The organism is Pseudomonas sp. ENNP23 (assembly GCF_001728945.1).
GTDB classification, from domain to species: domain Bacteria; phylum Pseudomonadota; class Gammaproteobacteria; order Pseudomonadales; family Pseudomonadaceae; genus Metapseudomonas; species Metapseudomonas otitidis.
In genome coordinates this window covers 1-52,882 of the sequence record NZ_LYSP01000022.1, presented here as the reverse complement: position 1 = coordinate 52,882, position 52,882 = coordinate 1, and the positions used below count along the sequence as shown (strand labels likewise).

Here is a 52,882-nt window from a genome sequence, read left to right as displayed (position 1 = left end):
GCCGTAGCGGTCGCCCCAGGGGTCGTTGCCGTAGTAGACGCCGCTGCGGTCTTCGTATTGGCGCAGGCGTTTCTCGAAGCGCAGGCTGGCGCTCACCCGCAGGTCGGCGCCGGCCGGGTCGTGGGCCTGGCGCAGGCCGCGCTGGTCGAGCCCGGCATTGACGATCTCGGCCATCTGCTCGGGGGTGACCCAGGTGTTGCCGGCGGGCAGGCGGCCGTCCTGCCAACTCCAACTGCGGTAGCGGCCGAAGTCGCGCGGGGCGGCGGGGTAGGCGCTGCGGTCGAAGTGGGTGGCGGCGCCGGGCGGGGCCGGCGGCATGGGCAGGGACTGGGCCTGGTAGGGGTTGGGGCTCTGGCAGGCGCTGAGCACCAGCAGGCTGGCGATGAGGGTGGCGCGGTGCATGGTGGCCTCCGTCGAGGCGGGTTCTGGGTGCCCCGTTTCCGGGGCGCTGCTCATAGCGGGCGGCAGATCCAGTGTAGATAGCGCCCCAGGCCGGCGAAGGCCGGGTGACGCCGGTGGGCCAGTTCCATTTCCAGCAGGTCGGCCAGTTCGGCACGGGCCTGGAACTCGCTGGGCATGTAGTCGTGGAACACGCGGATGCCGCTCTGCGCTTGGACACGCCAGTGCGTGCCGAGTTGCGCGGCCAGCTCGCGCGGGTCCAGCGGGCGCTGGGGGGTGAGGCTCTGGCCTTCGCCGGCGAAGCGGTTGCGCCGCAGCTTGCGGAAGTGCCCCTTGAGCAGGTTGCGGTAGATGAGCGCATCGCGGTTGTAGAACGCCAGGGACAGCCAGCCCTCCGGGGCGGTGAGGGCGTGCAGGGCCGGGAGGATGGCGTGGGGCTCGGCGAGCCATTCGAGCACGGCGTGGCAGATGACCAGGTCGAAGCGGCCGTCGAGCTGCTGCGGCAGGGCCTGCCAGGGGGCCTGGATGAAGGTGGCCTGGCAGCCGGCTTCGGCGAAGCGCTCGCGGGCGCCGTCGAGCATCGGTTCGGCCGGTTCGGCGAGGGTCACCTGGTGGCCGCGCTGGGCCAGCCAGAGGCTCATGTGGCCAAGGCCGGCGCCGACGTCGAGCACCCGCAGGGGGCGTTCGGGCAGGGCTTCGCCGAGGTCGGCCTGGAGCACGGCGAGGCGGATGGCGCCCTTGGCGCCGCCGTAGATCTTCTCCGCGAAGCGCGCGGCGAGGGCGTCGAAATGGCGGTCGTCGGTCATGGCAGGAAGCGCCGTTCGCTGTCGGCCAGCTTGTCCAGTACGGCCTGGTTCATGTCGATGCCCAGCTCGCTGCACATCAGCAGCAGGTAGAGGATCACGTCGCCCACTTCCTGGCCGGCGTGGTGGAGGGTGTCGGCGTCGAGCTGGCGGGACTGGTCTTCCGTCAGCCACTGGAAGATTTCCACCAGCTCGGCCATCTCCACGCTGGCGGCCATGGCCAGGTTCTTGGGGCTGTGGAATTGGCGCCAGTCGTTGTGGTCACGAATGGCGTGCAGGCGGCGGGTAATGGCGTCGAGGTTCATGCGGCTCTCCTGGGAGGCCGCATAGCTTGGTGCCGGGGGCGGCGGGGTGCAAGCGCCGCGCAGGGGGGGCGGTGGCGCTAGTCGGCCAGCGGCGCCCAACTGCCGGCCATGTGCGGCAGGTCGTCCTTGCCACGCAGGGCGAACTGGCCGCTGGGGCCGGCGGCGCTGGCCAGCAGGCGCACTTCGGCAGGCAGCAGGACGGGCTTCTGGAAGCGCACTTCCACCTCGTAGCCGGCATCCGGCAGGTGGGCGCCGAGGGCGGCCAGGGTGCGCGCCTTGTTCCACAGGCCGTGGGCGATGGCGCGGGGGAAGCCGAACAGCTTGGCGCTGGGGGCGCTGAGGTGGATGGGGTTGTAGTCGCCGGCGACGCGGGCGTAGCGCCGGCCGATGTCCTTGGCGGCGCGCCAGTGGTCCAGCTCGGTCAGCGGCAGGGCGTCGACCTCCTCGCGCGGGGCGGGCGCGCCGTCCAGGCGCAGGCCCCGGTAGAGGATGCGGCTGTCGCCTTCCCAGAGCAGGCCGAGCTGGTCCTCCAGGCGGGTGATGAGGCTGAAGGTGGCGCCTTTGTCGTGGGGGCGCAGGTCCTGCACGGCGACGCTGACACGGAACGGCCCGAGGCCGCCGAGGGTGCGCAGCACGCGGATGCGGTTCTCCAGGTGCACCAGGCCGAGCAGCGGGAAGGGGAAGCGCTTGTCGGTCAGCAGTTGCATCTGCAGCGGGAAAGCGAGGATGTGCGGGTAGGTGGCCGGCAACCGGCCGTTGTCGCCAAAGCCGCAGACCTGGCGGTAGCGCGCCAGGTGGCGGGCATCCACCTCCACCTGGGTGCGCAGGCCGAGGTCGGGCAGGGTGCGCCCGCTGGCACCACGGCGCAGGGCGGCACGCAGGAACAGGCCGGGCAGGGCCGGGAGGGTGGGCAGGTCGAGCCAGTCGGTGGCCATGGGCGATCTCCTCGTTGCGAACGCGATGCAGCTTAGCCGCCCCGGCCGGCGGCACATTGGCCGCGCCGCATGGCGTCCTGGCAGGGCAGTCAATCCGTCCGGGCGGCTCAAGCGCGCCTTGAGCGCACGGTAAAAAGCTGCATAAGATGGCCCCCGCCTCGCATGACAAGAATTCGGAAAATGATGCGTGACCTGACCGACGACGTGGCGCTGATGCGCGCGGTGATCGACGCCCTGCGTGCCAGCGGCGCCGACCCTGACAAGGTGTTGGGGCGGCTCGGCCTGCCTGCGGGCGGCCTGCCCGCCGGACGCTTCCCCCATGCTGCCCAGGCCCAGTTCTGGCGGGCCGCGGCGGAAGAGTGCGGGGAGGAGCATGTCGGCCTTTATCTGGCTGGGCACCTGCCGGCCTTCCACGGGCTGCTGCTGGAATACCTCTTCCTCTCCAGCGAAACCTTCGGCGATGGCCTGCGCCACGCCCTGCGCTACGTGCGCCTGCTCTCCGACACCCTCAATGCCCGCCTGGAAGTGGACGGCGACCGCGCCGTGCTGTCCCTGGGCCAGAGCATCGGCAGCAACCGGCACTTCCCGGAGATGCTCGCCGGGGCGGTGATCCGCCTGTTCCATGCCCTGACCGAAGGTGACTTCATCCCCCGCGAGGTGCTGCTGATGCACGCCGAGGGCGCGCCGGCCGAGCGCTACCAGGCGGTCTACGGCTGCCCGGCACGCCTGGGCGCCGAGCGCTACGCGCTGGTGTTCGACGCCGCCGTGCTGGACAAAGCCTCGCGCCATGCCGCGCCGGAACTGCTGCGCATGCACGAGTCCCTGGCCCGTCGGCAACTGGCGGAAGTGGAACGGCTGGACCTGGTGCGCAAGGTGCGCGAGCTGATCGGCGAACTGCTGGTGGACGGCGGCGCCACGCTGGAACAGGTCGCCGCCCGCCTCAACATGCCCGCCCGCCGCCTGCGCGAACGCCTGGCCATGGCCGGCGTGCGCTTCAACGACCTGATCACCGACTACCGCTGCCGCCTGGCCAAGGAACTGCTGCTCAAGACCGACGAACGCATCGAGGTGATCGTCGAACGAACCGGCTTCTCCGAGCCGAGCACCTTCTACCGCGCCTTCAAACGCTGGGTCGGCGAAACCCCCGTTGAATTCCGCCGCCGAGGCCGCCCCCAGGCTGACGCCTGACCTGTCCCCTCCCAAGGCCGTGTGCCTGGAATCGGTGGATGAAAAGAGCGTCATCCACCCTACGCGAGCCTGCGCCATCGTTGCCCCGTAGGGTGGATCGCGCTTCATCGATCCACCGTCTCGGCGCCCGCACGGTGTGAGTCCGTAGGATGCGGTGAGCTATGCGAACCGCATCGATCCACACCCGCCCGCGATGATGGGCTTCGCACAGCTCAGCCCATCCTACGGGTGCCTCGGCGCCATCCGGTGAGCATCGATCTCCCATGCCTGGGTGCCGGGAGTTGGTGGATGAAAAGAGCGTCATCCTCCCTACGCGAGCCCGCGCCGCCGTTGCCCCGTAGGGTGGATCGCGCTTCATCGATCCACCGTCTCGGCGCCCGCACGGTGTGAGTCCGTAGGATGCGGTGAGCTATGCGAACCGCATCAATCCAAGCCCGCCCGGGATGATGGGCTTCGCACAGCTCAGCCCATCCTACGAATGCCTCGGCGCCATCCGGTGAGCATCGATCTGGGGGGTTATCCCCAGGCCTGGGTGCCGAGAGCTGGTGGATGAAAAGAGCGTCATCCACCCTACGCGAGCCCGCGCCGCCGTTGCCTCGTAGGGTGGATCGCGCTTCATCGATCCACCGTCTCGACGCCGGAACGGTGTGAGCCCGTAGGATGCGGTGAGCTATGCGAACCGCATCAATCTACGCCCCGCCCGCGATGCCATCCGGTGAGCACCGATCCACCGTCGTAGCCCGGGCTTCAGCCCGGGAACTGGGGTTATCCCGAAGGACGAGGCTCAGCGATACCAGCGCGGGGTGTAGACCCATTCGTGGCCGTCGGGGCGGGGGATGCGGCGGGTGAGGGAGGAGCCGATGATCACCAGGGTGCGCATGTCCACCTGGTCGGGGGTGAGGTCGCCGAGGTTCGTCACGGTGAGCTTCTCCGCCGGGCGGCCGATGTCGCGGCCGAGCACCACCAGGGTCTCGGGCGTGCGGTGCTGGCGGACGATCTCCAGGGCGCGGGCCAGTTGCCAGGGGCGGGCCTTGGAGATGGGGTTGTAGAAGGCCATGGCGAAGTCGGCGGCGCCGGCGTGGTCGAGACGCCGTTCGATCACGTCCCAGGGCTTGAGGTTGTCCGACAGCGAGATCAGGCAGAAGTCGTGGCCGAGCGGCGCGCCGGCCTTGGCGGCGGTGGCCAGGGCGGCGGAGACGCCCGGCTGGATCTGCAGGTCCACCTGCTGCCAGGCCGGGTCGCGGGATTCGTCGAGGGCTTCCAGCACGGCGGCGGCCATGGCGAACACGCCCGGATCACCGGACGACACCACCACCACCCGGCGCCCGCTGGCGGCCAGCTCGAAGGCGTGGCGGGCGCGTTGCAGCTCTTCGCGGTTGTCGGTGCAGTGGGCCACCTGGTCGGCGCGCAGAGGGCCGGCCATGCGGATGTAGGTTTCGTAGCCCAGCAGGTCCTGGGCTTCGTCGAGGGCCTGGCGGGTGGCGGGGGTCATGAAGGCCGGGTCGCCGGGGCCGAGGCCGATCACCGTCAGCCGGCCTCGGGCCTGGCCGATGCCGGTCGGGTCCAGGGGCGCGTCGGCGCGGTACAGCCGCAGTGCGCCGAGGTGGGCAGCCGGCGCGGGCAGGTCGGTGTCATCGCTGGCGAAGCGCAGTGGCACGCCCAGTTCGGCGGCCGTGGCGGTCAGCCCGGCGTCGCTCATGCGCGCCGGGTCGGCCACCAGGCAGGCCAGGGCCTGGGGGGCCAGGCCGGCCGTGGCGAGGGCCTGGCGGATGGTTTCGGCCGAGGCCTCGCCCTCCACGCGCAGCACCAGCACGCGGGGGTGGATCAGCAGTTCGTCGCGGGCGGCAGGGCGTTGTTCGGGGGTGATGTGCAGGGTCAGCTTGGCGGCGCTGTCGCGGGGCAGGGCGACGGCCTCCAGCCAGGGCGCTTCGCCGGCCACGTGCAGCGTCTGGCCGCCGAGCAGGTCGGCGACGAAGCGCTTGCCCTGTTCCAGGTCGGCCAGGGCGTAGCCCTCCGGCGGGTCCAGCAGGCAGGTGCCGAAGCGCAGTTCGCCACTGGTGGTGATGGCCGGGGCCACGTCCAGCCAGGCGGCGATCTCGCGGGCCAGGCTGTTGACCCCGCCCAGGCCGCCGAGCAGTGGCACCACGGCGCTGCCGTCTTCGGCCAGGGCCAGCACCGGCGGTTCGGCGCCTTTGTGGGCGAGCAGCGGCGCGAGGGTGCGGATGACGATGCCGGCGGCGCACAGGGCGATGATCGGGGTGTCGTTGCGGTACAGCTCGCGCAGGGTCTCGCCGAACTCGCTGTAGCGCTCGTCGGCACCGTCGACGCGGCCGGCGAGGCCAAGCACCCGGGCCTGTGGATAAAGCGCCTGGAGGCGGCGGGCGACGGCCAGGCCGCCGTTGCCGAGGAGGACGATGGCGGGGGCGTTCATCAGCCCCTCCATTTCTGGCCGGGGACCAGGATCATCGAGAAGTACGGCGAGGCCATCGGGTCCACCTCGTCCAGCGCCACGATGCGCTGGTTGGCCATGGTGGCGCGCTCGACGTAATGGGCGCGGTCGGCCAGGCCCAGCTCGCCCAGCACGCGGCGCACCTTGTCGAAGTTGCGCCCGAGCTTCATCACCACGGCGGCTTCGGCGGTGGCCAGGCGGGCCTTGAGTTCAGCCTCGGGGAGCACCCCGGAGAGCACCGAGAGGCTCTGGTTGCGGTACACCAGCGGCAGGCCGAGCACGGCGGCGCTGCCGAGCATGGAGCAGACGCCGGGCACCACTTCCACCTCGTAGCGGTCGGCCAGGCGGTCGTGCAGGTACATGTAGGAGCCGTAGAAGAACGGGTCGCCTTCGCAGATCACCGCCACGTCGCAGCCGGCGTCGAGGTGCTCGGCCACCTGCTGGGCGGCGGTGTCGTAGAAGTCGCTGATCACCGTTTCATAGGACAGCGGCGGCTCCAGCTTCTCGGTGGTCACCGGGTACACCAGCGGCATGCGCACCTGGGTGTCCGCCAGGTGCTGCTCGATGATGCCGAAGGCGTTGCCACCCTCGCCGCGATTGGCCTTGGCCTTGGCGACGAAGTAGCCCACCACCTGGGCCGATTGCAGCAGGCGCAGGGCCTTGAGCGTGATCAGTTCCGGATCGCCCGGACCCACGCCGAGGCCGATCAGCCGTCCCTTGCCGCTCATCACTCCACCTCCGTGGCCAGGGCGTTGACGGCGGCGGCGGCCATGGCGCTGCCGCCACGACGGCCGCGCACCACCACGTAGGGCACGCCGCGGCTGTCGGCGGCGAGCAGGTCCTTGGACTCGGCCGCGCCGACGAAGCCCACCGGGAAGCCGAGGATCAGCGCCGGTTTCGGGGCGCCGGCGTCGAGCATTTCCAGCAGGTAGAACAGCGCGGTGGGGGCGTTGCCGATCACCACCACGCTGCCTTCCAGGTGCGCGCGCCAGTGCTCCAGGGCCACCGCCGAGCGGGTATTGCCCAGCTCGCGGGCCAGCTCCGGCACGCCGGGGTCGTTGAGGGTGCAGATGACCGGGTTGTTGGCCGGCAGGCGGGCGCGGGTGATGCCTTCGGCCACCATGCGCGCGTCGCAGAGGATCGGCGCGCCAGCGGCCAGGGCGGCGCGGCCGGCGGCACCTGCTCCGGGGGAGAAGGCCAGGTCCTGCACCACGTCGACCATGCCGCAGGCGTGGATGACGCGCACGGCGAGCTTCTCCAGGTCCGGCGGGATGGCGCTGAGGTCCGCCTCGGCGCGGATGATGGAGAAGGAATGGCGATAGATCTCCTGACCATCGCGGATGTAATCGATCATTCGGTGGAGCTCCAACTGTCAGGAGTGGCGGCCAGTCGGGCGCTGGCCTGTTCGAGGTCGAGGTCGCTCGCCAGCAGCAGGCCGAAGCCGCTGCGGGCGCGCTGGTAGAGGTCGTAGCGGCCGGGTTCGCGGGCCAGCAGGGTGAAGGGCGCGACGTGGGCGGCGGCGCAGGAGCGCGGGCAGCCGGTCAGGTGCAACTGCACCCGGGGCGGCAGGTGCGGCGCCAGGGCCAGGGCGTCGGCCTTGGTGTCGGCCAGGCTGCGTGGGCAGCCGCTGGAGCCGGTGCAGGCGATGAGCCGGGCCAGGGGCGCGTCGGGGTCGGTGACCAGCCCCAGGGCGGCGAGGGCGGCGAGGGTGCCGTCGAGGTCGCGGGGGGCCGGCAGCAGCACCGATTGCCAGGGGGTGAGGCGCAGGTGGCCGTCGCTCTGCTGGTCCGCCAGGTCGGCCAGGGTCATCAGTTGCGCCGCGGCGAGCCGGCCGAGGGGGGCGGCGGCGCCGGCATGGCGGCCAGCCACGGCGCCCAGGTGACCGAGGGCGCCTGTGGTGTCGCGGCGCCAGTCCGGCACGGCATGCAGGGGCACGCCGAGGCGGGCTTCCAGCTCTGCCAGCAGGGCGGCGGGGCCGAGGTCGGCCAGCAGGTGGCGCATGCGCGTCTGCTCGGGGCGGGCGCGGTCGAGGAACAGGTGCAGCAGCGCCTCCACCAGGGCCGGCACCTGGGCGGCGGGCACGGCGCCCAGGGCGGGGGCGTCGTGCGCCTGTTGCGGCGGGCACCCGGCCAGGCCGAAGGCGAAGAGGGCGTCGGCCTGCGGCCCGAGGGCGCAGAGCCAGAGGTCGTGGGGGTGCTCCAGCATGGCCAGGGCTTCGCCGCCGTCCAGCAGCAGGGCGAACTTGGGCGACAGGGCGTGGAAGCGCGGGGTGTCCTGCAGCAGGGCCAGCAGGCGGTCGGCCAGGGCGGCGGTCGTCTCGTGGCCGGGCACCAGGCCCAGCAGCGGGCTGACCATCAGGTTGCGCACGTCGTCGGCACCCGGCGAGGGGGCGCCCAGGTCGGCGGCCAGCAGCGCGTCGATCAGCGCCGCTTCGGCACCGACCCTTACCCCGCGGATCTGCAGGTTGGCGCGGTTGGTGGCTTCGATCACGCCGCTGGCGTACTGCTGTGCGGCAGCGGCCACGGCGCGGGCCTGGCGGGCCTGGAGGCGGCCACAGGGCAGCTTGATGCGGCAGATGCCGCCATCGCCGGATTGCACGATGCGCAGCAACCCCGGGCAGGCCGAGGGGCGGACGGTGGCGGCGGATTCGGCCTGTTTCAACGGGTCACCCTGATTGGCGTCGCGGCGACCGGAATATCCCTAGCCCAGGGACACGTTTGCATCGATACACCCCGCTCGATGCGTTCACACGCGACTGGTTTCACCGGCAGGTCTCCTGGCTGGCAGGTCGTCATCCTTCGCGGCCTTCCCGAGCGTTGCTCAGTGGCCAGGGTGCGTGGACTCGCTGCTTACAGTTGCGGGGGCAGCCACGGTGCGACCGTGTTCCCTCAGTGCCCGGATGGACACTGGCCAGCGCCTTGCAGGGGGCCGGCAACCAATGAAGGGCGCTATTATGCCCGCTTTGCGCGACATGAGGAAAAGGCTGCCTGTCGGAACGGCAAGCGGCTGACACCTCGCTAGAGACGGGAGTTTCCATGCAGCCCTGGCTGACGGTGGTGGGTATCGGTGAGGACGGCTACGCGGGCCTCGGCAAGGCGGCGCGTCATGCGCTGCTGGGGGCCTCTGAAGTGGTGGGGGCGCCGCGTCAGTTGGCGCTGCTGCCGCGCTGCATCCGTGCCGTGCGCACGCCTTGGCCGAGCCCGTTCTCCCTGGAGCCGGTGCTGGCGCGGCGGGGCACGGCCCTGTGCGTGCTGGCCAGTGGCGATCCGATGCTGTTCGGCGTGGGCGCCAGCCTGGCGCGGCAGGTGCCGGTCGAGGAGATGCAGGTGCTGTCGGCGCCTTCGTCCGCAGCCCTGGCGGCGGCACGGCTGGGCTGGCCGCTGCAGGAGGTGACGCTGCTGTCCACCGTGGCGCGGCCCCTGGCGGTGCTCAACGGCCACCTGCACCCTGGCGCGCGCCTGCTGGTGCTGAGCAACGATGGCAGCACCCCGGCGGCTTTGGCGGCGCTGCTGGCCGAGGGCGGCTTCGGCGCCAGTCGCCTCACCGTGCTGGAGCACCTGGGCGGCCCCCTGGAGCGCCGGCTCGACGGCCTGGCCAACGCCTGGAGCGACGTGGCAGTGGCCGACCTCAATCTGGTGGCGGTGGAGGTGGCGGCCGACCCCGGCACCCGCGCGTTGCCGGTCACCTGCGGCCTGCCCGACGACGCCTACCGCCACGACGGCCAGCTCACCAAGCGTGATGTCCGCGCCGTCACCCTGGCCCGCCTGGCGCCGCGCCCCGGCGAGCTGCTGTGGGACGTGGGTGCCGGCTGCGGCTCCATCGGCATCGAGTGGATGCGCGCCCACCCGGCGTGCCGTGCCCTGGCCATCGAGGCCAACGCCGGGCGCCAGGCGCACATCCAGCACAACCGCGACGCCCTCGGCGTGCCCGGCCTGCAGTTGGTGGCCGGGGAAGCCCCGGCCGCGCTGGAGGGCCTGCCGGCGCCGGATGCCATCTTCATCGGCGGCGGCGTCACCGACCCCGGCGTGCTGGCGCAGTGCTGGGCGCGGCTCAAGCCGGGCGGTCGCCTGGTGGCCAACGCCGTGACCCTGCAGAGCGAGGCGACCCTGGTGGCCTTCCGCGCCGAGCACGGCGGCAGCCTGACCCGCATTGCCGTCGCCCAGGCCCAGCCGCTGGGGGGCTTCGACACCTGGCGCTCGGCCCTGCCCATCACCCTGCTGGAAGCATTCAAGCCATGAGCCGCCTCCTGCTGCTGGGCGGCGTGACCGAGGCCCTGGCCCTGGCCCGTCGCCTCGGCCCCGCCCATGTCTACAGCCTCGCCGGCCTCGGCAAGGTGCCCCAGGACCTGGCCTGCCAGGTGCGCGTGGGCGGTTTCGGCGGGGCGGACGGGCTGGCGCAGTACCTTCGCGAGGAAGGCATCGACCTGCTGCTGGACGCCACCCACCCCTATGCCGCGCAGATCAGCCACAACGCCGCCCGCGCCGCCGAACTGGCCGGGGTGCCCTGCTGGGCGCTGCGCCGCCCCGGCTGGCAGGCCGGCCCCGGTGACGATTGGCGCGAGGTGGACGACTGGGCCGGCCTGATGACCGCGCTGGCGCCGTTCCGCCGGCCCTTCTTCACCCTTGGCCGCGAGCCGCTGGAGCACCTGCACAGCGTGCCCGAGCACCAGCACTGGACGGTGCGCTGCCTGCAGGGGCAGGCGCCCGGCGAGCGCTTCGAGGTGATCGGCTCGCGCGGGCCGTTCCACCTGGACGAGGAGCGTGCGCTGTTCGAGCGCCTCGGCACCGACGTGCTGATCAGCAAGAACAGCGGCAGCCAGTCCACCGAGCCCAAGCTGCAGGTGGCCCGCGAGCGCGGCCTGCCGGTGCTCATTCTCAAGCGCCCGGCATTGCCGCCGGTGACCCGCGAATTCGACTCGGTCGAGGCCCTCTGGCAGGCCCTCGGCCCCTACCTGGACACACCATGACCGCCACCGTTTACGCCCGCGTGCTGTTCGCCGGGCCCGACCTCGCCGAGGGCGCCTTCGCCGAGCTGTTCCGCCGCCAACTGGTCGCCCTGCGGGGCGAGGCCGCGTTGGCCGATGTGATCGACACCGGCGCCGGCCTCGACGCCCTGCGCGAGGCCGTACAGACCAGCCCGCGCCCGCTGCTGGTGATCGACCTCGACCCGCAGAGCACGCCGCCGCACCTGGACTGGCTGCGCAGCGAACTCGGCCAGTACCCGGCCCCCGAGCAACTGTTCATCGCCAGCCTGCTGGGCCAGTACGACAGCGACCCGGCCGGCGCCGCCTGCGCCCTGGTGGCGCGTACCGAACTGCACCTGGCCTGCGCCGAGGTGCCGGCGTTGCCGGAGAGCCACGCCTGGTCCTGCATCCCGCCCCATGCCCGGCGCCTGCTGCTGTGCAACGGCCCGCGCTGCACCCGCCGGGGCGCGCTGCCGCTGTGGAAAAAGCTGCGGGAGACCCTCAAGGCCGCCGGCAAGCTGGAATGCGCAGGCGGCGTGCACATCACCCGTACCCAGTGCCAATACCCCTGCGACCTCGGCCCCACCGCCAGCCTCTACCCGGAAGGCGAGTGGTACCGCCTGGAGAGCGAAGAGCAGGTGCTGCGCTGGGTGCAGGCGCGCATCGTCGAAGAGCGGGCGGTGCCGGAATTGTTGATGAAGGGGTGAGTGCCTGCGCACGCGCTCATGGAGGTAAACCCATGCCTGTCCTGTATGACCCTCGGGCTCCGAAGAAACCTGTCCGCTTCGGCGTCAACGGCGACCTCCTGGGAAAAGCCCGAGCGCTCGGCATCGACCTGTCCGCGACCTTGGAGCAGGCCCTGGTCGAGGTTTTGCGGGCGCGCCAGCGTGAGGCTTGGCTGGCGGAAAACGGCGAGGCCATTGCGGCCTACAACCAGCACGTGGAAAACGATGGCGTCTTCAGTGACGGGTTGAGGCGCTTCTGATGCAGGCAGTTCCCGCTCAGCGCACGAACCCGCGCGCCGTCAGCGGGGCTGAGAGCATCAGCACCCCGAGGATCACAAAGGCCGTCACCAGCCCCAGCCCCTGGGCGACGAAGCCCACCAGTGCCGGCCCACCCCGCCCCGCCAGCACACCGGCCACCGGCATCGAGCCGACACCCAGGCACAGCAGCAACAGCCCCAGCATCGCTTCGCCGATGCCCGGGCGCGCCTTCGCATAGGGCACCAGCGGCGCCCAGCAGGCCATGCCGAAACCGGAGACGAAGAACGCCAGGCGCGTAGCCAGACGGGTGGCAGGGCTGTCGGCACAGGGCACGGCGTGGGGCATGGGCGCTTCCGAACGGGAAAAAGGGGTGGACCCTCTAACACGGGCACGCGCGCCTTGTGGCTCCACCAGGCGGTTGATGGACGAGGTGGTGTGGTTGTGAGTGGGGCTCGCGTGGGGGGGATGGCGCTCTTTCCATCCACCCGTTCTGGGCACTCCGGCTTTGGGGGTAAACCCGATCCCGGGATGAAGACCGTGCAACGAAAGGTGGATCGATGGAGCGCGATCCACCCTACGGGGTGTGAGGGTGCGTAGGGGGGGGGATGGCGCTCTTTCCATCCACCAATTCCGGGCACATGGCCTTGGGTATAACCCCGGTCCTGGGATGAGGTCCGTGCAACGAAAGGTGGATCGATGGAGCGCGATCCACCCTACGGGGTGTGAGGGTGCGTAGGGGGGATGGCGCTCTTTCCATCCACCAGTTCCGGGCACATGGCCTTGGGGATAACCCCGGTCCCGGGCTGAAGCCCGGGCTACGAGTTGGTGGGCTGAAGCCCACCCTACGGGCGGTGTTTCAACCTGCATATCCCTGACGGATCAATCCGCCAGCGCCTGGTACTCGGCTTCGAGGAGGGTGGCGAGCTGGCGGGCGCGGCCGAGGCGGATGGGGCCGGACTCGATGTCCACCAGCAGGGTGGTGCAGCCCAGGGGGTGCAGGGCTGGCAGGTCCTTGAGGCGGCCGTCGGTGAGGATCAGCACGCGCTGCTCTTCGCCGGGCCGTTGCCGCTGGCGTGTGGCGAGCCAGCGCGCGGCCTGGACCAGGGCGTCGGGCAGGGGCGTGCCGCCACCGGCTCCGAGCCCCTGCAGCCAGGGTTGCAGGCGGGCGTCGGCCTTGCGGCCCTGCCAATGCCACTGGGCCTGGCGACCGCTGGCGGCGAGCACGGCGAGGCGTGCGCGTGCGCGGTAGGCGTCATCGAAGAGCTGGGCCAGCAGCCCCTTGGCACGGGACAGGGCGCCATGGCGGCGGGTGGAGGCGGAGGCGTCGACGATCACCAGCCAGAGCTGTTCCGCCGCGCGGCTGCGGGCTGTACGGACGAGGTCCTCGGCCCGGCGCGGGCGGCCGCGCAGCAGGGTCGGCAGCCAGGCGATGGCGCCCCCTTGGCCGGGGCTGCGGGCGCCGCTGCGGCCTTGGCCGAGGCGCCCTGGCCGGGGCTTGGCACCCGTCCCCTTGGCGTGGCGCGGGCGGGTGCTCAGGGCTTTTTTGGCCAGGCGGGCAGGGCCCTGCGTTCTCCGGTGGGCATGGGTTGGGCGGGCAGTTCGCCCCATTGGCCTTCGCCGCTGGCGTCCTGCTGGGGGCGGGGGGCCTGGGCAGGCGCTTCGCGGGGCGGCTGTGGGGCCGGCGGTGGCGCGTGGTGGCGACGGTGGGCGAGGGCGAAGTGCTCCACGGCGTCGATGTCCTCGGGGGCGATGGCGGTCGCGCCGCGCCAGGCGGCGTGGGCGCGGGCGGCACGCAGCCAGACCAGGTCGGCGCGCAGGCCGTCGACACCGGCGTCGAAGCAGCGCTGGGCGATGGCGTCCAGGGCGTGGTCGTCCAGCGGGATGGCGGCGAGGCGTTCGCGGGCGTCCTGGCAGCGGTGGGCCAGGGTCTGCTGGTCAGCGCTCCAGCGGGCGATGAAGGCGGCGGGGTCGGCGTCGAAGGCCAGGCGACGGCGGATGATCTCGGCGCGTTCGGCCGGAGCCGGGGCGTGGTCGAGGCTGACCTTGAGGCCGAAGCGGTCCAGCAGTTGCGGGCGCAGTTCGCCTTCTTCGGGGTTCATGGTGCCGATCAGCACGAAGCGCGCCGGGTGGGCGTGGGACAGGCCGTCCCGCTCGACGCGGTTGATGCCGCTGGCGGCGACGTCCAGCAGCAGGTCCACCAGGTGGTCCGGCAGCAGGTTCACTTCGTCCACGTAGAGCACGCCCTCGTGGGCGCGGGCCAGCAGGCCGGGGGAGAAGCGCGCGCGGCCTTCGCCGAGGGCGGCGTCCAGGTCCAGGGTGCCGACGATGCGGTCCTCGCTGGCGCCCAGGGGCAGGGTGACGAAGATGCCGCGCGGCAGCAGGTCGGCGATGCCCCGGGCCAGGGTGGACTTGGCCATGCCGCGCGGGCCTTCGATCAGCACGCCGCCGATGGCGGGGTCGATGGCGGCGAGGTAGAGCGCGAGCTTCAACGTGTCGGCGCCGACCACGGCGCTGAGGGGATAGTGGCCAGGTTCGGACATGGGGGGTTCCTGCTCAGAGATGCCGCGCATGGTAGCGAAAGGCCGATGCAGCCGATAGAAATCCGTGATTGAACGGCGCCTCGGGATGCAGTAGGTTAGCCAGCATTCGCTTTGGAGATCGTCATGTCGCACCGTCCGTCCACTTCGCTCATCGCTGCTCCGGCCCTGGCCGTGGCAGGCGCGCGCGTGGCCGCTGCGACCGGCTATTTCTACGGGTATTGGTTTAGCCAAGGGCTGACCTGATACCCATCAGGCGGCCCACTCCAGCAGGGTCGCCGCCAAAGCTCCACGAAACCCCCGGTCGGCAACCCGACCGGGGGTTTTTGTTTTCCGAAGGTCCACAAGACCACCACGACGTTACCGAGGATCGCACCATGATCAGTTACCGCACCCATCGCTATTACCGCACCGACTGGCGATTTAGCCGCTCCACCCGCACCCCCACACCGACAAGTCGAACACCCAGTTAGTGCGCCGCGCGCGGACCTGCCGCGCCGGCCGAGGAACCCAGCCATGAATTCGTCCGTTTCCGCCCTGTCCACCGCCGCCCAGCCCTTGCACGTCGTTGCCCTGGATGCGCCGGCATCGCCCTCCCGCACCACCCGCCTCCTGCCCACCCCCGCCGAGCTGCGCCGCCGCTTGCCGCTGTCGGTCGAACTGGCCCGCCAGATCCAGACCCAGCGCGAAGCCGTGCGCGCCGTACTGGATGGCGAGGATTCGCGCCTGCTGGTGGTGGTCGGCCCCTGCTCGATCCACGACCCGGAGGCCGCTCTGGACTACGCCCGCCGCCTGGCGGCCCTGGCCCCGCTGGTGAGCGACCAGTTGCTGCTGGTGATGCGTGCCTACGTCGAGAAGCCGCGCACCACCGTCGGCTGGAAGGGCCTGGTGTACGACCCGCACCTGGACGGCAGCGGCGACATGGCCGAGGGCCTGGCCCTGAGCCGCCGGCTGATGCTGGAGATCGCCGGGCTCGGCCTGCCGGTGGCCACCGAGCTGCTGCAGCCGCTGGTGGCCGGCTACCTGGACGACGCCCTGAGCTGGGCGGCCATTGGCGCGCGCACCAGCGAGTCGCAGATCCACCGCGAGATGGTCAGCGGCCTGGACCTGCCGGTGGGCTTCAAGAACGGCACCGACGGCAGCCTCGGCATCGCCACCGATGCCATGCGCTCGGCGGCCCACGCCCACCAGCACTTCGGCCTCGATGCCCAGGGTCGCCCGGCGCTGGTGGAAACCGCCGGCAACCCGGACACCCACCTGGTGCTGCGCGGTGGCCACAAAGGCCCGAACCATGATGCCGCCAGCGTGCAGGCGGCTCGCGAAGGGCTGGAGAAACTGGGGATCGCGCCGCGCATCCTGGTGGACTGCAGCCACGCCAACAGTGGCAAGGACCCGCTGCGCCAGCCGGCGGTGCTGGCGGATGTGATCGACCAGCGCCTGGCCGGCCAGAGTGCCCTGCGCGGGGTGATGATCGAGAGTCATCTGTTCGACGGTGCCCAGTCGCTGTCGTGCGAGCTGCGCTACGGCGTGTCCATCACCGATGGCTGCCTGGGCTGGGAGGGGACGCAGCGGATGCTGCTGGAGGCGGCCGCGCGCCTGCGCGGTTGAAACGAGCCGGGCGCACCGCGAGGGTGCGCCCGTGACGCGGAGGTGCGGGGGTCAGACCTTGCGCACGAACTCCGACTTGAGCTTCATGGCGCCGATGCCGTCGATCTTGCAATCGATGTCGTGGTCGCCGTCCACCAGGCGGATGCCCTTCACCTTGGTGCCCACTTTCACCACCAGGGACGACCCCTTGACCTTCAGGTCCTTGATCACGGTGATGGTGTCGCCGTCCTGCAGCACATTGCCGACCGAATCCTTGATCACGCGGCCTTCTTCAGCGACGGCTTCGCTGGCCTCGGCGGACCATTCGTAGGCGCATTCGGGGCAGATCAGCAGCGCGCCGTCTTCGTAGGTGTATTCGGAATTGCACTTGGGGCAGGGTGGCAGGTTGCTCACGGGGTACTCACTGTGTGGCACGGAAAAGGCCGCATAGTGTATAGGGTTTTAGCCGTGGATTGGCGGTGGCTGTGGTGGCCGGGGTTTGTATCGGTTTGCTGACACGCTTTACCAAGTGGGCATAAGCCGTGGCATCGCGGTTGATAAGGTTTTCGCAGGGCGCGCGACCGCTCTTGCGTACAGGGATGTGGCGCGACCTCAACCGCGGGGCATGAGACCCCGTATCGCCACGGCCACCCGATGCTGCAGTCCTGCTGGGCCGCCTCGCGGTGGTGGAGGCCGCCAGGCCGTGAACAAGGTGATGTCGGCCAACCTCGCGTTTCCCGAACCGTTCCAGCAGCGCGCCTGCCTGTTCGTTCATGTGCCCAAGTGCGCCGGCAGCAGCGTTTGCGTCAGCCTGTTCGATGGCTGGTACCCCGGCCACCTGCCGCTGTACGGGTACGAGCGGCAGTTCCCGGAGCAGTGCGCCGCGGGCTTCAAGCTCACCTTCGTGCGTGACCCGCTGGAGCGGGTCTGCTCGTGCGGGGCAACCCGCCGCCGCCCGCTATGCCGGGGCTCAGCGCCTGGTGCAGAGCTTTCGCGACTTCGACGAGTTCGTCGCCCGCGGGCTGCTCCTGGACAATCTCCACCGCCAGCTACACTTTGCGCCGCAGACTGATTTCCTGGTCGAGTCGCTCGGGCAACTGGCCGTGGATTTGATTGGCCGCCAGGAAAACATGGCGCATGATTTCCACCGTCTCTGCCAGTGGCCCGGGGTTCAGGCCGACCTGCCCCGTGCCAACGTCTCATGCGAGCGCCAGGCGGCGCCGGTGAGGCAGTTCTGTACCGCTCGAACCCGCCGCCTGGTGCGACGGGCCTATCAACGCGACTACGAGATGCTCGGCTATGCCCAGTCCTGATTCCTCCGCCGTACCGGCGTGGATCCGCCCCTACAACCTGGCCCTGTCCAAGTCCGCGCGCGCTGCGATCAAGCATCAGCGCCCCTGCTGCATCTGGCTGACCGGCCTTTCCGGCGCCGGCAAGTCGACCCTGGCCAATGCCCTGGAGATGGAGCTGAACGCCCGTGGCCTGCACACCTTCGTGCTGGACGGCGACAACGTGCGCAGCGGGCTCTGCCGTGACCTGGGCATGGACGATGCCTCGCGCCGCGAGAACATCCGCCGCATCGCCGAGGTGGCCCGGCTGATGGTGGATGCCGGGCTGGTGGTGATCGTCTCCGCCATCTCGCCGTTCCGCGCCGACCGCGAGGCGGCGCGGGCGCTGTTCCAGTTGGGCGAGTTCCACTGCGTGTACGTCAGCACCTCCTTCGAGGCCTGTGCCCGGCGCGACCCGAAGGGCCTGTACAAGGCCGCGCAGGAAGGGCGCATCCGCAACTTCACCGGGCTCGACAGCCCCTACGAGCCGCCGCTGGACGCCGAATGCGTGATCGACACCGAGGAGGTGGAGGTGCCGCAGGCGCTGCAGCTACTGGTGGACCTGGCGCTGGGGCGTTAGGCGCTCGGTCGTTCCTGGCGGGGCCGTTTGGCCTCGCCGGCCATCTCGCTCCATGGGGCGCTGTTCGGCGCCACCCAGCCTGTGCTTCCAGCTACCCAGCCGCTCAATACACCTGCACCGGTTCGGCCAGGTTCAGCACGCCGCTGTCGTTGAAACGCACGGTGCCCCAGAACCCGCCGCCGAGCTTGCCGCGCACGCTGTAGGGGATGCCGGCGCGGGTGTTGCGGCTGGTGGTGGCGCCCCAGGCCTGGCACAGGGCGGAGAAGGCCGAGACGGTCACCGGCACGCTCACCACGGTTTCGCTGAAACGGGGGATTTCCCCGGCCTGATCGGAGACGCCGCTGGCCAGCGGCTGGTCGTTGATGTCCAGGTCCAGGGCGATGCCGTTGTAGCGGATGGGCGTGTCGTTGGGGTTCTGCACCCGCAGCTTCACCACGAAGCGCATCTCCAGCCCCTGGCCGGGGACCGGCTCCATGCCCACCAGGTCGATGCGCACCGGGTCCCGTGGGGCCAGGTTGGCGCAGCCCGAGAGCGCCAGCAGGAGCAGGGTGCAGAGCAACACGTGGAGGGGGTGGCGGATCGTGTGCATCGGGGCGGTCCATCGATAACGGGAGCTGTGTGTACAGACCGGTCGTGCTGCCGATCATTCCCCACCGGCTGCCAGGCGCAGCGCGGTGCAACGCCGCGACCCGCCGGGATGCCGTGCCCCAGGGCCGACGGCTGCGGGCTGACCGCCGGTCGGAAAATCCCCCTGAACTCCTGTCTCCGCTGCGCCGTCCATTGCCTTGCCAAGGAACTAGAGCGAGCCGAGCCATGATCCGCTACCTGGGCCTGAAGGGCGTCACAGCGCGCACCCTGCTGGTCAGCACCGTCAAAGCGTTCATCGACGATGAGCTGCCGACCTATGCCTCGGCGCTGGCCTTCCAGATGTTCTTTTCCCTGTTCCCGTTCCTGCTGTTGCTGATCGCGCTGATCGGCTTCCTGCACCTGCCGACCTTCTTCGATTGGTTGCAGACCCAGGCGGCGCTGGTGCTCCCGGTGGAGGCGATGGACCTGGTGCGCCCGGCCATCGAGCAGTTGCAGACGCAGAAGCCCGGGCTGTTCTCTCTGGGCGCGGTGGTGGCGCTGTGGTCCGCCTCGTCGGCGGTGCGTTCGAGCATGGATGCGATGAATCGGGTCTACGACGTGGTGGAGAGCCGCCCGGCCTGGAAGCGCATTCCGCTCTCGGTGCTCTACACCCTGGGGGTGGCGGCCTTCCTGCTGGCGGCGGCGGGCTTGATGATCACCGGGCCGCAGGCCATGGGCTGGCTGGCGCAGCGGGTGGGCATCGAGGAGGCGGTGGTGATGCTGTGGAACTGGCTGCGCATTCCGGCCGCGATCCTGTTGATGATGGCAGTGGTGGCGACCCTCTATTACCTGCTGCCGGACGTGAAGCAGGCGTTCCGCTTCATCACCCCCGGTTCGGTGCTGGCGGTGCTGGCCTGGCTGCTGGCCTCGTTCGGCTTCAGCTACTACGCCCAGCACTTCGCCACCTACAACGCCATGTACGGCAGCATCGGCGCCATCATCCTCCTCCTGCTGTACCTCTACCTGTCGGCGGCGGTGCTGCTGCTGGGGGCGGAGCTTAACGCGGTGATCGAGCACCACTCCCGCGAGGGCAAGAACCCCGGCGAACGCCGGCCGGGGGAAGGCGGCAGCGTGGCGCAGGGCTGAGCCGTCACTGTTCCTCGATGTCCAGCAGCAGGTCTTCGAGGGCCTCGCGGTAATCCCCCGGCTCTTCCCACAGGCCGCGTTGCTGGGCTTCCAGCAGGCGCTCGGTGATGTCGCGCAGGGACTCGGGGTTGTGCTGCTGGAGGAAGGCGCGGGTGTCGGCATCCAGCAGGTAGGCATCGGCCAGCAGGGCGTACTGGTGGTCGTCCACCAGTTGGGTGGTGGCGTCGAAGGCGAACAGGTAGTCCACCGTGGCGGCCAGTTCGAAGGCGCCCTTGTAGCCGTGGCGCTTCATGCCGGCGATCCACTTGGGATTGGCGGCGCGGGCACGCACCACCCGGCCCAGTTCCTCCCGCAGGGTGCGGATGCGCGGCAGGTCCGGCTGGCTGTGGTCGCCGTGGTAGCTGGCGACCGTCTGGCCGCGCAGGGTCTCGGCGGTGGCGAGCATGCCGCCCTGGAACTGGTAGTAGTCGTTGGAATCGAGGATGTCGTGTTCGCGGTTGTCCTGGTTCTGCAGCACCGCCTGCAGCCCTTCCAGGCGCTCGCCGAAGCGTTGCCGGGCCGGGGTGCCGGCATCGCTGGCGCCGTAGGCGTAGCCGCCCCAGTTGAGGTAGGCCTCGGCCAGGTCGGTGCGGGTTTCCCAGGTGCGGGCTTCGATCACCCCTTGCACGCCCGCGCCGTAGGCACCGGGCTGGGCGCCGAACACCCGCCAGCCGGCTTCGCGGCGTGCGGCCTCGGCAGGCAGGCCTTCGCCCTCCAGGCGGGCGCGGTCCTGGCGCACGCGGGCGGCGAGGGGGTTGAGGTCGTCGGGCTCGTCCAGCTCGGCCACGGCTTGCACGGCGGCGTCGAACAGGCGGATGAGGTTGGCGAAGGCGTCGCGGAAGAAGCCCGAGACCCGCAGCGTCACGTCCACGCGCGGGCGGTCCAGCAACGACAGCGGGAGGATCTCGAAGTCCTCCACGCGCTGGCTGCCGGCCTGCCACACCGGGCGCACGCCCAGCAGGGCCATGGCCTGGGCGATGTCGTCGCCGCCGGTGCGCATGGTGGCGGTGCCCCAGACGGACAGGCCGAGCTGGCGCAGGTGGTCGCCTTCGTCCTGCAGGTGGCGCTCCAGCAGCAGGCTGGCGGACTGGAAGCCCAGGCGCCAGGCGGTGGGCGTGGGCAGGTTGCGCACGTCCACGGTGAAGAAATTGCGCCCGGTGGGCAGTACGTCGAGGCGCCCGCGGCTGGGGGCGCCGCTGGGGCCGGGGGGCACGAAGCGCCCGTCGAGGGCGGCCAGCACGCCGCCGATTTCCGCCGCGCCACAGGCGTCCAGGGCGGGGGCGATGTACCGGCGCAGGGTATCGAGCACCGCGTCGCTGGCGGGGCCGATGGAGGCGCTCGTGGGGTCGGCGATCAGTTGGCGGGCCAGCAGTTCCAGGCGCTCGCGGGTGTCGCCGTTGCTGCGCCAGGGCGCGTCGCTGATGCCGTCGAGCACAGCAGGGCGCGGGCCTTCCCAGGGTTCGGCCCAGGCCAGGTCGAGCGGGTCGCGGCCGAGCGCCAGGTCGCGGGCGAGGGCGCGCAGCAGGCTGGCGTTGCCGCCCTTGCCGTCGGCGCGGGGGATGCGCACCAGGGACAGCAGGGTGTCGTCGCGCAGGCCCGCCACGGGGGACTCGCCGAACACGTGCAGGCCGTCGCGGATCTGCGATTCCTTGAGGTCGCAGAGGTAGGCGTCGAGCTGCGGCAGCCAGCTGTCGGCGTCGTCGTTGAGGCTGAGCCCCAGCTCGCGGTCGAGGGCGGTGGCCCTGACCAGTTCGAGGATCTCGCCGCGCAGTTGCACGGCCCGGCGCGGGTCGAGCAGGGAGGCGTCGTAGTACTCGTCGGCCAGGCGCTCGAGGTCACGCAGCGGGCCGTAGGTTTCGGCGCGGGTCAGCGGCGGCATCAGGTGGTCGATGATCACCGCCTGGGCACGGCGCTTGGCCTGGGCGCCTTCGCCGGGGTCGTTGACGATGAAGGGGTAGATGTTCGGCAGCGGCCCCATCACCGCATCCGGCCAGCATTCGGCGGACAGGCCGACGCCCTTGCCGGGCAGCCATTCGAGGTTGCCGTGCTTGCCGACGTGAATCAGCGCGTCGGCGCCGAACACTTCGCGCAGCCAGAAGTAGAACGCCAGGTAGCCGTGGGGCGGCACCAGCGACGGGTCGTGGTAGATGGCCGCCGGGTCGAGCTGGTAGCCCCGCGCCGGCTGGATGCCGACGAAGGCGAGGCCGAAGCGCAGGCCGGCGATCATCATCCGTCCGCTGCGGAACATCGGGTCCTGCTGCGGTTCGCCCCAGCGCTCGCGCACGGCCTGCTGGTTGGCCTGGGGCAGGCGGGCGAAGCAGGCGAGGTAGTCGTCCAGGGCCAGGCTCTGGGCGCAGGGGCGGGCGTCGAGGTTGTCGAGGTCGTTGCTGACGCCGCCCAGCAGGCTGTGGATAAGCGCCGTGCCGCTCTCCGGCAGGCCGGCCACGGGGTAACCCTGGGCTTCCAGGGCGCGGAGGATGTTCAGCGCGCCGGCCGGGGTGTCCAGGCCCACGCCGTTGCCGATGCGGCCGTCACGGGTGGGGTAGTTGGCGAGGATCAGCGCCACGCGCTTGTCGGCGTTGGCCTTGCGCGCCAGCAGCAGCCAGCGCCGCGCCAGTTCGGCGACGAAGTCCATGCGCTCGACGTGGGGCAGGTAGCAGACCACGTCGCTCTGGCTGCGCTCGCTGCGCCAGGCCAGGCCCTTGAAGCTGATGGCGCGGGTGATGAGGCGGCCGTCCAGTTCCGGCAGGGCGACGTGCATGGCCAGGTCACGGGGGCCCAGGCCCTGGGCGCTGGCCTCCCACTGGGGCTGGTTGTCCAGGCTGCAGATGGCCTGGAACACCGGCACGTCGCGGCGGAACGGGCGCAGGCTGGGGGCCTCCGGCGAGGACTGGGCGAAGCCGGTGGTGTTGATGATCAGCTCGACGCCGGCCTCGTCCAGCCAGTCTTCGAGGGTGGCCAGGCAGGCGGCTTCCTTGAGGCTGGCCACGGCGATGGGCAGCGGGTTGAGGCTCTGGGCGGCGAGGCGTTCGCAGAAGGTGTCGAGGAAGCCGGTGTTCGCCGCCTGCAGGTGGGTGCGGTAGAACACCAGCGCCACCACCGGCTGCTCGGGTTGCCAGTCGGCGCGCCAGTGGGCGAGCCCGGCGTTGGGCTGGCGCGGGTGGTAGACCGCGACGCGGGGCAGCGCCCTGGGCTCCTCCCAGGGCATCGCGTGGCCCAGGCAGCGGCTGGCGAGGCAGGCGAACAACTGCCGGGCATTGTCCAGCCCGCCCTGGCGCAGGTAGTGCCAGTAGCGCTCGGCGTCTTCTGCGGGAACGGTGCAGAGCCGCGCCAGCTCGGGGTCGGGGCGGTCGTCGCCGGGCACCAGGATCAGCGTGGCGCCGCGTTCGGCCAGCGCCACCAGTTGCTCGATGCCGTAGCGCCAGTAGCCGACGCCGCCGTGTACGGAGATGAGGATGACCTTGGCGTGCTGCAGCACCTCGTCGACGTAGAGGTCCACCGAGGCGTGGTTCTGCAGTTGCATGGGGTTGGCCAGGCGCAGGCTCGGGTAGTCCTCCGGCAACGCGCGGGCGGCTTCGGCCAGCAGCGCCAGGTGCGAGTCGCCGCTGCACAGGATCACCAGCTCGGCGGGCGTCTGGGCCAGGTGGGCGATGCCGTCGTCGGGGACGAAGCCGCCGGGCTGGGTGCGCAAGAGGTGCATGGCTCGGGCCTCGGCTCGGTGGAGCGACGCCTCTCCCGGGGGAGAGGCGCCGGTTCGGCGCTTACGCCAGGGCGGTGCGCAGTTCGTTGGCGATGGTGGCCTGGTCCAGCTCCTGGCCGATCACCACCAGGCGGGTGGCGCGGGGTTCGTCGTTGCGCCAGGCGCGGTCGAAGTGCTTGTCGAAGCGCTTGCCGACGCCCTGCACCAGCAGGCGCATGGGCTTGCCGGTGACGGCGACGAAGCCCTTGATGCGCAGGATGGCGTGGCGCTCCACCAGTTGGCCGAGGGCCGCGAGCAGGGCGCGCTCGTCCACTTCCGGGAGGTCGACGTGGAAGGAGTCGAACTCGTCGTGGTCGTGGTCCTCGTGTTCTTCGTGATCGTGGTGGGTGGGGCGGCTGTCGATGTGCAGCTCGGCTTCGGCGTTCAGGCCCAGCAGTACGTCCAGCGGCAGCTTGCCGGAGGCGGCCTCGACCACCTTCACCGCCGGCGGCAGTTCTTCGCTGACTTCGGCGCGCACGGCGGCCAGGGTGTCGGCATCCAGCAGGTCGGTCTTGTTGAGGATCACCAAGTCGGCGCTGGCCAACTGGTCTTCGAAGAGTTCGTGCAGGGGCGATTCGTGGTCGAGGTTCGGGTCCTGCTTGCGCTGCTCGTCCACCTGGTCGGGGAAGGCGGCGAAGGTGCCGGCGGCCACGGCGGGGCTGTCGACCACGGTGATCACCGCGTCCACGGTGCAGGCGTTGCGGATCTCGGGCCACTGGAAGGCCTGCACCAGGGGCTTGGGCAGGGCCAGGCCGGAGGTCTCGATGAGGATCTGGTCGAGGTCGCCACGGCGGGCCACCAGCTCGCGCATAACCGGGAAGAACTCTTCCTGCACGGTGCAGCACAGGCAGCCGTTGGCCAGTTCGAAGACGCGGCCCACGGCCTCTTCTTCGCTGCAGCCGATGCTGCATTGCTTGAGGATGTCGCCGTCGATGCCCAGTTCGCCGAATTCGTTGACGATCACCGCGATGCGGCGACCCTGGGCGTTGTCCAGCATGTGGCGGAGGAGGGTGGTCTTACCGGCACCGAGGAAGCCGGTGACGATGGTGACGGGGAGCTTGGCCAGGGTTTTCATGCGCGCCTCTCAGGTGCTCTGTGGCGGGCATGACGAATGCAGCGGGCCGGGCCCACTGGAGGTATTCGCCACCGGATCACCCCGCCCGGTTGTCTGGAAATTCGCCGAGGCAGGTCTCCTGGCTCGCAGCCTGGCGCGGGGCGCCGCCGGGTCCGCCTTCCCGCCCGTGGGCAGTGGCTGTGGACAGGGCATCAGCTGCTTACAGTTGCGGGGGCAGCCGTGGCTTGGACCACGTTCCCTCTTAGCTCCAGCGCTCGCTGGAGAACCTCGAAAGGACGGAAGGCTACGCAGGGCCCGGGCGGCGGTCAATCGCGTTGGTTGACGCCTCGTCGGGCCCGTGCTGTCCTTGCGCGGATTTTTCCCGCCCGGTCACCTGCCACGCCATGAACCCCGCTGCTCCTTCCCTGACGCCGCCTTCGCTGGTGGCCGGTTTCGGCTGCCGCCAGGGCTGCACGGCGGCGGAGCTGGGGGCCTTGCTGGATGCCTGCCTGGCCGAGGCCGGGGTGCCGCCGGCGCGCCTGGCGGCGTTGGCGACCCGCGAGGACCGCGCCCTGGAGCCGGGCCTGCAGGCGCTGGCGGCGGAGCGCAACCTGCCGTTGCAGGGCGTTTCCCCCGAGGCGCTGAACGCCCTGGAGGCGCGCCTGAGCCAGCCGTCCGAGCGGGTCCGCGCCCTGGCCGGCAGTGCGGGGGTGGCCGAGGCGGCGGCACTGGCGCTGGCCGATCGGCTGGGGCAGGGGCCTTCGCACCTGCTGCTCGATAAACGCCGCAGTGCCCGCGCGACCTGCGCGCTGGCCTGCATCCACCTGGAGGCTGAACGGCCATGACGGTCTATTTCATTGGCGCCGGTCCGGGCGATCCGGAACTCATCACGGTGAAGGGGCAGCGGCTGATCCGTCGTTGCCCGGTGATCCTCTATGCCGGTTCGCTGGTGCCGGAGGCAGTGCTGGAGGGGCACCAGGCGCAGCAGGTGGTGAACACCGCCGAGCTGCACCTGGAGCAGATCGTTGCGCTGCTGGCCGAGGCCCATGCCCGGGGCCAGGACGTGGCGCGGGTGCATTCGGGCGATCCGTCGCTGTATGGCGCCATCGGCGAGCAGATCCGCCACCTGCGCGAGCGCGGCATTCCCTACGAGATCGTGCCGGGCGTCACCGCCACGGCGGCCTGCGCGGCACTGCTGGGCTGCGAGCTGACGCTGCCGGAGGTGTCGCAGACGCTGATCCTCACACGCCACGCGAGCAAGACGCGGATGCCCGAGGGCGAGTCCCTGGGGGACCTGGCCCGTCACCGGGCGACCCTGGCGATCCACCTGGGGGTGAGCCGGATGGAGGAGATCGTCGCCGAACTGTTGCCGCACTACGGGCCGGCCTGCCCGGTGGCGGTGATCCACCGCGCCAGTTGGCCGGACCAGGCCCAGGTCACCGGCACCCTTGCCGACATCGCCGAGAAGGTGCGGGCTGCGGACTTCCGCCGGACGGCGCTGATCCTGGTGGGGGAGGTGCTGGCGGCCGAGGGCTTTGCCGACTCGTCGCTGTACCGCGCCGGGCATGCGCACCTGTACCGGCCGGGCGAGTGACGGCGGAGCCGAGCGAGCATCGCTTCATATCGCTGGGTGTTGACGGTGGCTTTCTCGGCTGTGCTCGCCCTGCGAGCCCGCTCCACCTGGGCTTTTCGGCGGGCCCGTAGTGACGTACCGCTGTGAAACCCGCAGAATGCAGCCTTTCCGGCCTTTGGCCGGCCCGTCCGTATGACTTCGGCCTTGAGCGACCTGACTCCCTATGCGAATGCGCTTGATGCTGCTGGGCGGTGGCAATGCCCTTGGACAGGCGCTGATTCGCCTGGGTGCCGAGGATGATGTGGGGTTTCTCGCCCCGCGCCCGCCCGAGCAGGGGTGGGACGCCGCCAGCCTGACGCAGTTGCTCGACGACACCCGCCCCGACGCGGTGGTGAACCTCGCCTACTACTTCGACTGGTTCCAGGCCGAAGAGGTGAGCGCTGAGCGCTTCGCGGCCCAGGAGCGGTCAGTGGAGCGCCTTGCCGAGCTGTGCCAGCACCACAACATCGTGCTGCTGCAGCCCTCCAGCTACCGGGTCTTCGATGGCGCCCGCGCTACGGCTTACAGCGAGAAGGACGAGACCATTCCCCTGAGCCTGCGTGGCCAGTCCCTCTGGCGTATCGAGCAGTGCGTCCGTGCCCTGTGCCCGCGTCATGTGTTGCTGCGCTTCGGCTGGCTGCTGGACGACAGCCGCGAAGGCATCCTGGGCCGCTTCCTGGTCCGCGCCGGGCGTGACGACGAGATCTGCCTGGCGGACGACCGCCGTGGCAACCCGACGCCGGCCGACGATGCCGCGCGGGTCATGCTGGCGGTGCTCAAGCAATTGGATTGTGATGCGCCGTTGTGGGGCACCTACCACTACGGCGCCCACGAGGCGACCACCACCCTGGCCCTGGGCCAGGCAGTGCTCACCGAAGCGCGCGCCCTGCACCCGCTGAAGGTGCAGGACATCACCCCGCAGGCCCATGCGGCCCGCCCCGATGCGGCGGATGAACCGCAGCACGCGGTGCTGGCCTGCAAGAAGATCTTCCACACCTTCGGCATCAAGCCGCGCGCCTGGCGCGCGGCCCTGCCGGCCCTTCTGGATCGTTACTACCGACATGGCTGAATCCATCCTCATCACCGGCGGCGCCGGCTTCATCGGTTCGCACCTGGCGGACCAGTTGCTGGCCCGTGGACACGCCGTGCGCGTGTTGGACAACCTTTCCACCGGCAAGCCCGGCAACCTGGCGCTGGACAACCCGCGGCTGGAACTGATCGAGGGCGACGTGGCCGACGCGGCAGTGGTTGCGCGTGCCATGGCGGGTTGCAAGGCGGTGGCGCACCTGGCCGCCGTGGCCTCGGTACAGGCCTCGGTGGATGACCCGGTGGCGACCCACCAGGCCAACTTCATCGGCACTCTGAATGTCTGCGAAGCCATGCGCACCCATGGGGTGAAGCGCGTGCTGTTCGCCTCCAGCGCCGCGGTCTACGGCCAGAACGGCGAAGGCCAGGCCATCGACGAAGACACCACCAAGGCGCCGCTTACGCCCTATGCGTCGGACAAGCTGGCCAGTGAGCACTACCTGGACTTCTACCGGCGCGAGCACGGCCTGGAGCCGGCGATCTTCCGCTTCTTCAACATCTACGGCCCGCGCCAGGACCCGTCGTCGCCCTATTCGGGGGTAATCAGCATCTTCACCGAGCGGGCGCTGGCCGGCACGCCCATCACCATTTTCGGCGATGGCGAGCAGACCCGTGACTTCCTCTACATCGGCGACCTGGTGCAGGTGCTGGCCGATGCATTGGAGATGCCGGCAGTGGAGGCGGGGGCGGTGAACGTCGGCCTGCGCCAGTCCACCAGCCTCAACCAGTTGCTGGCGGCCATCGGCGAGGTGGTGGGCGTGCTGCCGGAGATTCGCCATGCGCCCGCGCGTGCGGGGGACATCCGCCATTCCCTGGCCGACAACCGGCGCCTGCTGGCCCGCTTCGACTTCCCCGAGCCGACGCCCCTGGCCAAGGGGCTGGCCGAACTGCTCGGCCGCTGAGCACGCTCCACGAGAAAGGCGCCTCCGGGCGCCTTTCTTCTTTCCGCTCGCCGTAGCCCGGGCTTCAGCCCGGGAACGCAGCCCAAACGACAAAGGCGCCCGAAGGCGCCTTTGTTCCGTACAGCAGGGCTTAGAACTTGTAGCCCAGGCCGACCATGTAGACCCACGGGTCGACGTCGACGTTGACCTTGGCACGCACGCCCAGGGCGGTGTTGTCCACGTAGGCGCGGGTGTCGATGTCGATGTAGCGGACCTGGGCGTTCAGCATGACGTTGTCGGTCAGCATGTAGTCGGCACCCACCTGCCAGGCCAGACCCCAGGAGTTCTTCACGTTGAGGTTGTCGAAGCCGGCGGCGCTTGCCTGGCTGCCCACGTGCTCATCGAAGATCCAGGTGTAGTTGATGCCACCACCCAGGTAGGGCTGGAAGGCGGACTTCGGATCCAGCGGGTAGTACACCAGGCTCAGGGTCGGTGGCAGGTGCTTCAGGGTACCCAGCTTGCCGTTGGCCGCGTCGAGGGCGGTGCCCTTGATCTTCACGTCGTGCTCGAACGGGGTGGCTGCCAGCAGTTCGACGGCCAGGTTGTCGGTCAGCATGTAGGCGAAGTTCAGGCCGAGCTGGGTGTCGCTGCTCATGGTGGCCTTGCCACCCAGGTCGGTGCCGGCCAGGCCGCCGCGGTCCACCTTGACGCTGGAGGAATCGGCTTCCGGGTTGACGGTGATGGCGCCGGCACGGATCAGGATGTCACCGGCCTGGTGAGCCTGGGCCATGGGGGCAGCCACGGCCAGTGCGAGAAGAGAGGCAGCGAGGAACGACTTTTTCATTGGGGGCTCCAGGTCTTGAGCTGTGTTGGCTGTGGCGCAGTTTCAGGGAACCGGCCCCCCGTGCGTCTTGATCTAGCTCAATGCCGATGCGGATTCGTTAGCAGGCTTGCTATCAGGCCCTTGAAGGACTGGCTGCGCTGCTGCAGTGGTGCTGAAGCCACCCGCAAAAATGCTCGTTCTTTCCACGCAAATTGCGTTTTTTGGGCTGTTTTCACCTTGCACCGGCGGCCTCGCTTCGTTCTTCAACGGCCTGCCGGCGGCCCCTGGTTTTCATCGGGATTCGTAGGGATAGATCTTGCTCGCTTCCATCTGGTAGCCGGCCTCGGCCAGTTCGCTGGTGGAGGATTTCACCTGCAGCGGGCCTTCGATCCAGAACGGCTGGTAGAGGGCATCCATCAGCACGCCCAGCTCGGTGGTGACGTGGACGATCTGGTTGGACGGCGGCGGCGGGACGTGGATGCAGGCGCCGAAGTAGGGCACCAGCAGGAACTCGGTCACGCGGCCTTCCTCGGTGACGTCCAGCGGGACGATGTAGCCGGGCAGCTTCACCTCCTGGCCGTCCAACTCCTTGACCACCGGGGCGGCCGGGGACTGCTGGGTGGCCGCCGGGCCGGACTCGCTGGCCAGGGAGTCGGCCAGTTGCGACAGATCGTGGATCGGCGTCGGTGGTGGGGGCGGTGGGGCGTCGGCGGGGATCATCTCCGACCAGGTCAGTTCACGCACATCCCCCGCCCAGAGGGCGGTGGTGGCCAGCAGCAGGAGGGCCGGCAGGGTCAGCAGGGCACGTTTCATTCGCAGCTCACAGGCGGATGGAGAGGCCGTCGGCCAGGGACTGCCGATAGGCGCGCCAGGCCGGCACGCTGCCCATCAGCAGGGCGGCGGCCAGGATACCGCCCAGCAGCGTCCACTCATAGTTGGAGGGCAGCGCCAGGGGCAGGTAGAGGCCGTAGTTGGCCTGTACATAGCCCTGGCTGAGGGCGATGCCGAGGTACAGCAGGCCGAGCCCGAGTACCGCACCGGCCACGGCCAGGGCGAAGGCCTCCAGCACCAGCAGGCTGCCGATGTGCCAGGGGCGCGCGCCCACGGAGCGGAGGATGGCCATTTCCCGGCGGCGTTCGTTGAGGCTGGTGAGGATGGCGGTGAGCATGCCGATCAGCCCGGTGAGCACCACGAACAGCGAGACCACGAACAGTGCCTTCTCGGCCGTGCCCATCAGGCTCCACAGCTCCTGCAGGGCGACGCCGGGGAGCACTGCCAGCAGCGGCTCGCCCCGGTATTCGTTGATCTGCCGCTGCAGGGCGAAGGTGGCGATCTTGCTGTTGAGCCCCAGCAGGAAGGCGGTGATGGCCTTGGGCTGCAGGTCCATGGTGCGGGCCTGCTCGGCACTGACTTTGCCGGCACCGCGCGCGGGTACGCCGTTCTGCCAGTCCACGTGCAGCGCCTCCATGCCCGCCAGGGAGATGTGCAGGGTGCGGTCCACCGGGGTGCCGGTGCGTTCGAGGATGCCGACCACGGTGAACGGCTTGTCGTCGTGCTGCACCAGGCTGACGGTGCTGACACCGTGGGCCAGCACGATGTGGTCGCCCAGCTTGTACTTCAGGGCCTCGGCCACCTCGGCGCCGAGCACCACGTCGAACAGGTCGGCGAAGGGTTTGCCCTCGGCCAGCTTCAGCGGCTGGGCGCGGCCGTAGCGGTAGTGCTCGAAGTAGGCCTCGCTGGTGCCCATCACCCGGTAGCCCTTGTGGGAGTCGCCGAGGGAGATCGGGATGGCCCATTTCACCCGCTTGTCCTGGGCGATGGATTCGAAGCTCTCCCAGCGGATGTTGTTGGTGGCGTTGCCGATGCGGAACACCGAGTAGAGCAGCAGGTTCACCGAACCGGAGCGGGCGCCGACGATCAGGTCGGTGCCGCTGATGGTGCTGGCGAAGCTGGCGCGGGCTTCGGTGCGCACCCGCTCCACCGCCAGCAGCAGGCAGACCGAGAGGGCAATGGCGAAGACCGTGAGCAGGGCGGTGAAGCGGCGGTTGGCGAGGCTCGCCAGGGCCAGGCGTAGCAGGTGCATCTCAGGCCTCCAGCGGGCGGGCGGCGCGGTTCAGGTCCAGCAGCGAGAGGCTGCGGTCGAAGAGGGGGGCCAGGCTCTGGTCATGGCTGACGAAGAGCAGGCTGGTGCCGGCGTCGCGGCATTCGTCGAAGAGCAGGCGCAGGAAGCTTTCGCGGGCATCGGCGTCCAGGGCCGAGGTGGGCTCGTCGGCGATCAGCAGCTCCGGCTGGCCGATCAGCGCGCGGGCAGCGGCGACACGCTGCTGCTGGCCGATCGACAGGGCGTCGGCGCGGCGCTCCAGCAGGGCCTCGCCGAGGCCGAGGTGGCCGAGCAGGGTCACGGCGGCGGCCGACACGCTGCCGTGGCGTTGGCTGGCACGCTGGGCGCGCAGGCGGGAGAAGCGGCAGGGCAGCTCGACGTTCTCGCGCACCGAGAGGAACGGCAGCAGGTTGAACTGCTGGAAGATGTAGCCGGTGTGGTCCACGCGGTAGCGGTCGCGGGCCGCGGAGGAGAGGGCGCCGAGGTCCTGGCCGAGCAGGCGGACGTGCCCGCGCCCGGGCGCCTGGACACCGCCCAGCAGGCCCAGCAGGGTGGTCTTGCCGCTGCCGCTGGGGCCTTTGAGGAAGAGGGTTTCACCGCTGTTGAGGGTGAAGGCGGGGATGTCCAGCAACTCGGCCTGGCCGGGCCAGGCGAATCCCAGGTCGGTGATTTCGATCAGTGTCTGGCTCATGTACGGACGGCCGGGTTGCCCCGGCCGGCTCATCGGGGGATCAGAAGCTCAGGGAGGAGGCCGCGGGGGTCAGTTCGGCGCCCTGTTGGCCCATCGGGCCGATCAGTTGTACCTGAATTTTCTGGGTGGCGGGGAAGCGTGTGAACAGGCCCTTGAGGTCCAGCCCGGTCAGCTTGGCCGGCGTTGCGCATTCCAGGTGGTAATGCGCATGGATCTCGCTGTGCTCGTGGTCATGCTTGTCGCCGTCCTCGTGCTTGTGCTCATGTTCGTGTTCGTGGGCCTTTTCCGGGGCGTTGCCGAACAGCGGGCTTTCCAGCTTCTGCTCGGACACCTTGCAGCCGGCGGCCTCGGGGAGGGCGAACAGGGCCAGTGGCTTCTCCAGCTCGGCGCGGGCCTTGGCCACGGCAGCCTTGTCGGCGTCGCTGCGGGCCTCGTGTTCGAAGCCCACCAGGTTCATGGCCGGGCTTTCCAGTTCCAGCTCCAGGGTGCTGCCGTCCAGGGCAGCGTTGAGGCGAGCCACGCCGTGCTCATGGGCACCCAGGCTGCCGTGGCCTTCGTGGTCGTGGTCGTGTTCATGGGCCTGGACGGAGAAAGCCAGGGGGAGCAGTGCGAAGGGCAGGGCGAGCAGCAGGCGGCGCATGGGAGTCTCCAGATGCAAGTGAAAAGCGCTGTTACGTTATAACAAGTGTGGGCTGGCTTCCAGAGGCGTGAGAGCATGGCGCGTTGTTTATCGAGGAGCCTTGCATGCTGCGCATTCGCGGACGGATCGGTGATTGGCCGGTGGACCTGACGGTGGAAATGGACGAGGAGGACTGGCAGCGCCTGGGTGCTCAATTGCACGGTGCCCCGGCAGCGTCGCGCGAGCCGGTTGCGCCGCCTGTGCCCGTCCCCTCTCGCCAGGCGGACCCGCGCTGGGAGGCAGCCCTGGGGCTGCTGCGCGAGGCCGGACGCCTGGAAGGGCCGCGCCTGCTGGCGGATCTGGAGGCCCTGGCGGGCAGTGCGGCAGCCGGCAAGCGCCTGCTGGTGCGCCTGCGCCATTGCGAGCAGGTGCAACTGGAAACCGGGGCAGACGCGCCGGTGTATGTCTGGAAGGGCTGAGACCTGTGAGATGGCCAGGCAGCCCCGGCAACGGGCTGCCTGGCAGGGCGATCAGTAGATTGCCTGGTACAGCTTGCGGCGGTAGGTGGTGACCAGCGGGTGGTCGTTGCCCAGCAGGTCGAACACCTGCAGCAGGGTCTTGTGGGGCAGGCCTTCGCCATAGTTGCGGTTGCGCACGAACAGGCGCAGCAGGGCGTCCAGGGCCGGTTCGTACTGCTGGCGGGCCAACTGGTGGATGGCCAGTTGGTAGCTGGCTTCGTCGTCGCTCGCGTCCTGGGCCAGGCGGCTCTTCAGGGCGGCGGCCTCGGGCAGGTCGTTCACCTGGCGCAGGAAGGCCAGTTGGGCGCGGGCGCCGGCCAGGGCCTGCTTGTGCTCGTCGCCCTTGACCGCATCCAGTACCAGTTGGGCTTCACCCAACTCGCCGCGCTCGGCGAGGCAGCGGGCGTAGAGGATCAGCGCCGGGGCGTTGCCGTTGTCTTCGCCCAGCAGTTGCTTGAGCACGGCCTCGGCATCACCGATGCGGCCGTCGTCGAACAGGGCCTGGGCCGCTTCCATCGGGTCGGCGGCTTCCGGTGCCGGTTCGGCGACGTGGGGGGCGAGCATGGCGCGGATCTGGGATTCCGGCTGGGCACCGGCGAAGCCGTCCACCGGCTGGCCGTCCTTGAACAGCACCACGGTGGGCAGGCTGCGGATGCCGAAGCGCATGACGATGTCCTGCTCGACGTCGCAGTTGACCTTGGCCAGCAGCAGCTCGCCCCGGTAGGACTCGGCGATCTGTGCCAGCAGCGGCATGAGGGCTTTGCAGGGGGCGCACCACTCGGCCCAGAAATCCACCAGCACGGGTTTGTGGAAGGAGTTCTGGATCACCGACTGGTCGAAGTCGAGGGCGGTGGCGTCGAAGATGTAGGGCGTGTCGCTCATCGTGGATTCCGTAAGCGCAGGGAAGAGAGTGGGCGAATCATACGGCCGCTAACGCTGCGCGCCTACCGGGTGGGTGGCGAGCGGCGTGGTACAGGCTCACATGGCGGAACTGCTCGGGTTCGGCCAGGTCCGGCCAGGTGCAGGCCTCCAGCATGGTCAGGCGGCTGTAGTGCGGGTGGGCGAAGTCGCGCACGCGGGAGTCGGCCACCAGTGCTTCGCGGCCCCGGCTGAGGAAGTGGTCCAGCAGCGGCAGGTTGGCGCGGTCGTAGAGCACGTCGGCCACCACCACCAGGTCGAAGCGGTCGGCCTCGGCGAAGAAGTCGGCGCTGTAGCCGAGCGTCACGCCGTTCAGTTCGGCATTGGCGCGGCAGGCCTCCAGGGCCAGCGGGTCGAGGTCGCAGGCCACCACTTCCGCCGCGCCGGCCTTGGCGGCGGCGATGGCCGCTACGCCGGAGCCGGCGCCGAAGTCCAGCACGCGCTTGCCGGCGACCCAGTGGGGCTGCTCGGCGAACCAGCGTGCCAGAGCCAGGCCGCTGGCCCAGCAGAAGCACCAGTAGGGCGGCTCTTCGAGGATGCGCCGGGTCTCGTCGGCGTCGAAGGCGCGGTCCATGTTGTCGGGATCGATCAGCCAAAGGCGCAGGTCGGTGCCCGGCAGCGTTTCGGCGCGCAGGTGGGCATCGCCCAGCAGTTGGGCGAGCGGTGCCTGCAGCGTCGAGGGCGGCGTCATGGTGCGGCCTCCAGTTGCAAGGTGCCCAGGGACTGGCTTTCCGCTGCCGGGATGCGCCGTGGGGCGAGGCGCTGGATCAGTTGGCCGGACTGGCTGACCCGGGCGCGCAGCTCCACCCGCAGGTCCCGGGGGAAAGCCTCGGGATTGAAGATCAGGCGGAAGGGCAGGGCAGTGCCGGTGCCGTCGAGGCGGAGGCTGCCGAGCAGGCGCAGCGGGCGGTCGCGGCTGTCCACCGCCAGCAAGGCCAGCTCCACGTTGCTGCCGGCCGGGGCCCCCAGCAACTGGCCGTCCAGCGCGCGCATGTGGGCGGGCAACGGCTGCTCGGCGGCGGGCTTGGCGAGCGGTTTCGCGGGTGTGGGTTCGGCGGGCGGCTCGCCGGCGCAGGCGGCCAGCAGGGCGGCGAGGGAAAGGATGTAGAGCGGACGCATCATGACTCCTGGCCAAGGGGGTACAGGCGGTGTGCGCGGCCTTATAGCTCAAACCTCGGTTGCTTGTCTTGCCAGGGAGATGCGCTACCATGTGGCCTTCATTTCCGCCATAGCCCCTCCCCGCCATGCACTGTCCCTTCTGCGGCGCCCATGACACCAAGGTGATCGACTCGCGACTGGTCGCGGAAGGCGATCAGGTCCGCCGTCGCCGCGAGTGCCTGGCCTGTGAGGAGCGCTTCACCACCTTCGAGACCGCCGAACTGGTGATGCCACGCCTGATCAAGCAGGACGGCAGCCGCCAGCCCTTCGACGAGGACAAGCTCCGCGCCGGCATGCAACGGGCGCTGGAGAAGCGCCCGGTGAGCATCGAGCGTCTCGAGGAGGCCATCGCCCACATCAAGCACAAGCTGCGCGCCACCGGCGAGCGCGAGGTGAAGTCGCGGGTGCTGGGCGAGCTGGTGATGGTCGAGCTGCAGAAGCTCGACGAGGTGGCCTACATCCGCTTCGCTTCGGTCTATCGCCGCTTCCAGGACCTCAACGAGTTCCGCGAGGAAATCGAGCGGCTGGCCCGTGAGCCTTCCAAAGACTAAGGCATGACCGCATCCGACCAGGCCTTCATGGCCCGTGCGCTGGAACTGGCCCGCAAGGGCCTCTATTCGACCCACCCCAATCCCCGCGTCGGCTGCGTGATCGTCCGTGACGGCCAGGTGGTCGGCGAAGGCTGGCACGCCCGCGCCGGCGAGCCCCACGCCGAGGTGCATGCCCTGCGCCAGGCCGGCGAGCGCGCCAGGGGGGCCACGGCCTACGTGACCCTGGAACCGTGCAGCCACCACGGGCGGACCCCGCCCTGTGCCGATGCGCTGGTGAATGCCGGTATTGCCCGGGTAGTCGCCGCCATGCAGGACCCCAACCCCCAGGTGGCCGGCCGTGGCCTGCTGCGCCTGATGGACGCCGGCATCGCCGTGCAGTCCGGGGTGCTGGAGAGCGAGGCGCGGGCACTCAATGCCGGCTTCATCAAGCGCATGGAGATCGGGTTGCCCTTCGTCTGCGTCAAGCTCGCCATGAGCCTGGACGGCCGCACCGCCATGGCCAGTGGTGAAAGCCAGTGGATCACCGGCCCGGCCGCCCGTGCCGCCGTGCAGCGCCTGCGGGCGCGGGCCAGTGTGGTGCTGACCGGTGCCGACACCGTGCTCACCGACGGCGCCCGCCTGACCGTGCGCCCCGACGAACTGGGCCTGAACGCCGAACTGACCGCCCTGGCTTTGACCCGCCCGCCGCAGCGGGTGCTGGTGGACGGCCGTCTGCGGGTGCCGCTTTCCGCGCCCTTCTACCAGGTCGGCAAGGCCCTGGTGGCCACCTGCGCGGTGGCCTCGGCGCGGGATCGCTTCCAGGAAGAAGGCCACGAACTGCTGGCAGTGCCGAGCAGCAACGGCCATGTCGACCTGCGTCGCTTGCTGCTGGAGCTGGGCTCGCGCGGTGCCAACGAAGTGCTGGTGGAGGCTGGGCCGCGCCTGGCTGGTGCCTTCGCCCGGGCGGGCCTGGTGGATGAGTTCCAGATCTTCATGGCCGGTCGCCTGCTCGGCTCCAGCGCCCGTCCCCTGCTGGACTGGCCCCTGGCGCGGATGGCCGAGGCGCCGCAGTTGAAGATCACCGAAGTGCGCGCCGTCGGTGACGACTGGCGGATCATTGCCGTGCCGCTACCCTCGGCGGCTCGATAGCTGATCATTTCCATCGAGACGACCGGCTTGGAGCGGGCCGCGCCCTGTGTTAAAAACGCGCTCGGCCTTCTGGAACGGAAGGCCGGAACGTTCTCAGGGCGGGGTGGAAGTCCCCACCGGCGGTAATTGCGCCACGCGCATAGCCCGCGAGCGCTTCCCGGTCGCCATGGCGAGGGGAAGGTCAGCAGACCCGGTGTGATCCCGGGGCCGACGGTCACAGTCCGGATGAAGAGAGAACGGGATTGCCCGCCTGGGTGCGCGTTCGCGCGTCCGCGAAGTCCCATTCGATCCAGAGCCCTGTTTCTCACCGAACAGGAGATCGACATGCTCAACCCCCTTCGACCGAACCGCGCGGCCCAGGCCGTTCGCGTGCCGGTCCTCGCCCAGGCTGCCGATGGCGGCCGCTCCAAGACTCGGGAGGCACCATGTTCACCGGCATAATCGAAGCCATCGGCACCCTTCGCGCCATCACCCCCAAGGGCGGTGACGTCCGGGTCCTGGTGGAGACCGGCAAGCTGGACCTGGGCGACGTCAAGCTCGGCGACAGCATCGCCGTCAACGGTGTCTGCCTCACCGCCGTGGAACTGCCTGGCAACGGCTTCTGGGCCGACGTCAGCCGTGAAACCCTGGCGCGCACCGCCTTCGACGACCTCAAACCGGGTAGCCCGGTGAACCTGGAAAAGGCCCTCACCCCCACCAGCCGCCTCGGCGGCCACCTGGTCAGCGGCCACGTCGATGGCATCGGAGAAGTGATCGCTCGGGAAGACAATGCCCGTGCCGTCCAATTCAGGGTCCGCGCGCCGCGTGAACTGGCCAAGTACATCGCCCTGAAGGGATCGATCACCGTCGACGGCACCAGCCTGACGGTAAACGCGGTCAATGGCGCCGAGTTCGAGTTGACCATCGTTCCGCACACCCTGGCGGAAACCATCATGGTGGATTACCGGCCCGGACGCCGGGTGAACCTGGAAGTGGACCTGCTGGCCCGTTATCTGGAGCGCCTGCTGCTGGGCGACAAGGCCGCCGAGCCCCAGGCGTCCGGCATCACCGAAGGTTTCCTTGCCGAACACGGCTACCTCAACCGCTGAATTCATAAGCTCATAAGGAGGGCCCATGGCTCTCAATACCGTTGACGAACTGATCGAAGACATCCGCCAGGGCAAGATGGTCATCCTCATGGATGACGAGGACCGTGAGAACGAAGGCGACCTGATCATGGCCTCCGAGTGCGTGCAGGCCGAGCACATCAACTTCATGGCGCGCTTCGCCCGTGGCCTGATCTGCATGCCGATGACCCGCGAGCGCTGCGAGCTGCTCAAGCTGCCGCTGATGGCGCCGCGCAACGGCTCCGGCTTCGGCACCAAGTTCACCGTCTCCATCGAGGCGGCCGAAGGCGTCACCACCGGCATCTCCGCCGCCGACCGTGCGCGCACCGTGCAGGTGGCCGCCGCCAAGGGCGCCAAGGCCGAGGACATCGTCAGCCCCGGCCACATCTTCCCGCTGATGGCCCAGCCCGGCGGCGTGCTGGCCCGTGCCGGTCACACCGAGGCGGCCTGCGACCTGGCACGCATGGCCGGCTTCGAGGCGTCCGGGGTGATCTGCGAGATCATGAACGACGACGGCACTATGGCCCGTCGCCCCGAACTGGAGGCGTTCGCCGCCGAGCACGGGATCAGGATCGGCACCATCGCCGACCTCATCCACTACCGCCTGATCCACGAGCGCACCGTCGAGCGCATCGCCGAACAGCCGCTGGACAGCGAGCTGGGGCACTTCAATCTGGTGACCTACCGCGACGCCGTGGAAGGCGACGTGCACATGGCGCTGACCCTGGGCGAGATCAGCCCGGACGAACCGACCCTGGTGCGCGTGCACAACATGGACCCGCTGCGCGACCTGTTCATGGTCAACCAGCCCGGCCGCTGGAGCCTGCGTGCGGCGATGAAGGAAGTGGCCACCTCCGGCAGCGGCGTGGTGCTGCTGCTGGGCAACCCGCTGACCGGCCCGCAACTGCTGGCCCACCTGGAGCGCCAGTTGGGCGCCGAGGCCAAGATCACCACGCCCTCCACCTACAGCACCGTTGGTGCCGGTTCGCAGATTCTCCGGGACCTCGGGGTACGCAAGATGCGCCTGATGAGTTCGCCGATGAAGTTCAACGCGATATCCGGTTTCGACCTGGAAGTTGTAGAATACCTGCCCGCTGAATGACCCGAAGGGCCCTGGCCGTGAACGGCCGGGGCCTTCGCTCTTTAATTGACGAGAACCCGCCCATGCCCCTGAAGACCATCGAAGGTACCTTCATCGCCCCCAAAGGCCGCTATGCCCTGGTGGTCGGCCGTTTCAACAGCTTTGTCGTGGAAAGTCTGGTAAGTGGCGCCGTAGACGCCCTGGTCCGCCATGGCGTGGCCGAGGACGACATCACCATCATCCGTGCCCCCGGTGCCTTCGAGATCCCCCTGGTCACCCAGAAGGTCGCTCAGCGTGGCGATTTCGCTGCCATCATCGCCCTGGGCGCGGTCATTCGTGGCGGCACCCCGCACTTCGAATACGTCGCCGGTGAGTGCACCAAGGGCCTGGCCCAGGTGTCCATGGAGTTCGGCGTACCGGTCGCCTTCGGCGTCCTGACCGTCGACTCCATCGAGCAGGCCATCGAGCGTTCCGGCACCAAGGCCGGCAACAAAGGCGCCGAAGCCGCACTCTCCGCCCTCGAAATGGTCAGCCTGCTGGCGGCCTTGGAGGCCAAGTGAGTTTCAACCGTGACAACGACGCCCCCGAGGCGCCGAAGAAGCCCGCCAAGGGCAAGATCGCCACGCGTCGCCAGGCCCGCAGTCTGGCCATGCAGGCGCTCTACTCCTGGCACATCGCCGGGCAACCCCTGAACGAGATCGAGGCGCAGTTCCGCGTCGACAACGATTTCAGCCAGGTGGACGGTGCCTACTTCCACGAGATCCTCCATGGCGTACCGCGCCAGAAGACCGAGATCGACGAGGCCTTCCTGCCCTGCCTGGATCGCCCCCTGGAAGAGGTCGATCCGGTCGAGCTGGCCATCCTGCGCCTCTCCACCTACGAGCTGATGAACCGCGTCGACGTGCCGTACCGCGTGGTCATCAACGAAGGCATCGAGCTGGCCAAGGTCTTCGGTGCCACCGACGGGCACAAGTTCGTCAACGGCGTCCTCGACAAGCTGGCGCCCCGGCTGCGTGCTGCCGAGGTTCGTGGCGGCAAGCGCTGAGCCCCGCCACCGATGGGTGAGTTCGAGCTGATCCGTCGCTACTTCGCCTCCGCCGCCTGTGCGGCGGGTGGCGAAGGCATTGCCCTCGGTATCGGCGACGACTGCGCCTTGCTGCAGCCCTCACCGGGCGAGCAGTTGGCCGTGTCCACCGACACCCTGGTGGCCGGCGTCCACTTTCCCTTGGTGTGCGATCCCTTCCGGCTGGGCCAGCGAGCCCTCGCCGTGTCCGCCAGCGACCTGGCCGCCATGGGCGCCGCGCCCCTGGGCTTCACCCTGGCCCTGACCCTTCCCGTTGCCGACGCCGACTGGCTGCAAGGCCTGGCTGCCGGCCTCGACGCCATGGCCCGCCGTTGCGGCCTGGCTCTGGTGGGCGGCGACACTACCCGTGGCCCCTTGAGCCTGACCCTCACCGTATTCGGACGCCTGCCGGCTGGCGCCGCGCTGCGGCGCTCCGGTGCCCGTCCCGGGGACCTGCTCTGCGTGAGTGGCAGCCTGGGCGATGCCGGCGGCGCCCTGCCGCTGGTGCTCGGCCAGCGGTCGGACGACGGCCCCGAGGCGCGTGCCCTGGTGGATCATTTCTGGGCACCGCCGCCGCAGTTCGCTCTCGGGCTGGCCCTGCGTGGCCGGGCCAGCGCCGCGCTGGACGTGTCCGATGGCCTGTTGGCCGACTGCGGGCACATCGCCGCCGCTTCCGGCGTCGCCCTGTGGCTGGAGGCTGGGCGCGTCCCGCTGTCCCCGGCCCTGCAAGCGCTCTACCCCCACGACCAGGCCCTGGGCCTGGCCCTGTCCGGCGGTGACGACTACCGCCTGGCGTTCACCCTGCCGCCGCACCAGCTCGACGCCGTGCAGGCCGCCTGGCCGGCACTGGCCGTGATCGGCCGTGTCGAAGCCGGCCAAGGTGTCCACCTGTTGGATGCCGACGGCTGCGCGCGACCGCTGCCGGCCCAGGGTTATCTACATTTCGGGAGTCACGGTGACTGATCATCCGCAACAAGCGCCGGCTCAGCCGGTTCCGCACTCGGTCTGGCGCAACCCCTGGCACTTCCTCGCCTTCGGCTTCGGTTCCGGCACATTGCCCAAGGCGCCCGGTACCTGGGGCTCGCTGGTGGCCCTGCCGTTCATCCCGCTGTGGCAGATGCTGCCCGACTGGGGCTACTGGCTGATGCTCGGACTGACCATGCTGTTCGGCTTCTGGCTGTGCGGCAAGGTTGCCGACGACCTGCGTGTGCACGATCACGAAGGCATCGTCTGGGACGAGATGGTCGGCATGTGGATCACCCTCTGGCTGGTGCCCGAGGGTTGGCACTGGCTGCTGCTAGGCTTCGTGGTGTTCAGGGTCATGGATATCCTCAAGCCCTGGCCGATCCGCTGGATCGATCGCCACGTGCATGGCGGCGTTGGCATCATGCTCGATGATGTGCTGGCCGGCGTCTTCGCCTGGCTGGCCATGCACCTGATCGTATGGGGCGTTGGTCTGACAAGCGTCTGATTTGAAGGGAGACGGTACGATGCTCCGCAGGTTCCTCGGTGTGTTTTCTCTACTGCTGGCTTCCTCTGCCTGGGCAACCGAAGGTTCTGCCGCAGCGCCCGAGATCGTCATCGCCTCGGAGGTCTGGGCCGGCCACACCAATGCCGACGGCAGCGGCCTTGGCTGGGACATCCTGCGCGCGGTCTACGAACCGGTGGGTGTACGGCTGAAGATCCGTAACGAGCCCTACACCCGTTCGGTGGGGCTGGTGCAGCGTCACGAGGCCGATGCCTGGATGGGCGCCTACCGCGACGAAGTCGCCGGTGCCGTCTACCCCCGCTGGCACTACGACGCCGACCAGATCAGTGCCCTTGGCAAGGCCGGTGCACCGGTCCCCAGCCTAGAGACCCTCGGTCACTATCGCCTGGTGTGGATTCGCGGCTACGACTACCAGCAGTACCTGCCAAACCTGAAGCACTTCGAAGAAATCCAGCGCAGCAGCGGTATCCTCTCCATGCTCGATCTCGGGCATGTGGACTACTACATCGATGCCCGCACCGAGATCAACGGGCTGCTCGCCCAGACGGCTCATCCGGAGCGCTACCAGGCCACTTTCCTGACCTCGCTGCGGCTCTACGTCGGTTTCGCAGCCAACGAACGCGGCCGCGAGTTCGCTGCCTTGTTCGACGAGCGCATGGAGCGTCTGGTGGCGAGCGGCGAACTGCGCCCGTTCTACGCCCGCTGGAAGCAACCCTACCCCTTCGACCCACCGGAGAAACCCCATGCGTCGCGTTGAGCTGTCCTGCCTTGGCCTGTTGTTGATGGCCTGTACCAGCGCCTGGGCCGAGCCCGTGGTGCAGGTGGTGGGGCTGTTCCCCAATGCGGCGGTGATCAGCGTCGACGGCCAGCGCAAGCTGGTGCGGGTCGGCCAGACCGGCCCCGGCGGCGTGCAGGTGGTCAGTGCCGACAGCAAGGGCGCCGTCCTGCGCATCGACGGCGTCGAGCGGCCCTATGCCCTCAGTCGCGAATACAACAGTGCCGCCCCGCCCCCGAGCAGTGCCGGCGCCGCCGCGCCCGCGCCGCGCAAGGCGCAGATGAGCATCGCCCGGAGCAACAACGGGCACTACATGGTGGCTGGCGCCATCAACGGTCACCCCGTGCAGTTCATGGTGGACACCGGTGCCACCAGCGTGGCGATGAACGAGAACCAGGCGCGCATGCTCGGCCTCGACTACCGCGTCGAGGGTAAACCGATGACCGCCAGTACCGCCGGCGGCAACGTGCGTGCCTGGCGGGTGCGCTTTGACCGGGTCAAGATCGGCCCGCTGGAAGTGCTCGGCGTCGAAGGCGCGGTGGTGGAGGGCGATGCCCCGGTGGACGTGCTGCTGGGCATGAGCTTCCTCAACCAGGTGCGCTGGCGCGAGGACCAGGGCGTGCTGCGCCTGGAGTCCAAGTTCTAGGGCTTCCGAGCGGAGCCGACCGGCCAAGCCTTTCGATCCTTATCCCCAACTATTCAGTCTGACGGGCCGGCAGACGCTGCTGATACAATGCCGGCCTTTCGCAAACCCAGGAGAACCGTGGTGTCCGTCGTTTTCGTCGCCGCCTCCCAACTGCCCACGCCCTTTGGCCTGTTCACCATGCACGGCTTCCTAGACGAGGAAAGCGGCAAGGAACACGTCGCCCTGACCATGGGTGATATCGCCGACGGCCAGCCCGTGCTGGGGCGCCTGCACTCCGAGTGCCTGACCGGCGATGCCCTGTTCAGCCTGCGTTGCGACTGCGGCTTCCAGCTTGAGGCCGCCCTGCGCGCCATCGCCGAAGCCGGCCGTGGCGTGCTGCTGTACCTGCGCCAGGAAGGCCGTGGTATCGGCCTGTTGAACAAGATCCGCGCCTACGAGCTGCAGGACGGCGGCGCCGACACCGTCGAGGCCAACGAACGGCTGGGCTTCGGCGCCGACCAGCGTGAGTACGCCTTCTGCCTGCCGATGCTCGAACACCTGGGCATCAGCAGCATCAAGCTGATGACCAACAACCCGCGCAAGGTGAAGGCCCTGGAAGGCTTCGGCATCCGCGTCGCCGAACGCGTGCCGCTGCAGACCGGCCTCAACCCGCACAACAAGAAGTACCTGGCCACCAAGGCCGGCAAGCTCGGCCACATGCTGGGCAGCCTGCACCAGGGCGAAGTCGAGCTATGACCCGCAGCCAGGTTCGCCGTCTGCTGGCACTCGAATGGTGGGCGCATCTGGGCGCCGCCCTGGGCCCGCTGTTCCTGGTCAACCTGCTGTTCGGCTCCGGTGACCCGGTGTTCCCGGCCCTCGAGATGCCCCTGTTCGTCGCCGCGCTGTTCTCCATGTTCATCAGCCTGCCGCTGTTCCGGGGTTACAAGCGCGCACTCATCGCCACCGAAAAGGCACTGGACGGCGACCACGAGCGCGAAGCCTGGATCGAACTGCGCCGGGTGCGCCGCATCGCCCTGCTGGGCGCCGGCCTGCCCGCCTGGGTCGGTGCCGTCGCCGTGTTCGCCGGGCTCAACGCCGTGGCCCTGGTGCTGCTGGCCCTGAGCAGCGCCGTGGTGCTGTCGCTCTACCGCATTCCCCGCCAACTGGCCTGATGCGCTGCCTGCTCGGCCTCCTCCTGCTGGGCCTGGCGCTGCCCGCACTGGCCGATGACGGCGCCCGGCGGGTGGTCAGCCTGGCCCCGTCCCTCAGCGAAATCATGCTCGAACTGCACGCCGAGGATCGCCTGGTGGGCGTGCTCGACGGCGGCGAGCGCCCGGCGGCCCTGACCGCGCTGCCCAGCGTCGGCCACTACGGCCAGGTGCAGCTAGAGCGCGTGGTGGCCCTGGCGCCCGACCTCATCCTGCTCTGGCCTGACAGTGTTGGCGCGCCCATGCAGCGGCGCCTGGAACAGCTCGGCATCCCCTTGTTGGTGATCGAGCCGCGCCGGCTGGAGGAACTGGCGGACGTCTTCGAACAGATCGGCCCCCGGGTCGGTCGTGGCGCCGAAGGCCAGGCCCTGGCCCGGCGCTTCCGCGACGGCCTGGCCGAGCTGCGCCAGCGCTACCACCGCGAGCCGCCGCTGCCGGTGTTCTACCAGGTCTGGGACCACCCGCTGTACACCCTGGGTGGCCGACAGATCGTCAGCGACGCTCTGGCCCTGTGCGGCGCGCGCAACCTGTTCGCCGACCTCGACCTGCCGGCGCCCCAGGTCGGCATCGAGGCCGTACTGCAGCGCCAGCCCCGCGTCATCCTGGTCAGCGAGCCGGCCCATGCCGCCGCCTGGCAGGCTTGGCCGCAATTGCCGGCAGTGGCCGCCGGGCAGGTCTGGGCGGTGCCCGACCGGGGCCTGGAACGCCCCAGTTTCCAGATGCTCGGGGCCACCCGCGCGCTGTGCGAACGCCTGGCTCAGGCACGCTAGCGCTCTCTTGTTAAAACCGCGAAGCCCCACCCGGTTGCGCCCCATCGGCACCTGGCAGTCGCAGGTCGGAGGCACCCTGAACCGGCAGGAATGGCCGGAAGAATGCGGCCCAGAAATCCGTAGGCGGTTGAGGAAGGGCGGCGGCGACAGGAAAGGGGGCGAAGGGCTGTTCCGCCAGAGGTGAATCACCGGCCCGGCTGCGCCACAGCGGCGCAGCCGAGTCCCGGGTTACAGCCCGGCAGCCTTCGAAGGCGCCTGCGGCTCCAGCAAAGCCAGGCGCTGGCGCACGGCGGCTTCGATGCCCGCCTCGTCCAGGCCGCACTCGGCCAGCATCTGCGCCGGCTTGGCGTGTTCCACGTAATAGTCCGGCAGGCCCAGGTGCAGCACCGGCACCTGCAGGTTCTCGTGGGCGAGGAACTCGCTGACCGCAGCACCGGCGCCGCCCATCACGCTGTTCTCTTCAATGGTCACCAGCAGCCCGTGGCTGCCGGCCAGCTCCCGCAGCAGCGCTTCGTCCAGGGGTTTGACGAAGCGCATGTCCACCACCGTGGCGTCCAGGCGCTCGCCCACCTGCAGGGCTTCGGCCAGTTGCACGCCGAAGGCCAGCAGGGCGACGCCGCTGCCACGGCGGCGAACCACTGCCTGGCCGATCGGCACTGGCGCCAGTTCTGGCTCGATGACCGCGTTGGGGCCGCTGCCACGGGGGTAGCGCACCGCCGCCGGGCCCTGGAAGTGGTAACCGGTGGTCAGCAGCAGGCGCAGTTCGTTCTCATCGCTCGGGGTCATCACCAGCATGCCGGGGATGCAGCGCAGGTAGGACAGGTCGAAGCTGCCGGCGTGGGTCGGGCCGTCTTCGCCCACCAGGCCGGCGCGGTCGATGGCGAACAGCACGTCGAGGTTCTGCACCGCCACGTCATGGACCAGTTGGTCATAGGCGCGCTGGAGGAAGGTGGAGTAGATCGCCACCACCGGCTTCACGCCGTCGCAGGCCATGCCGGCCGCCAGGGTCACGGCGTGCTGCTCGGCGATGGCGACGTCGAAATAGCGCTCCGGGAAGCGCTCGGCGAAGGCCACCAGGTCCGAGCCTTCCTTCATCGCCGGGGTGATGCCCACCAGGCGCGGGTCCTGGGCGGCCATGTCGCACAGCCACTGGCCGAAGACGTTGGAGTATTTCGGCCCCGACGGCTTCTTCGGCGCCGCCGGGGCATCCAGCGGCTCCAGCTTGGTGATGGCGTGGTAGCCGATGGGGTCGACCTCGGCCGGGGCGAAGCCCTTGCCCTTCTTGGTCACCACATGGAGGAACTGCGGGCCCTTGAGGTCACGCATGTTGCGCAGGGTGGCCACCAGGGTGGGCAGGTCGTGGCCGTCGATGGGGCCGATGTAGTTCCAGCCCAGTTCCTCGAACAGCGTGCCGGGAACCAGCATGCCCTTGGCGTATTCCTCGGTGCGGCGGGCGATCTCCCAGGCGCCGGGCAGGCGCGAGAGCACCTTCTTGCTGCCCTCGCGCATGCTCGCGTAGGTGCGGCTGGAGAGGATCTTGGCCAGGTAGTTGGACAGCCCGCCGACGTTGTGGGAGATCGACATGTCGTTGTCGTTGAGGATCACCAGCATGTCGGCCTGCACGTCCGAGGCATGGTTAAGCGCCTCGAAGGCCATGCCGGCGGTGAGCGCGCCGTCGCCGATCACGGCGATGGATTTGCGCCCCGAGCCCTGCATGCGGGCGGCGATGGCCATGCCCAGGGCCGCGCTGATGGAGGTGCTGGAGTGGCCGACGCCGAAGGTGTCGTACTCGCTCTCCGAGCGACGCGGGAAGGCGGCGATGCCGTCCTTCTGGCGCAGCGTGCCCATGCGCTCGCGGCGACCGGTGAGGATCTTGTGGGGGTAGGCCTGGTGGCCCACGTCCCAGACCAGCCGGTCGTCGGGCGTGTCGTAGACGTAGTGCAGGGCGATGGTCAGTTCGACCACCCCCAGCCCCGCGCCGAAGTGCCCGCCGGTCCGGCCGACGGTGTAGAGCAGGTACTGGCGCAGTTCGTCGGCCAGGGTTTCCAGCTCGGCCTCGCCCAGCCGACGCAGCGCGTCCGGCGTCTCCGCGCGGTCGAGCAGGGGCGTGAGCGGGCGCTCGCGGGGAATCTCATGGAACGTCGTGGGCATCAGGCTAATCGTTATGGGTGCAAAAAGATGCGGCAGTTTACCTGATGCCGCTTTGCCTGCCCAAGACATGGTGTCGGATGCCCGGCCTCGCCGCGTCGGGCATCCGATGACAGGTCATTTCGGTTTCAGGTCATGGCCCCAGAGCCGGATGAGGTGGGGTGACTCGCTGGAGGCCTCGAAGTGGAAGACCTGGCGCACGCCGACGTTGGCGGGAACGGTCAGCTCGTCCGGGTTGTTGCCGGCGGCAAGTGGGCTGGAGTAGCCGTCCGCATCGATGGCAATCAGGCTGCCGCCGTCCAGCAGGTTGATGATCCGCAGCGGTTTCGCGGTGCGGTTGCGGAACCCCAGGGTGACCGCCAGGCCGCTGCCACGCGGCTCCATCCTGAGCAGCTCGACGCTGCCCACCTGGGTCAGTTGCTCGTAGTCGGCGACCACGGCCGCACCATCGATGCCTTCGGTATTGATCCGGCCTTCGGTGATGCCCTCGGACACGCCACCCAGCAGGTGCTTGCCCGCTGAAATGGCCGAGGAAACCGCCGCCTTGGTCGATTCCTTGAGGGAGTTGCCGGCCGCCGGCTCTTCCGCCAGGCATGGCAGGGCAGCGGTGAGGGGCAGGATCAGCAGGGCCGAGCAGAGGATCGGGTGGCGCACAGGGAGGCTCCTTCTAGTCGTGCAATGACCCGCCGACGCTAGGCGCCTGCCTCCCCGGCAACAAGACCGGCGAAGATGCTTGGGAAATTTCCGCGAGCCGGAACGGCCACCCCGTGCCACTGCCGGCCCAATTCAGCCGCGATCAGGCCCGGCACAGGCGTTTCGCTCCCACTTGGCTCCGTAGCCCGGGCTTCAGCCCGGGGCTTGCTCGATACCTGGGTTGCTTCGCGAGCAGCGCTCATTCCTGCGGCAGGGCCTGTAGGAGCGAGCTCTGCTCGCGAAGGCGGCCTACCAGGTGTCCACGAACGATCGCCTGCCGCCTTCCGGTGCGGAAGAGGGCGCGGTGGCGTTGAGGCCGCGCAGGAGCCAGGCGCGGGTCTGCTCCGGGTCGATGACGGCGTCGATCTCCAGGAAGCTGGCCATGTTGATCGCCGTGCCGTTCTGGTAGGCCTTGTCGACCATCCTGCGGAACAGCCGCTCGCGCTCCCCGGCATCCTCCACGGCCGCCAGCTCTTTGGCGTAGCCCAGGCGCACCGCGCCTTCCAGCCCCATGGCGCCGAACTCGCCGCTGGGCCAGGCGACGGTGAACAGCGGCGAATGGAAGCTGCCGGCGGCCATGGCCTGGGCGCCCAGGCCGTAGCCCTTGCGCAGCACCACGGTGAACACCGGCACCTCCAGTGCGGCGGCGGCGACGAACATGCGCGAGACGTGGCGCACCGTGGCCTGCTTCTCCGACTCCGGGCCGACCATGAAGCCGGGGGTGTCGCACAGCGACAGCAGCGGCAAGCCGAAGGCGTTGCACAACTGCATGAAGCGCGCGGCCTTGTCGCCGGCCTGGGCGTCGATGGCGCCGCCGAGGTGGGCGGGGTTGTTGGCGATCAGCCCGAAGGGGCGTCCCTCGATGCGGATGAAGGCGGTGATCAGCCCCGGTGCGAAGGCGCGGCGCAGTTCCAGCACCGAGTCCGCGTCGGCCAGGGTCTCGATCAGCGCGCGGATGTCGTAGACCCGCAGGCGGTTCTCCGGGATGGCGTGGCGCAGCGCACGCTGGTCGGCGCAGCGCCAGTCCGCCAGGCGGCCCTGGAAGTAGGACAGGTAGCGCTTGGCGGCGGCCACCGCTTCGGCCTCGTCCTCCACCAGGATGTCGATCACCCCATTGGGCGCCTGCACGGCGGTCGGGCCGACCTCTTCGGCGCTGTAGCGACCCAGGCCGCCGCCCTCGATCATCGCCGGGCCGGCCATGCCGATGCTGGCGTTGCGGGTGGCGATGATCACGTCGCAACAGCCCAGCAGGGCCGCGTTGCCGGCGAAGCAGCGACCGGAGACGACGCCCACCAGCGGCACCTGGCCGGAGAGCCGGGCCATGGCGACGAAGGTGTGGCAGTCCAGCCCGGCGACGCCGACGAAGTCCGAGTCCCCCGGCCGACCGCCGCCGCCCTCGGCGAACAGCACCAGGGGCAGGCGCCACTGTTCGGCGAGGCCGAGCATGCGGTCGGTCTTCTTGTGGTTCATCACCCCCTGGGTGCCGGCGAACACCGTGTAGTCGTAGGCGATGGTCATGCAGCGGGCGGCCTCGGCGCCGAAGGCGTCGGCGTTGACCGTGCCGATGCCGGCCACCAGGCCGTCGGCCGGGCTCTGCTCGATCAGCTCCTCCAGGCTGCGGCGCCGGCGCTGGGCGGCCAGGGCGAGGGCGCCGTATTCGATGAAGCTGCCGGCGTCGAGCAGGTCGTCGAGGTTCTCGCGGGTGGTGCGCTGGCCGGTCTTGCGGCGCTTGGCCACCGCCTGGGGGCGGCGTTCGTCGCGGGTGATGGCGTGGCGTTCGAGCACTTCGGCGAGGTCGGCGCGGATGTGCGCCAGGTCCAGGCTTTCCTCGCTGGCCACCGCCTCGCCGTCCACCTCTGCAGGCTCCAGGTAGAGCAGCGGCGCGCCTTCGAACAGGCTGTCGCCGGGCCGCACCGCCAGGGCGCGTACGCGGCCGCTGTGGCTGGCCTTGACCACGAACTCCATCTTCATCGCCTCCAGCACCGCCACCGGCTGCCCCAGGGCCACGCTGTCGCCTTCGGCCACGTCCAGGCTCACCAGCACGCCCTGGCTGGGGGTCAGCAGCGGCAGGCAGCCGGGCGGGGCGTCGATGCCGCTGGCCGATTCGACCTGTGGGGCGGCGCTGCTGACGAACAGGTGCGGGTGGGCGCTGGGCTGGGGCGCCAGCAGCTCGGGCAGGTGGCGTTCGAGGAAGCGGGTGTCCACCGGCGCCACCAGTTCGGGGCGGCGCAGCAGGTTCTGCAGCAGGTGCAGGTTGCTCGCCACGCCCTCCAGGCGGAACTCGCAGAGGGCGCGGTAGGCCCGGCGCAGGGCGGCGGGCAGGTCGTCGGCCTGGACGATCAGCTTGGCCAGCAGCGCGTCGTAGCGCGGGTTGGTGGTGCAGCCGGCGTAGCCGTGGCCGTCCACCCGCAGGCCCGGGCCGCTGGGCGGCTCGTAGGCGCTGATGGTGCCGCCGGCGGGGCGCGTGCTGCCGTCGGCGAGCTGGGTCTCCAGGTTCACCCGCAGCTGCACGGCGACCCCGCGCGTAGCCACCGGCTCGTCCAGGCCGAGGTCCTCCAGGCGGGCGCCAGCCGCCAGGTGCAGCTGGGCCTGGACCAGGTCGACGCCGGTGATGGCCTCGGTGATGGTGTGCTCCACCTGGATGCGCGGGTTGGCCTCCATGAACACGAAGTCGCCCCGGGCCGGGTCCACCAGGAACTCGAAGGTGCCCAGGCCCCGGTAGCCCGTCTCGCCGGCCAGGCGCAGGGCGGCGTCGAGCATCCCCTGGCGCAGGGCCGGAGCGAGATCGACGGCGGGGGCGATCTCCACCAGCTTCTGCTGGCGCCGTTGCAGGCTGCAATCGCGCTCCCACAGGTGGCTGACGCGCTCGCCGTCGCCGAGTACCTGCACCTCGATGTGCCGGGCGCCTTCGATGAGCCGTTCGACATAGAGGTGGTCACGGCCGAAGGCGGCGCGGGCTTCGGACTGGCAGCGGGCGTAGGCCTCGTCCAACTCCTCCGCCCGGTGCACCGGGCGCATGCCGCGCCCGCCGCCGCCGGCCAGGGCCTTGAGCATCAGCGGGCCGTGGCTGGCGAGGAAGGCGTGGGCCTCTTCCAGCGAGGTGGGGCGGTTGGTGCCGGCGGCCAGGGGCACGCCACAGCGCTCGGCCAGGCTGCGGGCGCGGGCCTTGTCGCCGAACAGCTCGAGAGCCTCGGGCGCCGGGCCGACGAAGCGGATGCCGACGGCCTCGCACTGGCGCGCCAGTTCGGCGTTCTCGCTGAGGAAGCCGTAGCCGGGGTGCAGGGCGTCGCAGCCCTCGCGGCGGGCGATGGCCACCAGTTGGGCGATATCCAGGTAGGCCGCCGGGCCCTGGCCGGCGAGGGCCACGGCGCGGTCGGCCTTGCGGGTGTGCAGGGCGGCGTGGTCGTCCTCGGCGTAGACGGCGACGCTGTCGATGCCCAGCTCGGCGGCGGCGCGGGCGATGCGGATGGCGATCTCGCCACGGTTGGCGATCAGCAGGCGTGCGAAGGGTCGGTTCACAGCAAGGGCTCCAGTTCGTTCTTCTTGATCTTCCCGGTGGCGGTCATCGGTATCGCCGGCAGCAGCCGCACCTCCGGTACTTTGTAGACGGCCATGGCGTCCTGGCACCAGGCGACCAGGCTTTCGGGCGTCTCCTCGGCGCCCGGCTTGAGCACGATGAAGGCCACCGGCTGCTGGCCCAGCTCGGCGGAGGCTTGCCGCTTCGCAGGTCCTCGCGTATCAGTAGGCGCCTTCTTCCTGAAAGGACTCGCCATGAACGAGCTGTTGCACAGTCTGGACTGGGTGCTGCCCCTGCGCAGCGACGCACTGACGCCGCTGATGCGCTTCTTCACCCTGCTGGGCTACGAGAAGTTCATCCTCTTCTTCCTGCCGCTGGGCTACTGGGCCTGGCAGCGCACGGTGTTCTTTCGCCTGCTGGTGCTGGTGGCCGTGACCGCGCTGCTCAACGCCTGGCTCAAGGACTACTGGCAGGACCCGCGCCCGGATATCGCCCTGCGCATGGACCACGAGGTGGGCGAGAGCTTCGGCCTGCCCAGCGGCCACGCGCAACTGTCGGTGGTGCTGTGGTTCTGGCTGGCGCTGGAAGTGCGCCGCCTGTGGTTCTGGGCCCTGGCCTGCGTACTGGTGGCGGGCATCCTGTTCAGCCGCCTGTACCTGGGCGCCCACGACATCGAGGACCTGCTCGGCGGCAGCGCCCTGGGCCTGGCGACCCTCGGCCTGTTCGCCCTGGCCAAGCGCTGGCGCTTCTGGCGCGAGGGCCCGGCGCTGGCTCACCTGGCGCTGGTGGTGGCGGTGGCTACGGCCTTCGCGCTCACCTGGCGCGGCGAGCCACCGAGCTACATACCGCTGCTGGCGGGGCTGATGCTGGTGGTGATCATCGGCTACCGGCGGGTGGGTTTCAGTGTGGCGGTGCCGCTGTGGCGGCGGGTGACGGCGGCGGTGCTCGGCGCGCTGGCCTTCATCGGCCTGCAGTGGGGGTTAAAGCACACCGGGCTGGCGCTGCACCTGGAGGGCCCGGCCTGGCAGGCCTTCCGTGGCCTGGCCATCGGCACCTTCGTTGCGGTGCTGGCGCCCTGGGTGCTGGTGCGCCTGGGCCTGCTGGCCCCTGTGCCGGCACGGGACGAGGCGCCGGCCGACGCCCTGCCCCGCGCCGCCTGAGCCTTCAGGCGCTGTGCTCCACCCGCAGCGGGTAGGCCGAGCGCTCGCTCTCGCCCTTCTCCGGCAGCACCGCCAGGAGCGACGCGGCCTTCGCCTCCAGGCGGTACCAGAGCCCGCGCGGGACCACATAGAGCGAGCCCGCCGGCAGGGGCTCGCGCACCAGCCCGATCACCGCCAGCAGGCTGATCGCCACGTCACCTTCCAGCACCTGCAGCAGCGCGTCGCCCTCGGGGTGGCGCTGCCACGGGCCTTCGCCGTCCAGGTGGCCCAACTGCACGCTGGCCGGGCCCGGCTGGAAGGGCGCGACCGGCTTCAGCTCGGCACAGGCCGGCGCGAAGGGATGGGGTTTGGGGATGCCGTCGAGCACGGCCTGGATGGATATCGCTTTCATGGGAGCCTCCCGGCGCTGGCTGTGAGTCCGGGGACGTTAGCAGCCAGAGGGTTCGGAGGTGTCCGTAAATCCTGTGCGTTAAATGCCTATGCCATTCGTGATTTATTTTTGAGCTACCGGAGTTCGCAATGATTGCGGTCACTTTGCTTGCTTTCTGACTGTTATTGC

At 69.9% G+C, this 52,882-nt stretch carries 54 protein-coding genes, 2 pseudogenes and 3 riboswitches (1 of these 59 cut by a window edge); of the genes and pseudogenes, 28 read left to right on the top strand and 28 right to left on the bottom strand.

The genetic code is table 11. From position 1 onward, the window contains the following. The 4 genes from A9G05_RS13930 to A9G05_RS13915 all read right to left on the bottom strand — a co-directional run. Positions 1–402, bottom strand: the 5' portion of a protein-coding gene (locus A9G05_RS13930) for a DUF4136 domain-containing protein (RefSeq protein ID WP_069561550.1). The gene continues 198 nt to the left of window position 1, outside the view; 402 of the gene's 600 nt are visible here — the first part of the coding sequence; the start codon lies at positions 400–402; its stop codon lies off the left edge, out of view. A gap of 50 nt (positions 403–452) precedes the next feature. Then, on the bottom strand, positions 453–1,205 hold the full coding sequence (locus A9G05_RS13925; RefSeq protein WP_069561549.1) for a methyltransferase domain-containing protein: 753 nt from the start codon (positions 1,203–1,205) through the stop codon (positions 453–455). Then, positions 1,202–1,507: a nucleotide pyrophosphohydrolase gene (locus A9G05_RS13920; RefSeq protein WP_044411248.1), complete on the bottom strand. Its 306-nt coding sequence runs from the start codon at positions 1,505–1,507 to the stop codon at positions 1,202–1,204. The genes A9G05_RS13925 and A9G05_RS13920 overlap by 4 nt, the downstream gene beginning before the upstream one ends. A gap of 77 nt (positions 1,508–1,584) precedes the next feature. Further along, positions 1,585–2,442 carry a MaoC/PaaZ C-terminal domain-containing protein gene (locus A9G05_RS13915; RefSeq protein ID WP_044411250.1) on the bottom strand — a complete coding sequence of 286 codons (858 nt, stop codon included), beginning with the start codon at positions 2,440–2,442 and terminating at the stop codon, positions 1,585–1,587. A 183-nt stretch (positions 2,443–2,625) separates the two neighbouring features. On the opposite strand from A9G05_RS13915, the gene A9G05_RS13910 reads away from it, so the two are divergent. Beyond that, positions 2,626–3,630, top strand: a complete 1,005-nt coding sequence (locus A9G05_RS13910) for an AraC family transcriptional regulator (protein WP_069561587.1) — start codon at positions 2,626–2,628, stop codon at positions 3,628–3,630. Between the two features lie 784 nt (positions 3,631–4,414). On the opposite strand, the gene cobJ is transcribed toward A9G05_RS13910, so the two are convergent. From cobJ to cobG, 4 genes are read right to left on the bottom strand one after another with little or no spacing between them, the layout of a single operon-like run. After that, positions 4,415–6,061, bottom strand: coding sequence for a precorrin-3B C(17)-methyltransferase (gene cobJ / locus A9G05_RS13905; protein WP_069561548.1), 1,647 nt, complete (start codon positions 6,059–6,061; stop codon positions 4,415–4,417). Continuing rightward, on the bottom strand, positions 6,061–6,807 hold the full coding sequence (locus A9G05_RS13900; RefSeq protein ID WP_069561547.1) for a precorrin-2 C(20)-methyltransferase: 747 nt from the start codon (positions 6,805–6,807) through the stop codon (positions 6,061–6,063). The genes cobJ and A9G05_RS13900 overlap by 1 nt, the downstream gene beginning before the upstream one ends. Further along, positions 6,807–7,433, bottom strand: a complete 627-nt coding sequence (locus tag A9G05_RS13895) for a precorrin-8X methylmutase (RefSeq protein WP_069561546.1) — start codon at positions 7,431–7,433, stop codon at positions 6,807–6,809. The genes A9G05_RS13900 and A9G05_RS13895 overlap by 1 nt, the downstream gene beginning before the upstream one ends. Next, positions 7,430–8,740: a precorrin-3B synthase gene (cobG, locus tag A9G05_RS13890; RefSeq protein WP_069561545.1), complete on the bottom strand. Its 1,311-nt coding sequence runs from the start codon at positions 8,738–8,740 to the stop codon at positions 7,430–7,432. Before cobG ends, A9G05_RS13895 begins: the two co-directional genes overlap by 4 nt. Before the next feature lie 87 nt (positions 8,741–8,827). Beyond that, positions 8,828–9,027: riboswitch (cobalamin riboswitch) on the bottom strand. An 87-nt stretch (positions 9,028–9,114) separates the two neighbouring features. Between cobG and A9G05_RS13885 the strand changes: the two genes are divergently transcribed. The 4 genes from A9G05_RS13885 to A9G05_RS13870 are packed head-to-tail and all read left to right on the top strand — an operon-like array spanning position 9,115 to position 12,027. Continuing rightward, positions 9,115–10,317: a bifunctional cobalt-precorrin-7 (C(5))-methyltransferase/cobalt-precorrin-6B (C(15))-methyltransferase gene (locus A9G05_RS13885; RefSeq protein ID WP_069561544.1), complete on the top strand. Its 1,203-nt coding sequence runs from the start codon at positions 9,115–9,117 to the stop codon at positions 10,315–10,317. Continuing rightward, positions 10,314–11,045 (top strand): cobalt-precorrin-6A reductase, encoded by a 732-nt coding sequence (locus A9G05_RS13880; protein WP_069561543.1) that lies wholly within the window; start codon positions 10,314–10,316, stop codon positions 11,043–11,045. Before A9G05_RS13885 ends, A9G05_RS13880 begins: the two co-directional genes overlap by 4 nt. After that, entirely contained in the window at positions 11,042–11,749 is a 708-nt protein-coding gene (locus A9G05_RS13875) for a ferredoxin (RefSeq protein ID WP_069561542.1), read from the top strand. The genes A9G05_RS13880 and A9G05_RS13875 overlap by 4 nt, the downstream gene beginning before the upstream one ends. 32 nt (positions 11,750–11,781) lie before the next feature. Next, complete coding sequence (locus A9G05_RS13870) at positions 11,782–12,027, top strand: type II toxin-antitoxin system CcdA family antitoxin (RefSeq protein WP_069561541.1); 246 nt, start codon at positions 11,782–11,784, stop codon at positions 12,025–12,027. Between the two features lie 127 nt (positions 12,028–12,154). On the opposite strand, the pseudogene A9G05_RS13865 reads toward A9G05_RS13870, so the two are convergent. The 3 genes and pseudogenes from A9G05_RS13865 to A9G05_RS13855 all read right to left on the bottom strand — a co-directional run. Continuing rightward, positions 12,155–12,370, bottom strand: a pseudogene (locus A9G05_RS13865) (MFS transporter); the annotation flags it as partial. A gap of 534 nt (positions 12,371–12,904) precedes the next feature. Next, complete coding sequence (locus A9G05_RS13860; RefSeq protein ID WP_083272583.1) at positions 12,905–13,633, bottom strand: VWA domain-containing protein; 729 nt, start codon at positions 13,631–13,633, stop codon at positions 12,905–12,907. Further along, positions 13,558–14,565 (bottom strand): ATP-binding protein, encoded by a 1,008-nt coding sequence (locus A9G05_RS13855; protein ID WP_069561539.1) that lies wholly within the window; start codon positions 14,563–14,565, stop codon positions 13,558–13,560. The genes A9G05_RS13860 and A9G05_RS13855 overlap by 76 nt, the downstream gene beginning before the upstream one ends. A gap of 513 nt (positions 14,566–15,078) precedes the next feature. On the opposite strand from A9G05_RS13855, the gene A9G05_RS13850 reads away from it, so the two are divergent. Further along, the gene (locus A9G05_RS13850) at positions 15,079–16,170 is read left to right on the top strand and encodes a 3-deoxy-7-phosphoheptulonate synthase (RefSeq protein ID WP_069561538.1); all 1,092 of its coding nucleotides are present in this window, start codon (positions 15,079–15,081) and stop codon (positions 16,168–16,170) included. A 51-nt stretch (positions 16,171–16,221) separates the two neighbouring features. Here the strand turns inward: A9G05_RS13850 and A9G05_RS13845 are convergent, their stop codons facing one another. Continuing rightward, positions 16,222–16,563 (bottom strand): zinc ribbon domain-containing protein YjdM, encoded by a 342-nt coding sequence (locus tag A9G05_RS13845; protein WP_069561537.1) that lies wholly within the window; start codon positions 16,561–16,563, stop codon positions 16,222–16,224. A 251-nt stretch (positions 16,564–16,814) separates the two neighbouring features. Between A9G05_RS13845 and A9G05_RS13840 the strand changes: the two are divergent. Both A9G05_RS13840 and cysC read left to right on the top strand, forming a co-directional pair. Further along, positions 16,815–17,462 (top strand): annotated as a pseudogene (locus tag A9G05_RS13840) (sulfotransferase family 2 domain-containing protein). Beyond that, positions 17,449–18,057, top strand: coding sequence for an adenylyl-sulfate kinase (cysC, locus tag A9G05_RS13835; protein WP_069561536.1), 609 nt, complete (start codon positions 17,449–17,451; stop codon positions 18,055–18,057). Before A9G05_RS13840 ends, cysC begins: the two are co-directional and overlap by 14 nt. Positions 18,058–18,160: 103 nt before the next feature. Here cysC and A9G05_RS13830 read toward each other — a convergent pair whose 3' ends face one another. After that, on the bottom strand, positions 18,161–18,637 hold the full coding sequence (locus A9G05_RS13830; RefSeq protein ID WP_256548404.1) for an LEA type 2 family protein: 477 nt from the start codon (positions 18,635–18,637) through the stop codon (positions 18,161–18,163). Positions 18,638–18,870: 233 nt separating this feature from the next. On the opposite strand from A9G05_RS13830, the gene A9G05_RS13825 reads away from it, so the two are divergent. Beyond that, the gene (locus A9G05_RS13825) at positions 18,871–19,770 is read left to right on the top strand and encodes a YihY/virulence factor BrkB family protein (protein WP_083272582.1); all 900 of its coding nucleotides are present in this window, start codon (positions 18,871–18,873) and stop codon (positions 19,768–19,770) included. 4 nt (positions 19,771–19,774) lie between these two features. On the opposite strand, the gene cobN is transcribed toward A9G05_RS13825, so the two are convergent. Both cobN and cobW read right to left on the bottom strand, forming a co-directional pair. Then, positions 19,775–23,509: a cobaltochelatase subunit CobN gene (cobN, locus tag A9G05_RS13820; RefSeq protein WP_069561534.1), complete on the bottom strand. Its 3,735-nt coding sequence runs from the start codon at positions 23,507–23,509 to the stop codon at positions 19,775–19,777. Positions 23,510–23,570: 61 nt separating this feature from the next. Continuing rightward, on the bottom strand, positions 23,571–24,623 hold the full coding sequence (gene cobW / locus A9G05_RS13815) for a cobalamin biosynthesis protein CobW (protein ID WP_069561533.1): 1,053 nt from the start codon (positions 24,621–24,623) through the stop codon (positions 23,571–23,573). Positions 24,624–24,713: 90 nt separating this feature from the next. Continuing rightward, positions 24,714–24,908: riboswitch (cobalamin riboswitch) on the bottom strand. A gap of 98 nt (positions 24,909–25,006) precedes the next feature. Between cobW and A9G05_RS13810 the strand changes: the two genes are divergently transcribed. The 4 genes from A9G05_RS13810 (at position 25,007) to A9G05_RS13795 (ending at position 28,202) form a co-directional block, all read left to right on the top strand. Next, a complete protein-coding gene (locus A9G05_RS13810; RefSeq protein WP_069561532.1) occupies positions 25,007–25,447 on the top strand; it encodes a cobalamin biosynthesis protein in 441 nt (146 codons plus the stop codon). Beyond that, the gene (gene cobM / locus A9G05_RS13805) at positions 25,444–26,196 is read left to right on the top strand and encodes a precorrin-4 C(11)-methyltransferase (RefSeq protein ID WP_069561531.1); all 753 of its coding nucleotides are present in this window, start codon (positions 25,444–25,446) and stop codon (positions 26,194–26,196) included. Before A9G05_RS13810 ends, cobM begins: the two co-directional genes overlap by 4 nt. A gap of 202 nt (positions 26,197–26,398) precedes the next feature. After that, positions 26,399–27,283: a sugar nucleotide-binding protein gene (locus tag A9G05_RS13800; protein WP_069561530.1), complete on the top strand. Its 885-nt coding sequence runs from the start codon at positions 26,399–26,401 to the stop codon at positions 27,281–27,283. Beyond that, a complete protein-coding gene (locus tag A9G05_RS13795) occupies positions 27,276–28,202 on the top strand; it encodes an NAD-dependent epimerase/dehydratase family protein (RefSeq protein ID WP_069561529.1) in 927 nt (308 codons plus the stop codon). Before A9G05_RS13800 ends, A9G05_RS13795 begins: the two co-directional genes overlap by 8 nt. Positions 28,203–28,332: 130 nt before the next feature. Here A9G05_RS13795 and A9G05_RS13790 read toward each other — a convergent pair whose 3' ends face one another. From A9G05_RS13790 to A9G05_RS13770, 5 genes are all read right to left on the bottom strand, one after another. Next, positions 28,333–29,025, bottom strand: coding sequence for an OmpW family protein (locus tag A9G05_RS13790; protein WP_069561528.1), 693 nt, complete (start codon positions 29,023–29,025; stop codon positions 28,333–28,335). Between the two features lie 270 nt (positions 29,026–29,295). Beyond that, positions 29,296–29,817: a DUF3299 domain-containing protein gene (locus A9G05_RS13785; protein WP_069561527.1), complete on the bottom strand. Its 522-nt coding sequence runs from the start codon at positions 29,815–29,817 to the stop codon at positions 29,296–29,298. Positions 29,818–29,824: 7 nt separating this feature from the next. Continuing rightward, positions 29,825–31,087 carry an ABC transporter permease gene (locus A9G05_RS13780; RefSeq protein ID WP_069561526.1) on the bottom strand — a complete coding sequence of 421 codons (1,263 nt, stop codon included), beginning with the start codon at positions 31,085–31,087 and terminating at the stop codon, positions 29,825–29,827. A gap of 1 nt (position 31,088) precedes the next feature. Next, on the bottom strand, positions 31,089–31,796 hold the full coding sequence (locus tag A9G05_RS13775) for an ABC transporter ATP-binding protein (RefSeq protein WP_069561525.1): 708 nt from the start codon (positions 31,794–31,796) through the stop codon (positions 31,089–31,091). Between the two features lie 40 nt (positions 31,797–31,836). Beyond that, entirely contained in the window at positions 31,837–32,436 is a 600-nt protein-coding gene (locus A9G05_RS13770) for a DUF2796 domain-containing protein (RefSeq protein WP_069561524.1), read from the bottom strand. Between the two features lie 104 nt (positions 32,437–32,540). On the opposite strand from A9G05_RS13770, the gene A9G05_RS13765 reads away from it, so the two are divergent. Next, complete coding sequence (locus tag A9G05_RS13765) at positions 32,541–32,894, top strand: hypothetical protein (protein ID WP_069561523.1); 354 nt, start codon at positions 32,541–32,543, stop codon at positions 32,892–32,894. Positions 32,895–32,945: 51 nt separating this feature from the next. Here the strand turns inward: A9G05_RS13765 and trxA are convergent, their stop codons facing one another. Genes trxA through A9G05_RS13750 form a run of 3 tightly spaced genes read right to left on the bottom strand, consistent with a single transcriptional unit; the run spans position 32,946 to position 34,970 of the window. Beyond that, on the bottom strand, positions 32,946–33,815 hold the full coding sequence (gene trxA / locus A9G05_RS13760) for a thioredoxin (protein WP_069561522.1): 870 nt from the start codon (positions 33,813–33,815) through the stop codon (positions 32,946–32,948). 37 nt (positions 33,816–33,852) lie between these two features. Continuing rightward, positions 33,853–34,542, bottom strand: a complete 690-nt coding sequence (locus tag A9G05_RS13755) for a methyltransferase (protein ID WP_069561521.1) — start codon at positions 34,540–34,542, stop codon at positions 33,853–33,855. Beyond that, positions 34,539–34,970 (bottom strand): YbaY family lipoprotein, encoded by a 432-nt coding sequence (locus A9G05_RS13750; protein WP_069561520.1) that lies wholly within the window; start codon positions 34,968–34,970, stop codon positions 34,539–34,541. Before A9G05_RS13750 ends, A9G05_RS13755 begins: the two co-directional genes overlap by 4 nt. Positions 34,971–35,095: 125 nt before the next feature. On the opposite strand from A9G05_RS13750, the gene nrdR reads away from it, so the two are divergent. The 13 genes from nrdR (at position 35,096) to A9G05_RS13690 (ending at position 44,805) form a co-directional block, all read left to right on the top strand. Next, on the top strand, positions 35,096–35,560 hold the full coding sequence (nrdR, locus tag A9G05_RS13745; RefSeq protein ID WP_044402522.1) for a transcriptional regulator NrdR: 465 nt from the start codon (positions 35,096–35,098) through the stop codon (positions 35,558–35,560). A 3-nt stretch (positions 35,561–35,563) separates the two neighbouring features. Beyond that, a complete protein-coding gene (gene ribD / locus A9G05_RS13740) occupies positions 35,564–36,688 on the top strand; it encodes a bifunctional diaminohydroxyphosphoribosylaminopyrimidine deaminase/5-amino-6-(5-phosphoribosylamino)uracil reductase RibD (protein ID WP_069561519.1) in 1,125 nt (374 codons plus the stop codon). A gap of 85 nt (positions 36,689–36,773) precedes the next feature. After that, positions 36,774–36,930: riboswitch (FMN riboswitch) on the top strand. A 183-nt stretch (positions 36,931–37,113) separates the two neighbouring features. Then, positions 37,114–37,776, top strand: a complete 663-nt coding sequence (locus tag A9G05_RS13735; RefSeq protein ID WP_069561518.1) for a riboflavin synthase — start codon at positions 37,114–37,116, stop codon at positions 37,774–37,776. A gap of 25 nt (positions 37,777–37,801) precedes the next feature. Beyond that, the gene (gene ribBA / locus A9G05_RS13730) at positions 37,802–38,896 is read left to right on the top strand and encodes a bifunctional 3,4-dihydroxy-2-butanone-4-phosphate synthase/GTP cyclohydrolase II (protein ID WP_069561517.1); all 1,095 of its coding nucleotides are present in this window, start codon (positions 37,802–37,804) and stop codon (positions 38,894–38,896) included. Between the two features lie 62 nt (positions 38,897–38,958). Continuing rightward, positions 38,959–39,435: a 6,7-dimethyl-8-ribityllumazine synthase gene (ribE, locus tag A9G05_RS13725; protein ID WP_069561516.1), complete on the top strand. Its 477-nt coding sequence runs from the start codon at positions 38,959–38,961 to the stop codon at positions 39,433–39,435. Next, a complete protein-coding gene (gene nusB / locus A9G05_RS13720; protein ID WP_069561515.1) occupies positions 39,432–39,920 on the top strand; it encodes a transcription antitermination factor NusB in 489 nt (162 codons plus the stop codon). Before ribE ends, nusB begins: the two co-directional genes overlap by 4 nt. A 12-nt stretch (positions 39,921–39,932) precedes the next feature. Then, on the top strand, positions 39,933–40,901 hold the full coding sequence (gene thiL / locus A9G05_RS13715; protein WP_069561514.1) for a thiamine-phosphate kinase: 969 nt from the start codon (positions 39,933–39,935) through the stop codon (positions 40,899–40,901). Then, entirely contained in the window at positions 40,894–41,409 is a 516-nt protein-coding gene (locus A9G05_RS13710) for a phosphatidylglycerophosphatase A (protein WP_069561513.1), read from the top strand. Before thiL ends, A9G05_RS13710 begins: the two co-directional genes overlap by 8 nt. Positions 41,410–41,428: 19 nt before the next feature. After that, positions 41,429–42,184, top strand: a complete 756-nt coding sequence (locus tag A9G05_RS13705) for an ABC transporter substrate-binding protein (protein ID WP_069561512.1) — start codon at positions 41,429–41,431, stop codon at positions 42,182–42,184. Further along, on the top strand, positions 42,171–42,848 hold the full coding sequence (locus A9G05_RS13700) for a TIGR02281 family clan AA aspartic protease (RefSeq protein ID WP_069561511.1): 678 nt from the start codon (positions 42,171–42,173) through the stop codon (positions 42,846–42,848). The genes A9G05_RS13705 and A9G05_RS13700 overlap by 14 nt, the downstream gene beginning before the upstream one ends. 120 nt (positions 42,849–42,968) lie before the next feature. Further along, complete coding sequence (ribA, locus tag A9G05_RS13695; protein WP_069561510.1) at positions 42,969–43,583, top strand: GTP cyclohydrolase II; 615 nt, start codon at positions 42,969–42,971, stop codon at positions 43,581–43,583. Beyond that, positions 43,580–43,999, top strand: a complete 420-nt coding sequence (locus A9G05_RS26630) for an MFS transporter (RefSeq protein WP_083265732.1) — start codon at positions 43,580–43,582, stop codon at positions 43,997–43,999. Before ribA ends, A9G05_RS26630 begins: the two co-directional genes overlap by 4 nt. Further along, positions 43,999–44,805: a cobalamin-binding protein gene (locus tag A9G05_RS13690; RefSeq protein WP_083272581.1), complete on the top strand. Its 807-nt coding sequence runs from the start codon at positions 43,999–44,001 to the stop codon at positions 44,803–44,805. Before A9G05_RS26630 ends, A9G05_RS13690 begins: the two co-directional genes overlap by 1 nt. Positions 44,806–45,033: 228 nt before the next feature. On the opposite strand, the gene dxs is transcribed toward A9G05_RS13690, so the two are convergent. From dxs to A9G05_RS26625, 4 genes are all read right to left on the bottom strand, one after another. Further along, a complete protein-coding gene (gene dxs / locus A9G05_RS13685) occupies positions 45,034–46,956 on the bottom strand; it encodes a 1-deoxy-D-xylulose-5-phosphate synthase (RefSeq protein ID WP_069561508.1) in 1,923 nt (640 codons plus the stop codon). 114 nt (positions 46,957–47,070) lie between these two features. Then, on the bottom strand, positions 47,071–47,607 hold the full coding sequence (locus tag A9G05_RS13680; RefSeq protein ID WP_240915809.1) for a hypothetical protein: 537 nt from the start codon (positions 47,605–47,607) through the stop codon (positions 47,071–47,073). Positions 47,608–47,895: 288 nt separating this feature from the next. Then, entirely contained in the window at positions 47,896–51,165 is a 3,270-nt protein-coding gene (locus A9G05_RS13675) for a carboxyl transferase domain-containing protein (RefSeq protein ID WP_069561507.1), read from the bottom strand. After that, positions 51,162–51,419 carry a hypothetical protein gene (locus tag A9G05_RS26625; protein ID WP_256548401.1) on the bottom strand — a complete coding sequence of 86 codons (258 nt, stop codon included), beginning with the start codon at positions 51,417–51,419 and terminating at the stop codon, positions 51,162–51,164. The genes A9G05_RS13675 and A9G05_RS26625 overlap by 4 nt, the downstream gene beginning before the upstream one ends. Between A9G05_RS26625 and A9G05_RS13670 the strand changes: the two genes are divergently transcribed. Beyond that, positions 51,418–52,323: a phosphatase PAP2 family protein gene (locus tag A9G05_RS13670; protein WP_069561506.1), complete on the top strand. Its 906-nt coding sequence runs from the start codon at positions 51,418–51,420 to the stop codon at positions 52,321–52,323. The genes A9G05_RS26625 and A9G05_RS13670 overlap by 2 nt on opposite strands. A gap of 4 nt (positions 52,324–52,327) precedes the next feature. Here the strand turns inward: A9G05_RS13670 and A9G05_RS13665 are convergent, their stop codons facing one another. Beyond that, the gene (locus tag A9G05_RS13665) at positions 52,328–52,714 is read right to left on the bottom strand and encodes a hypothetical protein (protein WP_069561505.1); all 387 of its coding nucleotides are present in this window, start codon (positions 52,712–52,714) and stop codon (positions 52,328–52,330) included. Between the last annotated feature and the right edge of the window lie 168 nt (positions 52,715–52,882).

What these genes read in the sequence shown, in the direction of transcription:
- A9G05_RS13925 (WP_069561549.1), bottom strand. Translation starts at nt 1,205, where the DNA reads ATGACCGACGACCGCCATTTCGACGCCCTCGCCGCGCGCTTCGCGGAG.
- A9G05_RS13920 (WP_044411248.1), bottom strand. Translation starts at nt 1,507, where the DNA reads ATGAACCTCGACGCCATTACCCGCCGCCTGCACGCCATTCGTGACCAC.
- A9G05_RS13915 (WP_044411250.1), bottom strand. Translation starts at nt 2,442, where the DNA reads ATGGCCACCGACTGGCTCGACCTGCCCACCCTCCCGGCCCTGCCCGGC.
- A9G05_RS13910 (WP_069561587.1), top strand. Translation starts at nt 2,626, where the DNA reads ATGCGTGACCTGACCGACGACGTGGCGCTGATGCGCGCGGTGATCGAC.
- cobJ (WP_069561548.1), bottom strand. Translation starts at nt 6,061, where the DNA reads ATGAACGCCCCCGCCATCGTCCTCCTCGGCAACGGCGGCCTGGCCGTC.
- A9G05_RS13900 (WP_069561547.1), bottom strand. Translation starts at nt 6,807, where the DNA reads ATGAGCGGCAAGGGACGGCTGATCGGCCTCGGCGTGGGTCCGGGCGAT.
- A9G05_RS13895 (WP_069561546.1), bottom strand. Translation starts at nt 7,433, where the DNA reads ATGATCGATTACATCCGCGATGGTCAGGAGATCTATCGCCATTCCTTC.
- A9G05_RS13885 (WP_069561544.1), top strand. Translation starts at nt 9,115, where the DNA reads ATGCAGCCCTGGCTGACGGTGGTGGGTATCGGTGAGGACGGCTACGCG.
- A9G05_RS13880 (WP_069561543.1), top strand. Translation starts at nt 10,314, where the DNA reads ATGAGCCGCCTCCTGCTGCTGGGCGGCGTGACCGAGGCCCTGGCCCTG.
- A9G05_RS13875 (WP_069561542.1), top strand. Translation starts at nt 11,042, where the DNA reads ATGACCGCCACCGTTTACGCCCGCGTGCTGTTCGCCGGGCCCGACCTC.
- A9G05_RS13870 (WP_069561541.1), top strand. Translation starts at nt 11,782, where the DNA reads ATGCCTGTCCTGTATGACCCTCGGGCTCCGAAGAAACCTGTCCGCTTC.
- A9G05_RS13860 (WP_083272583.1), bottom strand. Translation starts at nt 13,633, where the DNA reads ATGGGGCGAACTGCCCGCCCAACCCATGCCCACCGGAGAACGCAGGGC.
- A9G05_RS13855 (WP_069561539.1), bottom strand. Translation starts at nt 14,565, where the DNA reads ATGTCCGAACCTGGCCACTATCCCCTCAGCGCCGTGGTCGGCGCCGAC.
- A9G05_RS13850 (WP_069561538.1), top strand. Translation starts at nt 15,079, where the DNA reads ATGAATTCGTCCGTTTCCGCCCTGTCCACCGCCGCCCAGCCCTTGCAC.
- cysC (WP_069561536.1), top strand. Translation starts at nt 17,449, where the DNA reads ATGCCCAGTCCTGATTCCTCCGCCGTACCGGCGTGGATCCGCCCCTAC.
- A9G05_RS13825 (WP_083272582.1), top strand. Translation starts at nt 18,871, where the DNA reads ATGATCCGCTACCTGGGCCTGAAGGGCGTCACAGCGCGCACCCTGCTG.
- cobN (WP_069561534.1), bottom strand. Translation starts at nt 23,509, where the DNA reads ATGCACCTCTTGCGCACCCAGCCCGGCGGCTTCGTCCCCGACGACGGC.
- cobW (WP_069561533.1), bottom strand. Translation starts at nt 24,623, where the DNA reads ATGAAAACCCTGGCCAAGCTCCCCGTCACCATCGTCACCGGCTTCCTC.
- A9G05_RS13810 (WP_069561532.1), top strand. Translation starts at nt 25,007, where the DNA reads ATGAACCCCGCTGCTCCTTCCCTGACGCCGCCTTCGCTGGTGGCCGGT.
- cobM (WP_069561531.1), top strand. Translation starts at nt 25,444, where the DNA reads ATGACGGTCTATTTCATTGGCGCCGGTCCGGGCGATCCGGAACTCATC.
- A9G05_RS13800 (WP_069561530.1), top strand. Translation starts at nt 26,399, where the DNA reads ATGCGAATGCGCTTGATGCTGCTGGGCGGTGGCAATGCCCTTGGACAG.
- A9G05_RS13795 (WP_069561529.1), top strand. Translation starts at nt 27,276, where the DNA reads ATGGCTGAATCCATCCTCATCACCGGCGGCGCCGGCTTCATCGGTTCG.
- A9G05_RS13790 (WP_069561528.1), bottom strand. Translation starts at nt 29,025, where the DNA reads ATGAAAAAGTCGTTCCTCGCTGCCTCTCTTCTCGCACTGGCCGTGGCT.
- A9G05_RS13785 (WP_069561527.1), bottom strand. Translation starts at nt 29,817, where the DNA reads ATGAAACGTGCCCTGCTGACCCTGCCGGCCCTCCTGCTGCTGGCCACC.
- A9G05_RS13780 (WP_069561526.1), bottom strand. Translation starts at nt 31,087, where the DNA reads ATGCACCTGCTACGCCTGGCCCTGGCGAGCCTCGCCAACCGCCGCTTC.
- A9G05_RS13775 (WP_069561525.1), bottom strand. Translation starts at nt 31,796, where the DNA reads ATGAGCCAGACACTGATCGAAATCACCGACCTGGGATTCGCCTGGCCC.
- A9G05_RS13770 (WP_069561524.1), bottom strand. Translation starts at nt 32,436, where the DNA reads ATGCGCCGCCTGCTGCTCGCCCTGCCCTTCGCACTGCTCCCCCTGGCT.
- A9G05_RS13765 (WP_069561523.1), top strand. Translation starts at nt 32,541, where the DNA reads ATGCTGCGCATTCGCGGACGGATCGGTGATTGGCCGGTGGACCTGACG.
- trxA (WP_069561522.1), bottom strand. Translation starts at nt 33,815, where the DNA reads ATGAGCGACACGCCCTACATCTTCGACGCCACCGCCCTCGACTTCGAC.
- A9G05_RS13755 (WP_069561521.1), bottom strand. Translation starts at nt 34,542, where the DNA reads ATGACGCCGCCCTCGACGCTGCAGGCACCGCTCGCCCAACTGCTGGGC.
- A9G05_RS13750 (WP_069561520.1), bottom strand. Translation starts at nt 34,970, where the DNA reads ATGCGTCCGCTCTACATCCTTTCCCTCGCCGCCCTGCTGGCCGCCTGC.
- nrdR (WP_044402522.1), top strand. Translation starts at nt 35,096, where the DNA reads ATGCACTGTCCCTTCTGCGGCGCCCATGACACCAAGGTGATCGACTCG.
- ribD (WP_069561519.1), top strand. Translation starts at nt 35,564, where the DNA reads ATGACCGCATCCGACCAGGCCTTCATGGCCCGTGCGCTGGAACTGGCC.
- A9G05_RS13735 (WP_069561518.1), top strand. Translation starts at nt 37,114, where the DNA reads ATGTTCACCGGCATAATCGAAGCCATCGGCACCCTTCGCGCCATCACC.
- ribBA (WP_069561517.1), top strand. Translation starts at nt 37,802, where the DNA reads ATGGCTCTCAATACCGTTGACGAACTGATCGAAGACATCCGCCAGGGC.
- ribE (WP_069561516.1), top strand. Translation starts at nt 38,959, where the DNA reads ATGCCCCTGAAGACCATCGAAGGTACCTTCATCGCCCCCAAAGGCCGC.
- thiL (WP_069561514.1), top strand. Translation starts at nt 39,933, where the DNA reads ATGGGTGAGTTCGAGCTGATCCGTCGCTACTTCGCCTCCGCCGCCTGT.
- A9G05_RS13705 (WP_069561512.1), top strand. Translation starts at nt 41,429, where the DNA reads ATGCTCCGCAGGTTCCTCGGTGTGTTTTCTCTACTGCTGGCTTCCTCT.
- A9G05_RS13700 (WP_069561511.1), top strand. Translation starts at nt 42,171, where the DNA reads ATGCGTCGCGTTGAGCTGTCCTGCCTTGGCCTGTTGTTGATGGCCTGT.
- A9G05_RS26630 (WP_083265732.1), top strand. Translation starts at nt 43,580, where the DNA reads ATGACCCGCAGCCAGGTTCGCCGTCTGCTGGCACTCGAATGGTGGGCG.
- A9G05_RS13690 (WP_083272581.1), top strand. Translation starts at nt 43,999, where the DNA reads ATGCGCTGCCTGCTCGGCCTCCTCCTGCTGGGCCTGGCGCTGCCCGCA.
- dxs (WP_069561508.1), bottom strand. Translation starts at nt 46,956, where the DNA reads ATGCCCACGACGTTCCATGAGATTCCCCGCGAGCGCCCGCTCACGCCC.
- A9G05_RS13670 (WP_069561506.1), top strand. Translation starts at nt 51,418, where the DNA reads ATGAACGAGCTGTTGCACAGTCTGGACTGGGTGCTGCCCCTGCGCAGC.
- A9G05_RS26625 (WP_256548401.1), bottom strand. Translation starts at nt 51,419, where the DNA reads ATGGCGAGTCCTTTCAGGAAGAAGGCGCCTACTGATACGCGAGGACCT.
- A9G05_RS13665 (WP_069561505.1), bottom strand. Translation starts at nt 52,714, where the DNA reads ATGAAAGCGATATCCATCCAGGCCGTGCTCGACGGCATCCCCAAACCC.